The organism is Granulicella rosea (assembly GCF_900188085.1).
In the GTDB taxonomy this organism is placed as follows: Bacteria; Acidobacteriota; Terriglobia; order Terriglobales; family Acidobacteriaceae; genus Edaphobacter; species Edaphobacter rosea.
Window position 1 is genome coordinate 57,180 of sequence record NZ_FZOU01000011.1, and the last position, 57,671, is coordinate 114,850.

Consider the following 57,671-nt stretch of genomic DNA (forward strand, 5'->3'; position numbering starts at 1 on the left):
TGTTGCGGAACTCGCTGCATCCACATATTGGACGCAGACCGTGCGGTAGAAGCTGCACGGATTTGGCCCTCAATCCTTATATTTCCCGATTTGTGGAGGAAAATCCCGCCTTTTGAAGGCGAGGAAGGGCCTTTCAAATCGATTGATCCAGAAGCATGGTCGAATATCGCCGGAGACAGAAGTTTCGACGAATCCCGTTGACCCTCATGAAAAGTAATTGGTGTGGCCAGCGCAGTCAATACTTTTTTTGGGAGGCTGACCGATCATCGGGTACGGAAAAAGGGATTTCCCGAAGTGGTTCCCCACTAAATTTGGCACAGACTCACATTTTGCCAACCTGAGCGGAGCGAAGGACCTGCCGCTGTCTTTAAAAACTACAGCGCATTGGACGGAAAATCTGGTCCTTCGCTTCGCTCAGGCAGCAAACCTTCTTGGGCCGATTACGACCAGTAGCTGCGGTCGAGCGTCCGGTACTGGATCGCCTCGGCGATATGTTTTACCGCCACATCCTCCGCCGCGTCCAGGTCGGCGATGGTGCGGGCGACCTTCAGGATGCGGTCGTGGGCGCGCGCGCTGAGGCCCTGCTGCTGCATCGCGCGTTCGAGCAGGCGCTCGGCGTCGGTCGAAAGCTCGCAGAAGCTGCGAATCTGCTGCGTGTTCATCTGCGCGTTCGAATACACCGCCTGGGACGCGGCGCGGGCGCTGCCCTTCGTCCGTTCGGCGTTCTTCACGGCGAAACGCAGATGTTGACGCTCGCGCGCCGCCAGCACACGCCTGCGAATCTCGGCCGAACCCTCCGCCGCCGTGCCGCTGCGCAACTCCTTATACTGCACCGCCGGAACCTCGATGTGAATGTCGATGCGATCGAGCAGCGGCCCGGAGACCTTCGATACATAGCGCTGGATCAGCGGCGGCGTGCAGGAGCACTCGCGGCTCTTATCGTTGAAGTAGCCGCAGGGGCAGGGATTCATCGCCGCCGCGAGCATGAAGCGCGCCGGGAAGCTGAGGCTCATGCTGGCGCGCGCGATCGTCACGACGCCGTCTTCGAGCGGCTGGCGCAGCACCTCCAGCACGTTGCGCGGAAACTCCGGCAGCTCGTCCAGGAACAGCAGCCCGTTATGAGCGAGCGAGACCTCGCCCGGCCTCGGCACGGCGCCGCCGCCGATCAGGCCCGCGTCCGAGATGGTGTGGTGCGGCGAGCGGAAGGGCCGGTGCGTCACCAGGCCGTCCTCGCCGTTCAGCACGCCGGCGACGGAGTGGATTTTGGTCGTCTCGAGGGCTTCCTCGAACCGCAACGGAGCCAGAATCGACGGAAGCCGCTTGGCCAGCATCGTCTTGCCGGAGCCCGGCGGCCCGATCATGAGGATGTTATGCCCGCCCGCGGCGGCGACTTCGAGCGCGCGCTTGGCGACCTGCTGGCCGCGTACGTCCTTGAAATCATGGGCGAAGCTCTGCATCTCGTCAAGCATCGCGCCGGTCTCGACGCGCAGCGGTACGGCGGCGATCGCACCAAACGCCGCCTGGTTCAGCAGTTCGCGAACCTCCAGCAGGCTCCGGACGGGATAGACGTTCACGCCTTCGACCACCGCGGCCTCGCGCGCGTTGCTGGCCGGGATGACGAGATTCCTGATCCCCTTGGCCCGCGCCGCGATGGCGATGGGCAGCATGCCCTGCACGGCGCGCAGCGTGCCGTCGAGTCCAAGCTCGCCGACCAGCAGAAAGTCCGACAGATCCTTGATGTGCAGCGAGCCGTACGCGCCGAGGATGCCGATGGCGATGGGCAGGTCGAAGCCCGAGCCTTCCTTCTTCAGGTCCGCCGGCGCGAGGTTGATGGTGATGCGCGTGGGTGGGATGTCGAAGCCGGAGTTCTTGATAGCGGCGCGGACGCGGTCGCGCGACTCGCGCACAGCGGCGTCCGGCAGGCCGACCGTGTTGAAGGTCTCGTCCTTCTGGACGATGCCCGAAAAGTCGACCTCTACATCGATAATGTGCGCGTCGATGCCGTATACGGCCGCGCTGAGTGCCTTGAACAGCATGGGTCGTTCGCCTGATAAAACCGTTGGAGCCTGGTCGATCCGTTGAGGCCGGAAGTCTGATGCAGGAAAGTCATCGGAGTATAGCATTTAGACTCAAACAAACAGTTTTCTGCATCTCATGAAGGAAACGCACGCCGGAGGCCTTATGCTGCACGCTGCCCCCTCGATCTTGACAAAGATCCGGACCAACCCTTCACGCCGCGCACTCCTTGCCGGCATGTTCTTCTCTCTGCTGCTGCCCGCAACCGCACTCTGCCAGGCCACGCCGGACCAGACGCCCGCGCCGGTCGCCAATCCCGACGGACAGGTGACGCCCGGCGTCCCGACCAAGCCAAAGACCAGGGCCGAGCTAACCGGCGAGGCATGGGATCTGCTGACCAACGCGCTGAACGACGACAAGCACCCGGAGATCCGCATCCAGGGACTGGCCGCGCTGGGTACGATGGGCGTCAACCCGCGCTCGTCGAAGCTGATCGAAAAGTCCTTCTCCGATAAGGACGTGGACGTACGCACGGCGGCGATCCTGGCGGCCGGCCAGACCCGCGACCGCAATCTCTTCACCGGCATCCGCATCCTGCTCGACGACAAGGAGCCGCAGGTGGTCTTCACCGCGGCGACCACGCTGTGGAAGATGGGCGACCGCTCGGGCGAGGACATCCTGATGGCCGTCGTCGATGGCGACCGCAAGACCAACGCCAAGCTGGTCGGCGGCACCATGCACAGCATGAACAAGGAGCTGCACGACCCCGCCGCGCTCGCCAAGCTGGGCGCGATGCAGGGCGCGTCCATGCTGCTGGGGCCGTTCGGCTACGGCATCACGGCGTACGAGTACATCCACAAGAACGGCGGCGATTCGGCGCGCGTGACGGCGATCGAGCAGATCAGCGAGAATCACACGCAGCCCATCCGCAAGGAGATGCTCTCCGCCCTGACCGATAAGGATATGCTTGTGCGTGTGGCTGCCTGCAAGGCGCTGCGCACCTATCACGACTCCGACGTCGCGAACGCCATCGCAGCGCTCTTTACCGACTCCAAGCGTCCGGTGCAGTTCAACGCCGCGGCGTCTTATCTGATCTCGTCCGGCTCCGTTGCCGTGCCGCGTCCCGTCACCCACACGACCATCTACTGATCGCTTTTCCGCACCCTCTGTATGCGAGCGCGCTCTAGCCCCCATTATTCAACGTCGAAGAGCGGGCACGGCGCGGTCGCATTCCTTTACATTGATTCTTCTGAGGCGCCATGAATACCAGTCTGTTCGAACTCTTCAAGATCGGCATCGGGCCGTCCAGCTCGCATACGGTCGGCCCCATGCGCGCGGGTCTGCGCTTCGTCCAGACACTGCGCGAAACCCATGCGCTCGATCAAACGGCCAGCGTCGTCGCGGAGCTCTACGGCTCGCTCGCGCTGACCGGCGTCGGCCACGCAACCGACCGCGCCACACTGCTGGGCCTGCTGGGCGAGGCGCCCGATACGGTCGATCCCGCCCTGATCGAGGGCTACCTGGCCGCTATTCTCGACACGCAGACGCTGCGACTGGGCGGCACTCATCCGATTCCCTTCCGTGCGTCGGAGCATCTGCTCTTCCACCGCGACCGCATGTATCCGGACCCCGACGTGCCCTCGCACCCCAACGGCATGCGATTCACCGCGTATGACGCCACTGGAGCGATCCTTGCGACCGAGACGTTCTACTCGGTCGGCGGCGGCTTCATCCTCTCGCAGGCGGAGATCGCCCCCGACCCGACCGAGGCGCAGGTCACTCCGCGCGATGTACCTTACCCATTTTCGAGCGGCGCGATGCTGCTCGAGGTCGCGGAAAAGAACGGCCTCACCATTGCCGAACTTGTCCTGGCCAACGAATCCGCGTTGCTGGTGCAGGATGAAAAGAGCGGCGGCGCGTCGAAGATCATCCGGCCGCATCCGGTCGCGGTCATTCCGGAGCCGACGCTTGCGGCCTTCTCGCTGGCATCGGCGGAGGACAGCCCCTACGGCGGTCTGCCGGTAGGCGCCGCGGCGCTGGGCGCGCTGGATTCGATCAGCCTCGCGCCGCCTCCGCTCGACGAAGCCCCCGAGACCGAGACGCAGCGGATTCGCAGGAGCGTCATCGGCAGCATCCTCGGCATCTGGCAGGCCATGCAGAGCTGCACCGAACGCGGCATCGCGACCGAAGGCATCCTGCCCGGCGGGCTGAATGTTCGCCGCCGCGCGCCGCGACTTTCGCAGCGCATCTCCGCGCTCGACGAGAGCGGCAAGCCGCGCGACCCGCTGGCGCCGCTGGACTGGGTCTCGCTCTTCGCCATCGCGGTGAACGAGGAGAACGCCGCCGGCGGCAAGGTCGTCACGGCCCCGACCAACGGCGCGGCGGGCGTCATCCCGGCCATCGCGCACTACTATATGCGCTTCATCGACCTAGAGAAGAGTCCGCAGGAGAAGCAGGCCGGCATCGTGCGCTTCTTCCTTACGGCGGCCGCGATCGGCATTCTGTACAAGGAGAACGCCAGCATCTCGGGCGCGGAGGTAGGCTGCCAGGGCGAGGTCGGCGTCGCCTGCTCGATGGCGGCCGGCGGGCTGGTCGCCGCCCTGAACGGAACCAACGACCAGATCGAACACGCCGCAGAGATCGCCATGGAGCACAATCTGGGCATGACCTGCGACCCCATCGGCGGTCTGGTGCAGATTCCCTGCATCGAACGCAACGCCATGGGCGCGGTGAAGGCCGTCAACGCGTGCCGCATGGCGATGCACGAGACCGAAGGCCACAAGCTGACGCTCGACCAGGTGATCGAGACCATGTACCGGACGGGCATGGACATGCAGTCTCGCTACAAGGAGACCTCGCTGGCGGGGCTTGCCTTGAACATCATCGAGTGCTGACCCAAAGTGCTTGTCGTCCTGAACGTAGTGAAGGATCTGCTTTTTCTTCGGAGTGGAATAGCACTCACAGGCAAACAGCAGGTCCTTCGCTTGGCTCAGGATGACACGCGTTCTTGGTGATTCCAACCGACTGCTCTAACGTCTCTGCTGCTCCGCCAGCGCCTTTTCAAACGCCGCCTTCCCAGCGGCGATCGTCGCGCGGTATCCCTCGGGATCGATCCAGACCGCATCGCCCTCCTGCGGCATACGCGCGACCTTGGCGAGCAGGCCGAAGTGCTCGCCGTGGTCGCCCAGGAAGATGTCGCACGGCAGCGACTCGTAGAGCGCAAAGGTGCGGCGGAAGTCATCGGCGATGCCGGGATACGACGCCGGATGGCCGGGTGAGTCGACAAGTTTGAAATCCGACCAGAGCGTGTAGCCGCCGACGATGACAACGTTGCGCAGCCTGTCGGCGGGCTCGCCCGGCAGGTGGACCTGCATCGTCCACGTGGTGCAGCCGCGGGTGTGGCCGGCGGTGCGGTGCGCCGTCAGCGTTACGCCGCCCAACGTGACCGTGTCGCCGTCGTGCAGCACCCGGTCCACCCGCGCGGCGGGATAGCGCGGCACCGAGCCCGAGGCGAGCAGGAAGTCCGTGCCGCCGCCGGACCGGATCACGCCGGCGTCGTACTCCATCGCCATGGACTGCGCGTGCGTCTCGCGCAGCACGCGGGCATAACCGCCGGCGTGGTCGAAGTGCGCCTGGCTGTTGAGGAGGATCTTCGTGTCCTGCCAGCGGAAGCCGAGCTTCTCCACGCTGGCGCGGATGAGCGGAGGCGACGACGGCAGGTTGGCGTTGATGAGGATGTTGCCGGCGGGCGTCGTGACGAGGTACGCGGCGAGGTCCTGGCTGCCGACGTAATAGAGATTGTCCGCGATGCGGAACGGCGCGAGCGGCGTGGTCCACGCGGGCTTGACCTCCGCGTCGAGGCGGAGCACTGCAAAAAAGATGAGGCACAGCAGGCCCACGCGGCGGATCAACTGGAAGTTCATCCTTCAGGTATAAGCGCCCGCCCTGCGGATTACAGGTCGCGTACCGGGTTGGTTAACTCTTTACAGGTCCAGACGTCCGCAGGCGACGCGGCAGACGGTCGGCACGAGGATGGCGCCGTCCTTCGCCCACTGGTCGAAGAAGGTGCGCAGCGCCCGCAGCAGCGGCTGATACTGCGGATCTGTCTCCCTGGGGCAGATGGGCAGAGCCTTGGTCTGCTGGACGAGCGCCTCATAGGTGAGGGTCTGGTGACCCATGAAGGCGTCTTCGTAGAACTCATTGCGACCGAAGAAGGCCTCGACCGCGCCGGTCAGGTCGTAGGGCATACGCTTCTCGCGGAAGCGCAGGCAGTTGGTGCGCAGGACATCCTCGTAGGCCTCGGACTGCGCGGCGCCGCTGTAGACGCGGTTGTCGGTGATGAGGACGGCTGTGCCGCCCGGTCGCAGGATGCGGCGGAACTCGGCGCCCACGGCTGCCTGGTCCGGCCAGTAAAGCGCGCGCGGCGCGGTGACGAAGTCCACCGAGGACGTGGCCAGTCCGGTCGCCTCGGGCGTGCCGTTGCGCACCGTCAGGCTGGGCCACCGCCCGCGGAGCTGCTCGCACTTATCGCGCTTTTCGTGGTTGCCCTCAACCGCCGTGACGCTGTAGCCATGCTCCAGAAACAGCGCCGAAAGGCGCCCTGAACCCGCGCCGATATCCGCTCCCACCATGCCGGGCGCAAACGCGAAACGCGAGGAGAGCATCTCGATGAGCGCCTTGGGGTAACGGTTGCGTGACCGCTTGTCGTGCATCACGCGGCCTCCGGTAAACAGGTTTGTCCAGTTCATACTGCGCGCTCCGCTTCCGCCTGCCGCTGCTCGTTCGGGATTCTTCCAGGGCCCATCCACATTGCGGCAATTGAGAAAAATCATCTCACAGTCAAGCTGTTTCCGGTCCCACCTGAAAGTTGCACAAGCGAGCAAATACTGGTCATGGTGAGAAGGCTCAGAAAACTCCGCGTGGGCCGGTCGAGCACATGGAGGGTTGGAGAGCGAACGGAGTTGAGAACGCGTCCTTCGACCGCTCCGCATGCGCCGCCATCCATGCTTTTCGAGGCGTCCGCCATACAAAAAATAATTGCCGCGAAACCGTCTTTTTTCTTGACTCTCCCATGCCGCGAAACTATACCTTCCTCAACCGTGGCGCATGCCCCGGGATCGATGGCAGTCGATAGGGAGAATAGGCGAATGGCAACGAAGAAGGCAGCCAAGAAGGTCGCAAAGAAGGCCCCGGCGAAGAAAGCGAAGTAACCGCTGGCTCACCCAACAAAAAGGGGACGCCCGCGAGCGTCCCCTTTTCCCTTTTTGCGCGCGACTTACTTCGGCGCATCCATCGGCTGCGGCGCACTCTTCGGCGTCGAGAGATAGCCTGAAACCACGTTCTTCGAGATGTTGTTCACCACCAGCTCGAACAGCGCCGGATCCTTACCGCTGTAGAACTGCACCGGCTCGTCGAGACTCTTATCCTTCTTCTCGATGTTGCGGTCGTCCGAGCTGACGTTCATGGTGTACTTCGAGTGCTTGTCATCGACCTTCTTGATCTGCAGCTTCACAGTCGAAAGCAGGATCGGCTTGTCGCCCTTGTGCAGGGTGAACTCGTAGTAGTTGCGGTCGCCCTTGTGCTTCAGGATCTCCAGCTCGTCGTGATTGGTCGCGATCAGGCCGCTCATCTTGCCCTCGTCGCCCATCATGCGCTGCATGGTCTGCTTGGCCTGTTCGAGGTCGCTGCGGGTCGTGGCGATGTCGGCCTTCGCTCCGCCAACGTCGGTCTTCACACTGGAGACCTCGGTTGAAACGGCGCCGATCTGCTGCTTGGTCGCGGCCTCGGCCTGTTCGAGCTTCGCCGTCTGCGCGCTCTGCGCCTTCTGCTGCACGAGGATGGTCTGGGTGCGCAGCTCGATCTGCTTCTGCGTCATGCCGACGCTCTGGCCGAGCGTCTCGGCCGTCGCACGCAGCCGCGCGCCGAGCGCCTCGGACTGCTTCTCCAGATCGGCATTCTTCGCCTCGGCCGAGGCCAGCTTGGTCTCCGCCGCCGCGATGTGGTTGCTCAGGCCGTAGCACCAGACCAGCGCGCCGATCGCCAGCAGCAAGGACACCGCCACGACGCCGATCAGCGCATTCGAGATCGTCCGTTCGCGTTCAAACTCCGTATCGCTCATCCCACTCTCCTCTGCCCGTTAAACAGCCATCCCGTGAAAAAGTTCTTCGCTCCAAGCTATCGCATTCGCGGCGGTTTGCGGGAGATTCCGCTGCAACGGCTAAACTGAACAGATGCAGCACCCCGATATCGTCATTGCCGGCGCCGGCATCGTCGGCCTTTCGCTCGCGCTGGAGCTTCAGCAGCGCGGCCTGCGCGTCACCGTCCTCGACGCCGGACAAGCCTTGGCCCAGGCGAGCACCGCCGCCGCCGGCATGCTTGCCGTCGACGACCCGCACAACCCCATCCTGTTGAAGCCGCTCTCGCGGCTCTCGGCCAGCCTGTACCCGGCGTACCTCGACCGCATCGCCGAACTCTCGGGCCAGCGCGTGGATTTCCAGACAACCTCCACCCTGCAGGCCGTGCCGGAGGAGATCGACTACTTCGAGCCCGATGCGCAGCTTATCCGGGAGCTGGTCCCGCAGCTTGTACCCGGCTCGCACCGCTTCGCCCTGCTCGACGAGCGCAGCGTCGATCCGCGGCAGCTTGCGCCGGCGCTGCTTGCGGCGGTTCGCGAAGCAGGCGTCACGCTGTTGGAAGGCACGCCGCTCGCGCGCATCGCCTCGACCGGCGACGGCGTTCGCGTGGAGACCGGCGACGGCCAGTCGCTGCATGCAGGCTACCTCGTCGACTGCATGGGCGCATGGACGCCCGCGCCGGTCGCGCCGCGCAAAGGGCAGCTCTTCTCCGTCACGCTGCCGCCTTCCCTCGCGCTCGAGACTGTCGTTCGGACTCAAGACATCTACATCGTGCCGCGAACGCAGGGGGCGAACGCAGGGCGCGCCGTCATCGGCGCCACGGTCGAGTTCGCGGGCTTCGACAAGACAGTGAAGCCGGCGGCGATCCTTGCGTTGAACGCGCGCGCCGTTGCCCTGCTGCCGCAGCTTGCCGAGGCGCATCTCGAAGAGGCCTGGTCGGGCCTGAGGCCGGCGACCGAAGACGAGCTGCCCATCCTCGGCGCGATTGCCGCGCAGCCGCGTTACGTGCTCGCGAACGGACTCTACCGCAACGGCATCCTGCTCGCGCCCGGCACGGCGCGCGTGATCGCGCAACTGCTGATGCAGGAGACGCCCGAGGTGGATCTCGCGGCGTTCAGTCCGGCCCGCTTTTGAGGCGCAACCTACCGGAATCGCACAGCCCCTCCGATATTCGGTCATCTGCGGTGACAAGCGAATCCCCCCTGCGCTATAAGGAATTGTGCTTTAACTTCACTTGGAGATTGCGCTCATGTCGGCTGCCCCTGCAACAAAAGGTCTTGAAGGCATCGTAGCCACGACCTCGTCCATCTGCTGGATCGACGGTGATGCCGGCGTTCTCTCCTATCGCGGAATCGATATTCACGAGCTGGCTTCGAAGTCGACCTTCGAAGAGGTGACCTATCTGCTGTGGTACGGCGCGCTGCCGACTACCAGCCAGCTCGCGACCTTCAGCAAGGAACTGGCCGACGCCCGCGAACTGGATCCGAAGATCGTCGACCTGCTCAAGGCCGTACCGGCGACCGCGACGCCGATGGAGGTTCTGCGCACCGCCGTCTCGCTCGCCAGCATGTACGACGCGGACGAGAAGGATTCGAGCCACGACGCGAACATCCGCAAGAGCTTCCGCCTGACCGCGCAGATTCCCATGATCGTCGCGCTCTTCGACCGCATCCGCAAGGGCCTGCCCACGGTGGACGCCGATAAGAGCCTCTCGCACGCCGGCAACTTCCTCTGGATGCTGAACGCGGAGAAGCCCTCCGAGACCGCGACCAAAGCCTTCGACATCGCGCTGATCCTGCATGCGGATCACGAACTGAACGCCAGCACCTTCGCCGCGCGCGTCATCGCCGCGACGCTCTCCGACATGCATTCCGCCATTACGGGCGCCATCGGTGCGCTGAAAGGCCCACTGCATGGCGGCGCCAACGAGGCCACGATGAAGCTGCTCTTCGCCATCGAAAAGGCCGGCGCAGACCCCGTCGAGTATGTGAAGGCAATGTTTGCACGCAAGGAGAAGATCTCCGGCTTCGGCCATCGCGTTTATCACACCGAGGACCCGCGCGCGACCCACCTGCGCCGCATGTCCGAGGAGTTGGGCAAGGCCGCCGGCGACACGAAGTACTTCGACATGAGCCGCCAGATCGAGCTCTTCATCAAGGCCGAGAAGAAGCTCAACGCCAACGTCGACTTCTACTCCGCCAGCACCTACACGACGCTGGGCATCGACATCGATCTCTTCACGCCGATCTTCGCCGTCAGCCGTATCTCCGGCTGGGCCGCGCATGTGATCGAGCAGCACGACAACAACCGGCTGATCCGCCCGCGCGCCGAGTACACCGGGCCGGAGTATCCCGCGCCCTACGTGCCGATCGAGAGCCGGTAAAGCTCTATCGCCGATTTAGAAAAAGCAGATCCTTCGCTGCGCTCAGGATGACACCCCATAAGTCTGTCATCCTGAACGAAGCGAAGGATCTGCTTTTGCACTTCGCCCGCAGGAGTTACTATGTTCCGCATGAGACGTTCGCTGCTTACGCCCCTTGCCGCACTGCTGCTCTCCTCCTCCGCATCCGCAGTCCTCGCTCAGCAGGTCGTGCCGCTGTGGCCGCACCAGACGCCTGAGCCCGCGCAGACCACCGAGCCCGAGGCGGACGTCACCAAGCCCACCGACGCGCTCATCAGCGGCCACCGCACCGCGCGCATCGGCAACGTGACGAAGCCGACCATCACCGTCTACGCGCCGGCCGGCAGCCCCGGCGCTCCGCATGCCGCGGCGCTCGTCTTCCCAGGCGGCGGCTATGTGCGGCTGGCATGGGATGGCGAGGGCGTCGACACCTGCAAATGGCTCAACTCGCTTGGGCTCACCTGTCTGCTGGTGAAGTATCGCGTGCCCGAGCCGACCCACTACCCGGATAACTATGCCGACCTCGAAGACGCCCAGCAGGCCATGCGCATCGCCCGTGCGCATGCGGCGGAGTGGCATCTGGACCCGGCGAAGATCGGCGTCATCGGCTTCTCCGCCGGCGGCAACCTGGCCGCGCTGATGAGCACCCACCCGGACGACGACCACGTGGAGTCCACCCCGGCGGCGCCCGACGTGAATCCAAAGATCGATGCGCGCGCCAACTTCGCCATCCTCGGCTATCCCGCGTATCTGGCCGTGCCGCCGAGCAACCGCGACCTGAACCCGGTCTACACGCCCAACGCCTTCACGCCGCCGACCTTCCTGCTGGCGGCGGAGAACGATCGCTCCTACGGCTTCAACGCCGTGGTCTACTACCGCGCGCTGCTGGACGCGAAGGTGCCGGCCGAGCTGCATATGTACTCCGCTGGCGGCCACGGCTTCGGACTGCATCCGGTGGGCATGCCGGAGGAGCACTGGACCCAGACGGCGGGCCTGTGGCTTAGCTCGCTCGGCATGCTGCCGGCGGACATCCACAGGCCTATGCCAGCCCCCAGCGCCGGCGCCTGGACGAGCCCCAACGGCACTCCCTGCCCCGCACCGCCCGCGCCCCTCGCGGGACACGTCGACACGACGGCTGCCCAGCAGATCGATCCTGCCTGCTGGTAGCGATGCAGGGGATGAGGGAATAGGGAATGCAAGCCCGTTCCTGATGCCCTATTCCCCGCCTCTCAGTGTCCGTCCGTGGGCGCGGCCTGCATCGGCGTAGCCACCGCCGCCGACGCAGGCTCGCCGATCACATCCGGCCCAAGCTCCACCAACGTACGCACCAGGTTATCCGCGACGATCCGCCCAAAGACCTTCTGCCCATACGGATTCAGGTGCGTGCGGTCGAGCGGTGCCTTGCTGCCGACGGCCTTCTGCTCGGCCTTCGCGTCCGCATGCGCCACTGCGTCGAAGCCATCGGCCTGCTCCTGCGTCATCTTGTTCAGCAACTGCGTGGAGATCGAATTCAGGTCGACAACGGTTACATTCTCCTCCGCGCCCACCTTGCGCGTGGCGGCCGCGTAGTCGTTCAGATCCTGCACCACCTTGCCGTCCTTGAACGTGCGGCGGGAGAGCGACGTCACCAGCACCGGCACGCCGCCGATGGCGCGCACGTCGGCGATGTAGCGCTTCAGATAGGTCTGAAAGCTCCCGTCCGCGTCGGTGTGGACCTTCTCCGCGGGCTTCTGGTCGTTGTGGCCGAACTGGATGAGGTAGTAGTCGCCCTTCTCGTCGAGCGCCTTCTTCCACGCGCCCTCGTCGACGAAGCTCTTCGTGCTGCGGCCGTTCAGCGCGTCGTCGATGCAGGTTACGTTCTTCGTCATCACCGCGCAGAAGCCTGGTCCCCAGCCGCCGCCGAGCGCCACGGTCGAGTCGCCGACCAGCACGATCTTCACCGGCCCGCCCTCAATGACCTTCACCGCCTTCACGCCCGCGGGCGGCAGCTTCGCCGTCTCGGGCCGCACGTACGGCCGCAGCTCCGGCACGGCGTGGCCCAGGTCCACCGCGACGATCCGCCCGAAGACGTAGCTGCCCGCCCAGTTCAGGTGCGTCTTGTCGAAGATCGTCTTGCCGTCGCTGTCCTTCTTGGTGATGGCCAGCTTATTGCCCTCGCTCTCGCCGATCCGGTCGAGCAGCGCGATGCTTTCGGCCTGCAGGTCGATCAGAGGAACCTTCATGTCGGCGGCGACGCGCTTCATCGTCTCCGCGTGACCCAGCAGGTCGGAGTGGATCTTGCCGTCGGAGCCGAAGTAGCGGCGCGTCAGCGGGGTGCAGAGCACGGGCTTGACGCCCGCCGCGCGCGCCTCCGTGACGAACTGGCGCAGGTTGGCCTCGTACTGCGCCATCGTCACCTGCCGATCGTTGTGGTCCTTGCTCTCGGCATCGTTGTGGCCGAACTGGATCACCATGTAGTCCGGCCTGGTCGCCAGCGCACGATCCCAGATGCCCATCTGGCGAAAGGTCTTGGTGCTGGCGCCGCCGCGCGCCATGTTCAGGCAGTCGACCTCGGCGGTCAGGTTGGCGCAGAAGCCGCGGCCATAGCCGGCGTTATCCGTCTGGGTGGAGTCGCCGATCAGGTCGATCCGCACCTTCGTACCCGGCGCCCGCACCGCCGCCGTGGCGGGGTCGAACGCACGCGCCGGATCGCCCTGCGCCGCTGCCAAACCGGAAAAACCCATCATCAGACCGCACACCAGAAGACGCTTCATCGGACCCCATCCTGAGGAAATTTCGAACGGCTCAAGACTACCACTCGCGCGCGGCATGCGGGGAGTGGTTGGACCAATGCAAATCAACTTCACAAAAAGCCGCTATCGGGCGGTCGAACCGGCGCACCGGCCTGTTGAAAATCGGGACAGAAACTCTTGACTCGCTCCGAATATCGGCCTAACCTTTCATCAGAGCAAGGCTCCTCGCGCTTGCGCAGAGTTGAGCCGGCCCTAACGAAGTCCACCCACTTCGTTGCATGACCGGAATACCCACGCAACAGCCCCCACCGCGCTGCGTGGGTTTCCTCTTTAAGGGCATGGCTTTGCCTTGTCTTCTGGCTTGTCGTTCCCGAAGGGAATCTGCTTCTGTCTTTCTTGCGCGAGCTGACGCATCTAAACTGAAAGACAGCCGATGCCACTCGAATCCCCAGACACCTCTCCCCTGACGCCGCCGTCGATCCAGCCCAGCGGCTTCGGTCCTCTGCGCATTCCGCTCTTTCGCGACCGCTGGATTGCGTCGACCGTCTCGTCGCTCGGCACCTGGATGCAGGACACGGCCGGCACCTGGCTGATGACCTCGCTGACCGCCTCGCCGCTGCTGATCGCGCTGATGCAGACCGCCGCGTCGTTGCCGGTGCTCTTCCTCGGGTTGCTGGCCGGGGCGACGGCGGACATCTTCGACCGGCGCCGCCTGCTCATCTTCTGGCAGGGGTGGATGCTGGGCTCGGTCGCGATTCTCGCACTGCTGACGTTCCTCGGACACATCTCGCCGTGGGCGCTGCTGGCGTTCACCTTTCTGCTGAACATCGGCTCCGCGATGAACAACCCGGCGTGGCAGGCGATCGTGCCAGAGCTGGTGCCGCGCGAGCTGATCCCCGACACCGTCTCGCTGAACGCCGCGTCGAACAACCTTGCGCGCGCCGTCGGCCCGGCCATCGGCGGCCTGATGGTCGCGGCCTTCAAGAATACCGACACCGGCTCGGGCTTTGTCTTCCTGCTCAACGCGCTGTCGTTCGCCGGCGTCATCTGGGTGCTGGTGAACTGGAAGCGCACGCCGCTGTTCAAGTCCGCGCTGCCGTCCGAACGCATCGCCGGGTCCATTCGCTCTGGCCTGCGCTATGTGCGCTACTCGCCGCCGATGCAGGCCTCGCTGCTGCGCGCGTTTATCTACACGTTCTTCGTCTCGGCGGTCTGGTCGCTGCTGGCCGTGGTCGCCGCACAGGACCTGAAGCAGGGCGCGCTGGGCTACGGCATTCTGAACGGCTCGCTGGGCATCGGCGCGTTGATCGCCGCGACGCAGTTGCCGAAGATTCGCCGGCGGTTCGACGCGAACACGATCATCGCCGTCTCCACGCTGTATAACGTCTGCGTGCTGCTGGTGATGGCGTGGGTGCATACGCCGTGGATCATTATCCCGGTGCTGGTGCTCTCGGGCTCGGCCTGGACGAGCACCATGTCGACGCTGAACACCTCGGTGCAGCTCGGCGCGCCCGGCTGGGTCACCGCACGCGCGCTCGGCACCTACCTGATGACCTTCCAGGGCGGCATGGCGCTGGGTTCGGTGTTGTGGGGATTCGTCGCGGAGCACAGCAGCACGCGCATCTCGCTGACCGCGTCGGCCGCGGGCCTGCTCGTCACCCTGCCCTTCGCGCATCGCTTCAAGATTCTGCAAGGCCCAACGCCGGACCATACGCCTTATCAGTGGAAGCGGCCCGCGCCCGAACCCGTGCTGAACGATCCCGACGAAGGCCCGATCCGCGTGTCGATCGTCTACACCGTGCCGCTCGACCGGTACGACGAGTTCACCCACGCCATCCATGCGCTGCGCGGCGTCCGCCTGCGCGACGGCGCCATCCGCTGGGGCGTCTTCCGCGATGCTCTGCGGCCGGAGCTGCTGAACGAGACCTTCATCATGGAGAGCTGGATCGACTACCTGCGCTCCCGCGAACGCATGACCGCCGACGACCAGCGCATCCGCGACCGCGTCTGGGCGATCCATGCAGGGGACGGGCCGCCGGTCACAAGCCACCAGATCTATGCGAAGGAAGCGCACGCGGTAAAGGAGTAGGCGGTGCGGGTCGGGCAAGGTCGGAAAGCGCTTGTCATCCTGAGCGTATCGAAGGATCTGCTTTGGCTTTTGTCGTTGCCTGTTCCTGCCTACGCCCGTACCGCACGCCCTGTAGCGTATTTACGCCATGCTCCGAAACAAGAACAAACAACGGCCAAAGCAGGTCCTTCGCTTCGCTCAGGATGACAGGCATTTAGGGTGGCCTGTGAGCAGAAGATAATCCGCTCTCAACTGTCTGGAATGAGCGCTCCACACGACCTCTTGTGGAACGGGTCGACCACCATCTACCATTTAAAGGTCATGAACTTTTGCAGTAAGAACGGGAGCAACGATGGTCGCCATTGAAATCGAGTATCAGGGAGATTTGCATTGCGAGGCAGTACACGGTCCCTCGGGAACCAAGCTCAATACGGACGCGCCCAAGGATAACCAGGGACGCGGCGAGAGCTTCTCGCCGACCGACCTGGTCGCAACCGCGCTCGGAAGCTGCATCCTGTCGGTCATGGGCATTATGGCCCGCACGCTGGACATCGATATCGCCGGGGCAACGGCCAGCGTGACGAAGGAGATGACCTCTTCCGCGCCGCGACGGATCGAGCGGCTGGCAGTGACGATCCGTGTTCCGAAGCCGGTGACCGAGGAGAATCGCACGAAGCTGGAGCGCGCCGCGCATACCTGTCCGGTACACAAGAGCCTGCATCCCGATGTGCAGATGCCGATCCAATTCATTTGGGGATAGAAGACGACTTGGGCTGGAAAACAGAAGGGCGCGGCCGAGGCCGCGCCCTTCATGTTGCACCGATTGCTACGCGCCGAACGCCAGGTTGATCAGCGTCTTCTCTTCCAGATCGTGCGCCTTGGCCGAACCCGTCGCCGGGCTGGCCGCCGCGCTGCGCTTCACGCTGGTCAGCGCGCGGTCGCCCGCGATCTTCTTCAGGTGCGGCATGACGTACGAGAAGGCGCCCATGTTCGCCGGCTCTTCCTGCACCCAGACGATCTCGGCGTCAGGATGCTGATCGAGCGCCGCCTGCATCTCCTCCTCCGGGAACGGGTACATCTGCTCCAGGAAGACGATGCCGACGGACATATCCTTGCGCTTCTCACGCTCCACGCGCAGGTTGTGGCCGATCTTGCCCGAGCAGACGAGTACGCGGCGCGGGTTCTGGACCGCGTTATCCGGCAGCACATTCTTGAAGCCGTCCGCGGCGAAATCCGCCAGCGTCGACGACGCATCCGGGTGCCGCAGCATGGACTTCGGCGTCATCACGACCAACGGCTTACGCCACTGACGCATCGCCTGCCGGCGCAGCATGTGAAAGTACTGCGCCGCGGTCGAGGGCTGGCAGATCTGCATGTTGTCGAGCGCCGCGAGCTGCAGGAAGCGTTCGAGACGAGCGCTCGAGTGCTCCGGACCCTGACCTTCGTAGCCATGCGGCAGCAGCATCACGATGCCCGACAGCAGACCCCACTTCGCCTCCGACGCCGAGATGAACTGGTCGATGATGATCTGCGCGCCGTTGGCGAAGTCGCCGAACTGCGCCTCCCACAGCACCAGAGCCTCGGGATAGTCGCGCGAGTAGCCGTACTCGTAGCCCAGCACCGCGGCCTCGGACAGCAGCGTGTTGTAGACCTCGAACCGCGCCTGCCCTTCACCCATGTGCTCGAGCGGCGTGTACTTCGCCTCGGTCTCGATATCCGTCAGCACCGCGTGGCGCTGATTGAAGGTGCCGCGCTGCGAGTCCTGCCCGGTAAGGCGAACCGGCGTGCCGGTCGTGACGAGCGAGGCGTAGGCCAGCAGCTCCGCCATGCCGTAGTCGAACGGACGCGCGCCGTCGCCCATCTGCACCCGCTCGGCAAACAGCTTCTTCAGCTTCGGATGTATGTGAAAGCCCTCGGGAACGTTGGTCAGCGCAGCCGTCAGGCTCTTGACCTGCGCCGCGTCGATGCCGGTCTTCAAGGTTGCGTCGGCCTCGGTCAGCGTGCCGCCGTGATAGGGGTCCCAGTACGAGGGAAGTTGCGCGAGCACCGGCTTATGCTCGGCCTTGGTCGCGAGCTTCTGCTCGTCGAGGAAGACCTGCTGGATCGCCTTCACCTCTTCGGTGCAGTCGACGCCGATCTGCTTCGCATACTTCAGATACAGCACCGGATGATCCTTGATGATCGCGTAGCGGCGCGGCGACGTGACCGTCGGGTCGTCGACCTCGGAGTGCCCATGCCGGCGATAGCCGACCAGATCGACCACCACATCCGAGCCAAAGGTGCTGCGATACTCGGCGGCGATGCCGGCGACGCGCATCACCGCGTCCGGATCCTCGGCATTGACGTGGAAGATCGGCACCGGCAGGCGCTTGGCGATGTCGGTCGAAAAGCGCGAGCTGTTCGACTCCTCCGGCACAGCCGTGAAGCCAAGCAGATTGTTCACCACAACCTGAATCGTGCCGCCGACGTTATATCCCTTCAGCCAGCTCATATTCAGCGTCTCGGCCGTGATGCCCTGGCCGGCAAAGGCCGCATCGCCATGCATGACCAGCGGCAGAACCTTCTTCTCGCTGCCGGCGCCGAACCGCGTCTGCTTGGCGCGCGTGCGGCCCATCAGCACGGGGTTGACCGCCTCCAGATGGCTCGGGTTCGAGGCCAGGTGCAGCTCGACCTTCTTGCCCTCCGGCGAGGTGTAGGTTCCGGTCGCGCCGACGTGGTACTTCACATCTCCGCCGCCCAGCGTGCTGCGCGGGTCGACATCCTCAAACTTGGTGAAGATCTCCGACGAGCTGCGGCCGACCGTGTTGGTCATCACGTTCAGGCGTCCGCGATGGCTCATGGCCAGCATCGCCAGCTCGACCCCCAGGTCCGCGCTGACACGGAAGACCTCGTCGAGGAACGGAATCAGCACCGTCAGGCCTTCGAGCGAAAACCGCTTCGTTCCCAGGTAGCGCGACTGAATCACCTGCTCGAACAGGTCGGCTTGGATGAGACGCGTGAGGATGTGCTTCTGGTCTGGAACCGGCGCGGGCCGCTCCATGCGCTCCTGAATCCACTGCCGCTTCTCGATGCTGGCGATGTGCATGAACTCGACGCCAATGGTGCCGCAGTAGAATCCGCGCGCGTCGACCGCATCCTGGCCCTCTTCCACCGGCACAGGGAAGGGCTCGCCGGGAAGATACTGCCCCAGCGGGTCGAGCTGCGTCTGCAGAAAGCCCCAGCGGCGGAAGACGTCGAAGGTGGTCTCGCGCTGACTCGGTCGTCCGTCCTGTGTGGTTGCTGCCGCCTTCTTTTCCTTGGTCGCCATCGCTAGCCCAATCCTCGGTATAAAAATTTTGTATTCGGTGCGGAAAATGTTTCTGCTCCGCGTCACTTGGTATGCTATGCCTATCGCGATAGGACGCGAAACCCCGGTAGCCGGTATTCGCGCAGGCTGGGCGAAATCGTATCGAAAGTTGCACTCCCTCGCCCGGTCGAGCGCATTGCCTGCGAAATCTTATTCGCGACCGGCCACTATATTGGTGACATGAGTCTGCTTCGCGACGCCTCGCATTCCCTGCTTCTGCTCGCGGTCCTGGGTTGCGCGTTGCACGCGCAGGAGCCGAATACAGAGACAAAGCCCCTCGACGCTCCACTACCCGACATCTCCAACCTTATGCACGAGGTCGAACGTCAGCAACGCGTCGACGAAAGCATCCAGAAGGACTATATCTACCACGAGGCCACGCGGTTCGAAGAGGTCGACGGCCACGGCCAAACGAAGAAGGTCGTCGCGAAAGAGTTCGATATCTTCTGGATCAACGGCGTCAACGTGCGCCGGCAGACGAAGAAGGACGGCCGCGATCTCACTCCGGACGAGCTTCGCAAGGAGAACGAGCGGATCGATAAAGAGGTCGCCAAGGGGCGGGAGCGCCGGGACAAGGCCGACGCCAAGGGCAAGGAGACCGACAGCCAGGGCAACGAGGAGATCACCGTCTCCCGCCTGCTGGAGCTGGGTTCGTTTAGCAACGAGCGCCGCATCGCACTCGAAGGCCGCGACACGATCGTCGTCGACTTCGCCGGAAATCCCAAAGCGAAGACGCACTCCAGCGCCGAAAGCGCGCTGAAAGTTCTTGCCGGAACGGTCTGGATCGACGAACACGATCGCTCGATCGTCCAGCTCGAAGGCCGCATGATGGACAACTTCAAAGTCGGCGGCGGATTGGTGCTGAACGTACACAAAGACACGAACTTCGCCCTGCACAACCGCAAGGTCAACGGTGAGGCCTGGCTTCCGGTCTCATTCGAAGCGCACGGACAGGCTCGAATCCTGCTCTTTGACAGCCTGAACGGCAACGTCCACGCCCAGTTCGGGGACTATCGCAAGTTCAAGACGAAGTCGACCCTGCTGCCGGGAATGGAAGAGCTGCCGCCCGAGGACAAACCGCAGGACAAGCCCTGAAATCGCATCCCTACCATTTTCGGAGCAGCCACAAACGGCGAAGAGGGATAGCCTAAGCCATCCCTCCCGCAAAACTTGGTTGAAGCCGGTGTGGCTAAAGACTAGAGAGGCTGAACGTCAGACGCCTGCCAACCCTTGGGTCCCTTGACCACGTTGAACTGCACAGCCTGACCCTCTTGGAGGCTCTTGAAACCGTTCGAATTGATCGCCGAGTAGTGAACAAACACATCCTCGCCGTTCTGACGGCTGATGAAGCCAAACCCCTTGGCATCGTTAAACCACTTCACTGTTCCCTGTTCCATGATGAGTCTTTCCTTATTACAGATGAAATTTTGCCGCTAAAACAAATTGGGGTTCGACGTTACAGCCCTGCAGACAACCAATCTGTTTGAAACGATGACCAAAGGTTAGCACGAGTGGCAAGGATTCGGTGGAAAAGTTTACACTTTCGATGAATCTGCCCTGAAAATAGTGCATCGCACTGGGAAAAAGCGCCTGCTATGCCTGCGCGGGAAGGTGTTGCAGGACGATTTCCTCCGACCTGGCCAGCACCTCTTCGAGCGTCATGGCCGTCGAATCGAGCACGATCGCGTCCTCCGCGGGCCGCAGAGGCGACTCCGCGCGGTTGCGGTCGCGTGCGTCGCGCGCCTTCAACTCCGCCAGAACAGCCTCTTCGGTCACTTTTTGCTGCGCGGCGGGCGCCGACTGCCGATACCGCCGGCTGCCGCGAACCTCCGGGTCCGCGTCGAGGAAGATCTTCACCTCGGCGTCGGGAAAGACCGCCGTGCCGATGTCCCGGCCTTCCATCACCACGCCGCCCATCACGCCCAACTGGCGCTGCTGAGCCACCATCCACGCGCGAAGCCGGGGATGAACCGAGATGCGCGAGGCCGCGGCCGTCACATCCGCATCGCGAATGCGCGCGGAGACGTCGAAGCCGTCGAGCAGCACACGATTGCCCTCGCGCTGCGGCTCAAGCTCGATCTTCGTATGGCCGGAGAGAGCCAGTAACGGCGCCTCTTCGTCGAAGTCGAGGTCGCTCTGGATGGCCTTGTAGGCCAGCGCGCGGTACATCGCGCCGGTCTCAAGGTTCAGGAATCCGAATCGGCGCGCGAGGTGCGCGGCCAGCGTGCTTTTACCGGCGCCAGCGGGCCCGTCGATAGCGATGACGGGCCGCTGGCGCTTCGTGGTTGCTGCAGTTTCAGAGGACAAGGCTTAGCGGCCTCCCTTGTAACCACCGCCGCCCGAACCCGGCTTGCGTGGACCGCCGGAGGGCTTGCCCGGCTTGCGGAAGGGCTTGGCGCCGTCGGCGAACTTGGCGAAGGTGCTGCCCGGCTTGACGAATCCGCCGGCAGGCTTGCCGAAGGGCTTCTTCGCGCCGAAGCTGGGTTTGCCGCCGAAGCCCGCGTTGCCGCGGGGAGCCGGACGGCCCTCGCCGCGCGGCGCATCGGGGTTGAACGGGCGTGCCGGGCGGTCGGAGTTGAACGGACGCGCGGGGCGATCGCTGTTGAACGGACGCGAAGGACGATCTCCCGACGGGCGGTCGCCATACGGTTTCGGTGAGCGCGGCGCGTCGAACTTGCGGAAGACCTTGCGCGGCGCCTCGGCGCCGCCCTGCTCGCCACGGTCGCGGCTGAAGCTGGGCTTGCCGCCGTAAGCGGGACGGTCGCCGCCGATGCGTGGCGCAAACGGCTTGCGCGCAGGCGAGCCGCCAAAGCTGGAACGATCTCCGCCCGGACGCGGCGTAAACTCGCGGCGCGGAGGACGGCCTTCGCCCGAACCGAACTCGCGGCGCGGCGGGCGTGAGTCGGAGCCAAACTCGCGGCGCGGCGGACGCGAGTCGCCGCCAAAGCTCGGCTTGCCCTCGAATCCACCCTCGCGCTTGCGGCCGAAGGTTCCGGGCTTCGAGAAGGTCTTGCGCGGCGCGGAATCGCCGCCTTCAGGACGCGGCGTGAACTCGCGGCGCGGAGGACGTCCCTCGCCAGGCGTGAACTCCCGGCGCGGCGGGCGCGAGTCGGAGCCGAACTCCCGACGTGGCGGACGGCCTTCGCCCGAACCGAACTCACGGCGCGGAGGACGCGCATCGCCGCCGGCGCGGTTGTCGCGGCTGAAGCTGGGACGCGCGCCGAACGCAGGCTTCGAGCCAAACGACGGGCGCGAGCCAAACGCTGGGCGCGAGCCGGATGCTGGACGATCCCCGGCGGGACGCGGACGGAAGGCAGGACGCTCGCCACCCTCGCTCGATGCCGCCGGGCGGGCTGGGCGATCTGAACGATTTTCATTCCAGGGCTTGTTGAAGCTGGGGCGGGCTGCGCCTTCCCCATCGCGCTTGAACGGACGCCGCTCGCGGTCGCCGCCGAATGCGGGCTTCGAACCGTATGCAGGCTTCTGGCCGAAGGCCGGGCGCGTGCGCAGGCCGGTGCCGATCTTGCTGCCGGGCTTGGGCGTGAACTTCGAAATACGCGGCGCCTCCGCGTCCTCCTCCTCCGAAGCGGATGCGGATGCGGCAACCGTCTCGGCGGCTGGCTTCTCCGCCGCGAGGAATGCAGGGGCATCGCCCGCAACATGCAGCAGGGTCTTGCCGTCGATCACGATCGTCTCCAACTGGCGCGCGGAGAGCAGCGCGTGGATGACGTCGCGCAGGCGCGAGCGCGGGGCGAGCGGCGAGAGGAAGGTCTCGATCTCGTCCTCGGTCGCGATCAGCGACTGGCCGAGATAGAGCGAGATGAGCGCCGAGAGCGCAGTCGGCTGACCGGCGTTGGCGCCCGATTTGATCTGTTTGGTGAAGCGGCTGCTGGTTAGCTCCCAGAGGGTCGCCGTGCCATCCTGCTGGGGCACGGGGATGACGCGGAGCTGCGACCAGAGCTCGGTGAGCGCGCGCAGAACAGCCGCTTCGGTCACTTCCTTGCCAAGCTGCGTGGCCAGGTCGTAGGCCGAAAGCGTGACTTTAGCCGCCAGAACCTCGTAGGTCGCAAGCGCCAGCGGCGAGACCTTGACCGGGCCGGAGGTCACCGGCGCGAGCTTCCAAGCCTTGTTGCCGCGCAGGGTAAAGATGTAGGAGAAGACCGCGGCCGAGCAGATGAAGTCCGGCACATCGGTGCCGACGCCGCCGGTGACGCCCAGCAGGTTCAGCGGCACGGCGACGCCTTCGGCGATCAGGCGGGCCAGCAGGCCGCGCGCGGCCTCTGCGTCGGCGATGGACGGCGCGGCGTTCGCGGCGCCAAGGGTGGCCTCGACGAAGCTCGGCGCGGGCGAAGGAATCTGCTGCGAGCGCGGCGTCCAGAGCACGAGGCCCGAGGTAGAGATCCAGTTGCGCAGGCTCTCGATGGTGAGAAGCGGCTCGGCATGCTGATGCCAGTGTGCGGTGCGGGCGGCGGTAAGTTGTTCAGCCGTCGAGGTGGGAGTCGTATTAACGTCGGTCACGAGGTGTTGCCTTCCTGCTGTGCGGCCTGCTGGTTGGCAGGGGAATCGCTTCAGCGTCCAACGCCGAAGCGGAGGAAAAATCGTCAAATTATCAAAATGATGCCGCGCGGACTAAATCCGCTGGAACGCGCGCTCTATCTCTTTATGAGAATACCGCAACGCGATGGGTCTGCCGTGCGGACAGCTCGTCGGGTACTGAGTCTTACCCAACTCTGACAATAACCATTCTATCTTCTCGCGCTCCAGCGGCATGTTAATCTTGACGGCTGCGTGGCAGGCCATGCTGGCCGCGATGCGCCGGCGGCGGGTGTCGGCGTTCTCGCTCTGCTGCTCGCGCTCGTCGACGGCCAGCACATCTTCGAGCATCTGCTGCAACTCCTGCCCTTCGAGCCCCACCGGCGCGGACTTCACCGCCAGGGTGCGCGGTCCGAAGGGCTCCGCCTCGAAGCCGTTGCGCTCCAACTCCTCCGCGATACGGGCGAACGACACCATCTGCGCGGGCAGCAGGTCGATCAGCAGCGGCATCAGCAGACGCTGCCGCTGCACCTGCTCGGTGTCGCGTTCGCGCATGATCTTTTCGAAGAGCACACGCTCGTGCGCGACGTGCTGGTCGACGATCCAGAGGCCTTCTTCGTTGACCGCGAGAATAAACGAGTCGCGAAGCTGGCCGAGCGGCTTGAGCGTCGAGAGCGAGTAGAGCGTGGGGTTGTCGACCACGCGCTGCTGCGTGTAGCCGACGGGGATCGGCGCGGCGTCGAAGCTCAGGTTGCCGGGCGAAGTCTGAACCGGCGCTGAGTTCAGCGTAAAGCTCTCCGCGTCGGAAAAGCTGGGCGCGCCTTCGGACTCCGGCAGCGCGCCCAGCGGCATCGGACGCCCATCGAGATTGAGCTGCGGATGCAGGACCGCATCGCTCGGCGGACCGGGCATCGGGCTGACGTCAAGCAGCAGCGAGGCGCTCGCCCCGGCGTACGGCGCGCCGCTGAGCGCGTCGGCGAAGCTGGCCGCGGGGCGAGCGTTCATCAGCGTCGTCCGCACGGTATCGCGGATGAAGTCGTGTACGAACGTCGGCTGGCGGAAGCGCACCTCGGTCTTGGCCGGGTGGACGTTCACGTCGACCTCCTGCGGCGGCATCTCCAGAAACAGCAGCACCACCGGGAAACTGGTCGGCGGAATGACGTTGCGGTAGGCCTCGGTGAGCGCGTGCAGGACCAGCCGGTCGCGGATCAGCCGGTGGTTGACGAAGACGTAGATGGAGTTGCGATTGAGCTTCTGCAGCTCCGGCTTGGCGACAAAGCCGGTGATGCGCAGGTAGCCGGGGTCGGGCGGCTGATAGTCCTCCTCGCGCTTCCACGGCGGAGGCTCCGGCAGGCCGGCCCGGGTAAAGTCCATCTCGGCGGCGGTCTGAAGCATCAGCGAAGCAGTCTCACGGCCGAAGATCTGGTAAAGCCGCTCGCCGGCGTTCGCAACCGCCGGTGCGACCAGCAGAGCCTGCGTCGCCGAATGAAGCTCGAAGTGCCGCGTAGGGTGCGCCAGCGCGTAGTGCGTCACCAGCGCGGCGATGTGCGAAAGCTCGGTCGACTCCGACTTCAGGAATTTTCGCCGCGCCGGGGTGTTGTAGAAGAGGTCGCGAATCGCGATGGTCGTTCCGGGGGGCAGCCCGGCGTCCTCGACCCGCAGAATGTTGCCGCCCGCGATCTCGATCAGGGTGCCGGCCTCGTCCTCGGGCGCGCGGGTTTCGAGCAGCAGCCGTGCGACGGAGGCGATCGACGGCAGCGCCTCGCCGCGAAAGCCAAGCGTGGCGATGGAGAGCAGGTCGTCCGAGGTCCGGAGCTTCGAGGTGGCGTGGCGTTCGAAGGCCAGCAGCGCGTCGTCGCGTCCCATGCCGTGCCCGTTGTCGACGATGCGGATGAGCTTGCGTCCGCCGCCCTCGACCTCCACGCGTATGCGTGTGGCGCCGGCGTCGATGGAGTTTTCGAGCAGCTCCTTGACGACCGATGCCGGCCGCTCCACCACCTCGCCCGCGGCAATCTGGTTGGCGACCTGGTCGGAGAGGATGCGGATGCGGCCCATCTTCGAATTGTAGTGAAAGCGGCCAGTCCGCGCACACTGCCGCAAATGAGTTAGAAGCATGCGGGCGTCCAGAGGACGCGGACCACGCGCTACTGGATTCCCGAGTGCTGCTTGATGAGTTCCTGTAGCTGTTGGGCCTGGCGATTCGTCAGTTGTGCGGGCACGTCGGCAGGATCGAGCGGCTTGATATCGCTTGTCGTTCCTCTGAGAAACGGGGCTGGCTCGACAGGATTACTCACTGGCTGCGCAACGGGCGGAGGATGAGCGACAAAGCATCCGGGAACGAGCATCTTGCACTCTCGCTCCACACCGGCGGAACACAAGGTCAAGAGAGGCTGGTCGGCGCGGTTCTGCTTGAAGGTTACGAGAGCCGGGGGATTGGCCTGAACGCATTGCGCGTAATATTTAAATGCCTGCACATAATCTTCCATGCCATCCGACGCTAGCCCAAGCCGGTAACTCAGCCGAAGAAATGTAGGAGAGTTAGAGGCGCCTCCCCATCGCAGGGAATAGTTCCGCAGTAAGTCGCGCGCACGCGCATAAGCCGCTTTGCGCTCGTTGCGGGCGACCGTCATCTCTGTATCTGGCGGACACACGCCGTTCGGACAGTCCTTATCGTAAGCCGCCTTCGCGGCATCCAGCGCCTTCACCACCTGCGCCCAGTCGCTGTCCGCCGTCGGAGCCTGCGCATGAATGAAGGACGGCGACACCAGAAAGAGAGAAAGCATCGCAACTCTTAGACAAAGCCATCTCACGGGCGAACTCCTGCTAAGGTTTTTGGTTATCCGTATCTGGCATTACAAACGGCGAAGGTAACGGAGCGGGAGGTTCAGGCTCCGCGGCCTTCACCTTGTTCCCTGTCGCGGCGTTGGTTCCCCCAAGGGTCAGCGCTATCTCATGCATCGACGAAAACCCTACGAGGGTAATTGACGCAAGCATGATCAGAGCGCCGGGAGCGAGCTTCTTGAAGCTGACTTTCTGAGATTTGAAGGTGCCGTCGACATCCACCTCCCCTTGAACGCCAAGCAAAAACAAAGAAAATCCTAGAAATCCAAACGCTATTCCGGCAACCACGCCGCAAGACTGGAGTAGAGTCTTATTCTGCGCCGTCCGCGCCATCAAGACCGCCACGACATTATTCACATTTCTAGCAGCCAGGTAGGCGGGCACATTCTTCTGAAACGAATCGCTTGTATAAAAAGAATAATAAGAAATATAAGCGATCGTGAAAACCAGACATAACGTCGCCAGACCAAGACCCGCAAAAAATCCCCATTTAATCAGCGGGGTCTGCACCTCATGCGGAGCGGATTCCTGGGGAGCTTTCGCGGAGCCCTGAGCTTCTTCCGTTGGCTCGATCATTTATTTCTCCGTGTAGAGAAACACGATAGAGCACAAGGCGGGAGACGCACAAGAAAATTTTCGGGGATAGCAAAATGCCCATCCACTTATCGATGCACTTAAATGAAACTGCCCCGTTCCGCCGCGGGTCGAAGGCGGGAACGAGGCAGTAAAAACAGGACCAGCCGTTACTTCTTCTTTTTCTTCTTCGCCTTCTTGGTCTTGGCGATCTCTTCCTCGCGGTCGCCGACCATATGCAGGCGCATGAAGTTCGTCGCGCCGGAAAGCGTCCTTGTGCCGGCGACGATGCCTACCACCTGCCGGGCCTCGACGAAGCCCAGATCGCCCAGGATCACCTCGGCCATCTCGACCAGCTTATCGGTGCCGACAAAGCGATCGCACAGGATCGGGTAGGTGCCCCACAGCAGCATCGCGCGGTTCACCACTTTTTCGTCGGGCGAGAGCGCGAAGATCGGCGCATCCGGCCGGTACTTCGAGAGCAGGCGCGCCGTCATGCCGGACTCGGTAAAGATCGCGATCGCCGACACTTCCAGCTCGTCCGCGGCGTGCGCCATGCACTCGCAGATCGTTTCGGCGATGGAGAGGCGCGGGTTGCGCTTCAACGCCGGCGGAGGGTTCAGGCGCATCTGCTGCTCGGTCTCGCGCACGATCGTCGCCATCATCGCGACCGACTGCACGGGATACTTGCCGGCAGCCGACTCGGCCGAGAGCATGACCGCGTCCGTGCCGTCGTAGATCGCGTTCGCCACGTCCGAGACCTCTGCGCGCGTCGGGCGCGGGTTGTCGATCATCGACTCCAGCATCTGCGTCGCCGTGATGACCGGCTTGCGATACTCCGCGGCGCGGCGGATGATGTGCTTCTGAATCGCCGGAACCTGCTCGGGCGGAACCTCGACGCCCAGGTCGCCACGCGCGACCATGATCGCGTCCGCGACCTCGAGGATCGAATCCAGGTGCTCGATCGCCTGCGGCTTTTCGAGCTTCGCGATGATCCACGCATTCGACTTCAGCGCGTTCAGACGGTTCTTGACGTGGCGTACGTCGTCCGCCGTGCGCACGAACGAGACCGCGATCGTGTCGACGCCCTGCCCGATGGCGAAGATCAGATCCTCCTCGTCCTTCTCGGTCAGGGACGGCACCTTGACCGGGATGCCCGGCAGGTTGATGCCCTTGTTCTCACCCAGTATGCCGCCGTTGATGATCTCGCAGACGACGTCCTGCCCGACGACCTTCTCGACATGCAGCTCGATCAGACCGTCCGAGAGCAGGATCCGCGAACCCTTTTCGAGGTTCTCGGCCAGCGTCAGGAAGGTCGTGCCGACCTTGGCCGCCGTGCCTTCGTACTCGCCCGGCGTGATGGTCAGGCGCTTGCCGGCGATCAACTGCACGGGCATGTGATCCTTCAGCTTGCCGGTGCGGATCTTCGGCCCCTGCAGGTCGGCCAGGATACAGATGGGCTTGTTCTCCTCGCGGGAGACGTCGCGCACCATCTTGATCAACTCCGCCTTCTGGGCATGGCTGCCGTGTGAAAAGTTCAGGCGGGCGACGTCCAGTCCGGCGCGCACCAACTCGCGAAACATGGGCGCGGTGCTGCATGCGGGACCCAGAGTTGCGACGATCTTGGCGCGACGGCCGCGCTCGCTACCGGAAAATACCATGGAATTCACAGTCTCGTGGCTCGAAGATTTCATAAGGTGGCTTACGCCGTGCTCTTTCTCAAACCGTGCTCAACGGCACTGGTCTAACCACTGAAGTTTAAAGTTCTCGCGATGCAAGCCAATTCTAAATGCGCTAAGCGATATAGAGCCAGCCATTCGAGCATTGGGATTGCCGAATCGTGATAGCGATGTCTATTCTGCCACGTCCGCGTGACGCCGTTCTCGCTGCAGTGTGATTTGCCGATTGAATTCCGCGCCCGTCAGCACGCTGAGAAAGATGATCGAAAGCCAGACGAGCAGGGCCATGCCGCTGCCCAGCGAGCCGTAGATGACCGAATAGTTCGCGAATCGCGTAACGTACCAGCCGAAGGCGAGCGTCACCACGAACCACATGCCGGTCGAGACCAGCGCGCCAGGCAGCGTGCGGTACCAGCGTTGCCGATGCGGCGTGCCCAGGTGGTAGATGATCGCGTTCACCCCCACCACGCCGGCCAGCGCGACCACCCAGCGCAGCGCCTCCGCCAGCAGGTAGAACGCGAGCCGCGTGTCCGGCTGCATGGAGTAGGCCAGCCAGAAGGTGATCCAGTGGCCGAAGACCACCAGAATGCTGGCGATCGCGAACGGCACCAGCGAGAGCGGCACCAGCAGCAGCGCCCGCCGCCTGCGCTGGCCGAAGCTCCAGCAGTTCTCCGGCAGCTCGGAGGCGCGGCGCAGGCCCTCCATCAGGGTCGCCATCACGCCGGACGCGCCCAGCATGCTGAAGAACGCCGCCAGCGCCAGCGCGCGCACCGAGCGCCCATGATGCGGCGAGGCGTCGAAGTACGCGTCGAGCGTAGGCAGAACGTCGGGCGGCAGGATCCGCTCGAAGAACGCGCCAAAGCTCGCGCGCAGCGGAATGGAGTCCGGTAGCAGAGCAATGATCGCCGCCGTGACCACCAGCGCGGGAAAGAGCGAGAACATCGCCGAGTAGGCCGCCGACTGCGCAAGGTTCAGGCAGTCGTGCTCCACCGCGTTCAACAGCGCGCGGTGGAAGGCGACCGGAATGCGCAACGCACCTTTCAGACCGACTCTCCCCCGCGGCAGTTGCCTGACGTTCAGCTTACCGCTTCCACTTGGTCAGAAAATCGGTGACCGACTGCGAGCTCATATTGCGCATGTTTTCGAACTCGCCGGTGGCCTGCGCGTAGACGACCTTGCCGTTCGCATCGAGCACGGCCAGCGCGGGAACGCCCTTATGGATGTTGATGCCGTAGCCCTCGGGGATGTCGAGGTGCGTGTCGATGTGACCGATCCAGACGTGGACGACGACGAAGTTCTTCGTCAGCAGCTCCTCGTTCGGCGCCTGGTGGAAGTAGATGTCGAGCACCTGGCAGTCGCCGCACCAGTCGCCGCCAAAGTCGACGATGACGCGCTTGTGTTCGCGCCGAGCCTGCTTCAGCGCTGCGGCGATGTCGGCGCGCGGGTCCGCGGTCTCGGAGTAAAGGTGCTTCTTGCCCGCCGGCGGCGTCATCTGCGCATGAAGCGCAGGCGCGGCAACCAGCGCGAGGGTGGAAGCAAAGAGAGCAGTGCGGGCGATCTTCAGCGGGTTCAAGGTCATGGGTCGGTCCAATCGAGACAGCATTGCCGCAGGTTGTGCCAGCGGCTCAACTATAAATGATGCGCTGTCCGCAGCCTACGACTCATGTTCCCTGGCCAGCCCTACTCGAGCTGTCATCCTGAGCGTAGCGAAGGACCTGCTTCTCGCCCGGAGCGTTGCGGCTCTACAGGAGAACAGCAGATCCTTCGCTGCGCTCAGGATGACACGTTTTTGCGTGATTAAGATGACACGTTGTTGCGTGACAGGATGACACGTTGTTGCGTGAGATGACATGCTTTTGCGTGAAGAAGTGGTTACGAAGAAAGCCCCTACTTGCCCGTGTAGTACCCGTCCCGCGTCTGCACCGTCAGGTCCTTGTATTTCTTATCCTTCAAGGTCAGGTCCACCTGGTGATAGCCCTCCGCCGCGCGCTCGGTATCGGGCGTGTAGCCCAGCCGGTACTGCGAGCGCAGCTCCTCGCCGATCTGCTTGTAGATCTCGGCCACGGTCTGCTTCTTCGTCTCCTCGAACATGCGGCCGCCGGTCTCCTGCGTCATGCGTTCGAGAATCTTCTTGCCGTCGACGCGGTTCTGCGTCGGGCGTCCACCGCCGCCGCCGTTGCCGCCGCCACCCGGATAGCCGCCGCCCCGCTGTCCGCCACCCATGCCACCGCCCATGCCGGGGAAACCGCCGCCCATGCCGCCGCCACGGCGTCCTCCGTTGTTGTTCTGGTTGCGATTGTCCTGCGGCTGCTCGCCCTTGAAGTAGATCGCGTAGACGATGGTGTCCGCGCGCTGCGCCGCCTCGATGGCCTTGGCGATGGTCTCCTTGCTGTTGCGGTCCTCGCCATCGGTCAGCAGAATCAACGCCTTGCGACCCTTCTGCTTGGAGAGAATCTCATCCGCCGCCAGGAAGGCCGCGTCGTAGAGCACGGTGCCGCCCCGCCGCGCGCGATTGTTGCCGCTGTTGTCGTTCGGGTCGGTCGATCCCGAGTTCGACGTGTCGCCGTCGAGGTCTTTCAGACCCGCCTGCAGCTTCGGACGCGAATCCGTCAGGTCCGCCAGCAGCTCCGTTTGCGCGGCAAACTGGATGATGAACGCCTTGTCGTTCGGGATGCCGGGCCGATTGTTCTTCAACATGCTGTCCAGAAACGCCGAGCTCGCCGTGCGCTCCTCGTCCAGCTTGTTGCGCATGCTGCCGCTGGTATCGACCAGCAGGCCCAGGCTCAGCGGCAGATTCGCGTCCTGATCGAAGTACCGGATCGCCTGCGCGTGGTGGTCCACCTCGAGGACGAAGTCGTCCTTGGTCAGCGTCTGGACGATCGCGCCCTTCTTGTCGCGCACGACGACCGGCAGATTCACCAGCTTCACATCGCTCTTGATCGTCGGCGTTGCGTCGTCGGCGGCGGCCGACTGCGCATGCAGCGGAGACAGGGAGAAGACCAGCGCAGCCAGCGCAAGATAACGTGGGACGTAGCTCGGCATCATGTACACATGGACGCGATTTCGCGCGACAAGTTTCGCCCGTACAGCCAGTCATGCCACGCATGCGATAAGCTGTCCCACACATGATCGCCCTTGCCCGTACGTTTGCCGCCAGCCTTCTCCTTGGACTCGCTTCCGTCGCCTGCGCCCAAAGCAGCGGCCAGGCCAGCGCCCCGACCGCGCCACCCGCGACCGTCACCGAACCGCCCAAAGGCTTTGCGCAGGCGATCGTACTGTGGCCGAACGGCGCGCCCGGCGCTCACGGGACCGGCGAAGGCGATGTGCCGAAGCTCTTCAGCTACCCGGCGCCAGGAGCTGCTCCGCACCCCGCCGTCGTCGTGCTGCCCGGCGGAAGCTACAGCCACCTGGTGATGGAGAAGGAAGGCGCCGTCGAGGCGCGCTGGCTGAACGAACGCGGCGTCTCCGCCTATGTGCTGGAGTACCGCCTGGGTCCGGCCTATCGCTTCCCTGCACCGATGCTCGACGGCGCACGCGCCATCCGCTATCTGCGCAGCCATGCTGTGGATTTCGCGCTCGACCCCGGACGCATCGGCGTGTGGGGCTTCTCTGCCGGAGGACACCTCGCCGGCTATCTCGCCGCGGTCCACGACGCCGGCGATCCGGCCGCCCAGGACCCCATCGACCGCCAGGGCGACCGCCCCGACTTCGCCATCCTCAGCTACGCCCGCGTCGCCTTCGACAAGGAGTTCTCTCCCACGCCGCCGATGGGAGACCTGATCGGCAAGGACGCAGCGCAGTCTGTCGTGGACAGCATCTGGGTCGAGCGGCTGGTGACAAAGGATGCCTCGCCCAGCTTCATCTACTCCACCACCGGCGACCAGACGGTCGACGCCCGGAACTCCACCGCCTACTACGACGCGCTCAAACGAGCGGGTGTCCCGGCGGAGCTGCACATCTTCGAGCGCGGCCCGCATGGCACAGGCATGGCCCAGACCCTGGCGCCCGCGCTGGACGAGCTGAAGATCTGGCCGCTGCTGCTGGAGCACTGGATGACCCAGAACGGCTGGATGCCGATACAGCGGTGACGATGTGGCCGCGCTGGCCCTGATTCGCATCACAGAATCATGACTACTCCAGAGATCGACGACATCGCAACCAGAAACGCCAAACATGGACCCAACACCAAGCTCATCCTGTTCGGAGCTTGCGTCGCATTGCTCGCCGTTTTGATTGCCGCCTATTTCATGATGGACTGGGACGGCAAACGGCTCATCCCAAAACCCGACCACACCTCGCGGAGCCTGTTGCCTACGGAAAAGCGCGTCTGGCTCGGCTGAGCTTCAATCCTCAGACGATCAGTCCGTTCTTCCAGAGCGCCAGCACCACATCCATCTGCGCGCCGTAGGGAATCTCCTCTTCGCTGTCGCTCGTCACCTCGGCCCAGAGCTGTGGAATCGTGCGATGCGTGCCCGCCTTCAACAGCGCCACCGCCGCCACCGCGTAGCCCTTGTGTACGTTCGAGGGCGAATACTGCCCCGCCGGAATCCCCTTCACCAACCCCGCCTCGCACAGGCCGAGAAACGCATTGCGCGGTGGCCCCTTCTTCTGGCCGGCCGGCGTCGTCGGGTAGAGCTTCGCCACCGACTGCTGCCAGCGCTCGAGCGGCGTATACGCCTTGCCGTAAAGTTCCATCCGCACCGCCATCAACGCCGCCTCGCCGTACTTGTTTGCCATGAACTCTCCTGCAACCAAGTTACCCTAAACCGTTCCCGGCGCAAGCATCTTCCGGGCCATGCGGCGGCTGAAATTCGCAAGAAAGTCCTGTATCGACACAGGAGCTGGCGGCAAGCCCATGATATCGTCGACCCAACGCCATCCCTTGAAGATTTGTTCGACTGCCTGTGAAAGGTTGGAGCTTTGGAGATATCGATGCGTTCCGAGTCCCTGGCTGTACGACTTACGCCCGTGGCGCTGTTCGTAGCCAGCGCGGTGGCCCTCTTCGCGCGCTTCCGCCGCGACACCTTCCTGGCGTTCTACGACGACGACCTCTTCTATTACCTGAAGATCGCCCAGAACCTGACGCACGGCCAGGGTTCGACCTTCGACGGCATCCACCTCACCAATGGCTACCATCCGCTGTGGATGCTGACGTTGACCGCGCTGACGGCCATCGTCCCGCACGCGGCGTTCTTCTACGCGCTTCAGTGCCTTCTGCTCGCAAGCGTCATGGCGACCTTCTTCGCGGCGCGCGGTCTGCTGCTTAATTTCAACGCCGGCCAGACCATCTCCAATACATACGCGGTCGTGCTTGCGCTGCAGACCATGCTGCTGATTCGCGGCGGCATGGAGGTGACGCTGACGATTCCGCTGGCGCTCGCGCTCTGCCGGTATCGCCTGCAGCCCTCGTTTCGCTGGACCGCCGGAGCTGGGGTCCGCCTCGGGCTGTTCGCCGGGCTGGTCATCCTCTCACGGCTGGACTCCGCGTTGCTGGTCGCGCTCCTGTTCGCGTTCGATCTCCTGCTGGCAAGGCCGGCCACCCGCGACGACTGGGCCGGACGCCTTGCCGCCGCAGCCGCCTGCGGAACGCCGGTCGCGCTCTACCTGGCCTCGAACGTGGCCTTCTTCCACACCCTGATGCCGCTCTCCGGACAGGCAAAGCAGATGCGGCTGCATGGCGGATTCAACCGCGCAGCCATCGACTCGCTGCTGCACTACCTGCCAGGCGCCCTGCGCGGCGCGATCGTCCTACCCGCGATGCTGGCGATCCTCTGCGCGCTCGCGCTGCTGGCCCTGCGGGCAACGCGTGGGTTGAACAACGCGCAGCTCGCCATCGCGCTGAGCCTTATCGCCTTCCCGTTCCTGCACATCCTGACGCTCTCCTACCTGAGCGACTGGCCGCTGTGGGGCTGGTACCTCTACTCGGTCGTGCTGGCGATGGCCGGCGCACTCGCCCTGCTGACGAAGATGGGTTGGCAGGCCACCCGCTGGATGCCCGCCGCCGCCCTTGCGCTGATGGCGCTCGTCACCGTGGCCGAGTGCCGCAGAACGCAGGCCGGAAACCTCTGCTACAGCTACGGCCGCGACCTCGAAGGCTTCGCCCGCACGCACGACGGCGTCTACGCCATGGGCGACGCCGCCGGCACCGCGGGCTACCTGATGCAGCCGCCGCTGGTCCAGCTCGAAGGCCTGGTGATGAACAAGCCCTACCTCGCACTCATCCGCAATCAGGCCAACCTGCGCGACGTGCTGAAGAGCTACGGCGTCCGCTACTACGTCACGCCCGACTCAAAACAAATCGGAAACTGCGCCCACGCCACCGAACCCAAACAAGCCGGCGCCAACGCGCCCCATATGCAGGGAGACTTCTGCATGAGCCCGGTGGCTACGTTCCAGCATGGAGCGGTGACTTTGGTGGTGTTCGATCTGAGGACAAAGGATACCCGAACTACAAGGCTCGCTGAAGCACCTACTCTGGGAGCTACTGCCGAAACAAGTCTCAACGCCAGATAACCGGAGCGTCGTACCTGGGGATGTCGGAGTCTGAAGTCAGGATCGTCAAGCCTTCTTCAAGAGCCTGCGCCACAATGAGCCTGTCGAACGGATCACTGTGATGGTATGGGAGAGTCTCGGACTTCAAAATATAGGACATCTCGATTGGCAGCGTCGTGATGCCGATCTCTTCCACACGTCCCAACAGAAATCTAATCGAGGAGTCCGGCATAGCTAACCCGCCTCGGGAGGCCTTTGCCGACAGTTCCCAGAGCGATGCCCTGCTTACAAACAACTCATTTTGATCGGCTTCGAGAAGCTCTCTAACCTTCGCGGTTAGCTTCTCCCGATCAAAGACGGACCAGTAGAGCACGTTGGAGTCGAGGAGCAGCTTCACGCAGGCTTCGCCGGGAAAATAGCCCCGTTGAGAATTTCATCCGTGAAGGCCTTGTCCATTGCCAGCCACTCCTCCTCGGTCGGAGGTTGAATCAGGCCTTCTCCTGCGTAGAGCAACTCGCGGCGGGGACGGTCAGAAGGCGTGTTCTTCTGCTGACCGGGGCGCGGGGCGAGGAAAAGCGCGGGTTTGCCGGGCAGCGCGATCTCCACCTCTTCACCGGTGGACGCGGCGTTGAGAATGTCGGCGAAGTGCTCTTCGGCGTATTGGGCGCTGACCTTCATGAGTTTAGGGTAGCGGATCGGCCCAATAAGGGCAATCAAATCAACATAGAACGGGTGACGATAGCTTATTCTAAGCTCGTGTTGAGCCTTTAGTGGCCCCACACTCTCGCGTCGCGCCAAAGTGTGGGGCGGAATTATCTAGCTCAACACCTACAAGTCCATCGTTTCAATCCACACCCCCGACTGGGGCGACAAATTTAGTTTAATTTGCTTTCACCTACAAGTCCATCGAAGTTATACTACCCGTAAAGCTGATCTTCCCGGACGGTCCGATCAGCTTTCCTTGCAAGTGGTTCACTTGTCTACCATCGTCGCCTCTTCACATTCTTGAAAGGAAGCTAAATGGCGTACTACAAATATGCGAGATATCTAACAGTCAGTCAACACTCAGAGTTCGACTCCCTTTGTCCCCCAGGTCAGTTGACGAAGAATTCAGGAATTTATCGGTGTGAAGGCTGTGGCCGAGAGATCACTGAAGTTATTCACAAGCCTTTACCCCCACAAAATCATCATCAGCACACCGCATATCAAGGTTCCATTCGCTGGCGGCTGGTCGCATGTCATCAGGAAGTCTAAAAACGTAGTTCAAACGGGCCGGGCTCCTAAAGTCCGGCCCGCCCTTTTCTATTCTTCGTAGTTTGCACAGAGGGTTCGATAAGCAACTCTAATAGGCTCGACGGGCTTACGCCATCTTCAATCCAGCCTCAGCAATCGCAGTAGAAATCTGCTCATCCGGTACACCCTGCCGACGCAGACTCTCCGTCAGCGCCTCCACTTGAGAGCCACCGAGACGCGACAGGTCCTTACGCAATCCTTGGCCAATGTAAGAGCGCATCAACGGTTGATAGCCTGCGAAGCCAAGCATCGGGGCGATCTCTTTCAAATCCTCAATTAGGTCCTCCGGCATCCGCAGGCTGATCGTCGTCATAGGACGTTCCGGCTGTAGCCGAGCCTTCAAGCGCTCACGCATAGTCTTCATAGCTCTTCCTCTCCTGTGCCGTTGCCTGCCGTGCTGAGATGATGCGAATCGCCTCATCATCGCGCTCAATATGGACGACGAAGAGCAGCCTGCCTTGCTCCGTCTCGCCAACGATGGCACTGCGAATCTCTTCATCGATACCCGCGTCTCGCAGTTGAGCGAAGGGATCGAGGAATGCCTGGCAAGCCAGCTCAAAGCGGACACCATGCTTGACGAGGTTGGAGGCAGCCTTGTGAACGTCCCAGACGAAGTCCAACCCCTCGTAGCGGAACAGCACATCCATGCACAACGTATATACGTTGTGCATTTCAGCGTCAAGCTCTGCGAAAACAAAACGGGCGGGCTCTTTCGAGTCCGCCCGCTTTTGCTGCTGTAGTTAAGGTTCCCACGCGAAGCGTCGAGAACGTGTAACGAAGTTACTCGGCTGCCATTTCTTCCTGTTCGCCTTCCATGCGCATCTGTTCCAGCTCACGCTCCTCAGCTTCGATGGCTGCGGTGACCTCCTGCTGGACCTGGGCTGCCGCTTCTTCGAGCTCTGGCGAGAGCTGGACGTTGCGGTAGTACTCCATGCCCGTGCCGGCGGGGATCAGGCGGCCGACGATGACGTTTTCCTTCAGGCCGCGCAGCGTGTCGATGCTTCCGTTGATGGAAGCCTCGGTGAGCACGCGCGTGGTCTCCTGGAAGCTGGCGGCCGAGATGAAGCTGTCGGTCGAGAGCGACGCCTTCGTGATGCCGAGGAGCAAGCTGCGTCCGATGGCCGGGCGACCGCCCGTCATCAGCACGCGCTGGTTCTCTTCGTTGAAGCGGAAGCGGTCCGTCTGCTGGTCGACGAGGAAGTTGGTGTCGCCTACGTCCTCGATCTTCACCCAGCGCAGCATCTGGCGGACGATGGTCTCGATGTGCTTGTCCGAGATGGTCACACCCTGCAAGCGGTAGACCTCCTGGATCTCGTTCACGAGATACATCTGTACGGCACGTTCGCCCAGGACTTCGAGCACATCGTGCGGGCTGCGCGGTCCGTCGATCAGCGGATCGCCGGCGCGCAGGCGCTCGCCTTCCTGGACGTTGACGTACACACCGCGCGGAACGCTGTACTCCTCTTCCTGACCGTTGTCCGCCGTGACATACACCTTGCGCTGCCCCTTCGAGACTTCGCCGAACCGGACCACGCCGTCGATCTTCGAGATGATCGCCGGATCGCGGGGCTTACGCGCTTCGAACAGCTCGACGACGCGCGGCAGACCTCCCGTGATGTCCTTGGTGCGGGTCGTCTCACGCGGGATCTTCGCGAGGATGTCGCCCGGGAAGATCTCATCTCCATCGGCGACCATGAGGTGGGCGCGCGACGGCATGAGGTAGCGCTTGTTGCCAGAGGCGCTCTTGATGATGATGGCCGGCTGACGCTTCTCATCGGGCGAGTCCGCGACGACCAGACGCGACAGTCCGGTGACCTCGTCGACCTCGTCGTTGAGCGTGACGCCCTCCTGCAGGTCCTTGAACTGGACCGTGCCGGCGATTTCGGTGAGCAGCGAGAACGTGTACGGATCCCACTCGCCGATGACCTGGCCCTGAGCGACCTGCTCGCCGTCCTCAACCTTCAGCTTCGCGCCGTAGACGATCGCGTAGCGCTCCTTCTCGCGTCCCTTGTCGTCGATGACCGCAATGGAGCCGTTCCGGTTGAACGCAACCAGACCGCCTTCCTTCGCGCGCACCGTGACCAGGTTGATGAAGCGGACCGTACCGGCGTTCTTGGCTTCGAGGTGCGAAGCGTCGGAGACGCGGCTGGCCGTTCCACCGATGTGGAAGGTACGCATGGTGAGCTGCGTTCCGGGCTCGCCGATGGACTGTGCGGCGATGACTCCGACCGCTTCGCCCATCTCGACCATCTTGCCCGAACCCAGATTGCGTCCATAGCAGAGGATGCAGCATCCGCGCTTCGATTCGCAGGTGAGCACCGAGCGGATCTTCACCTTCTCGATACCCGCAGCCTGAACGGCGGAGGCGCGATCCTCGTCGATCTCCTGGTTGATCTCGACGATGGTCTTGCCCTCGAAGTCCTTGAGCTTCTCGAGCGAGACGCGGCCGATGATGCGGTCGCGCAGCGGCTCGATGGTCTCACCGGCTTCGATGATCGGGGTGACGTAGATGCCTTCGACCGTACCGCAGTCGTAGTCCGAGATGATGACATCCTGGGCCACGTCGACGAGACGGCGGGTGAGGTAACCCGAGTCGGCGGTCTTGAGCGCCGTATCGGCGAGACCCTTACGCGCACCGTGCGTGGAGATGAAGTACTGCAGCACGGTGAGGCCTTCACGGAAGTTCGCCGTGATGGGGGTTTCGATGATTTCGCCGCTCGGCTTCGCCATCAGTCCGCGCATACCGGAGAGCTGACGAATCTGCTGCTTCGAACCACGGGCGCCGGAGTCGGCCATGATGTAGATCGGGTTCATGGCGCCGTCCTTGTCGGCCTGCTTCATGTTGTTGAACATCTCGTCGGCAACGCGCTCGGTCACGTTCGACCAGAGCTGGATGACCTTGTTGTTACGCTCACCGTTGGTGATCGCGCCGTCGAGGTACTGCTGCTGGACGTTGATGACCTGCTTCTCCGCATCGCCGACGACGGTGTACTTCGAAGCCGGGATCACCATGTCGTCGAGTCCGACCGAGAGGCCGGAGCGCGTCGCATAGGTGAAGCCCAGATCCTTGACGCGATCAAGCGTCTTGACCGTCACTTCGAGACCGAGGTTCAGGTAGCAGTAGTTGATGAGCTGGCCGATGCCCTTCTTCTTGAGCAGGCCGTTGACGAACGGCATGCCTTCGGGCAGCGCATCGTTCAGGATGGCGCGACCGACCGTGGTCGAGATGAACTGCTTGTTGTACTCGACGGGCTCGGTGTGGGTCAGGTCCTGATCGTCGTAGGCGGTGGTCATGTCGAGCACCATGCCGGTGTAGCGCAGACGGATCGGCGTGAGCGTCTCGACCTGCTTGGCCTCGAGCGCCATGAAGACCTCTTCGATGTTCGCGAAGACGCGGCCTTCCCCCTTGGCATTGACCTTCGCCTTCGTGAGGTAGTAGAGACCGAGCACGAGATCCTGCGTCGGAACCGTGATCGGCTGGCCGGACGCCGGCGAGAGGATGTTGTGCGAAGCCAGCATCAGGACCGAAGCCTCAATCTGAGCCTCGGGCGAGAGCGGGATGTGCACGGCCATCTGGTCGCCGTCGAAGTCCGCGTTGAAGGCGGTGCAGACGAGCGGGTGAATCTTGATCGCCTTGCCTTCGACGAGCACGGGCTCAAACGCCTGGATACCCAGACGGTGAAGCGTCGGCGCGCGGTTCAGCAGGACCGGGTGATCCTTGATGACCTCTTCGAGGATGTCCCACACGATCGGCTCCTGCATCTCGACCATCTCTTTGGCCTGCTTGATGGTCGTGCAGTGGCCGGTCTGTTCGAGGCGGTGATAGATGAAGGGCTTGAAGAGCTCAAGCGCCATCTTCTTCGGCAGACCGCACTGGTGCAGCTTCAGCTCGGGACCGACGACGATGACCGAACGGCCGGAGTAGTCGACGCGCTTACCGAGCAGGTTCTGACGGAAGCGGCCCTGCTTGCCCTTGAGGGTATCGGAGAGCGACTTCAGCGGACGGTTGTTCGCGCCACGCAGCACGCGGCCACGGCGGCCGTTGTCGAACAGAGCGTCGACGGCCTCCTGCAGCATGCGCTTCTCGTTGCGGACGATGACCTCGGGTGCGTGCAGGTCCATCAGCTTCTTGAGGCGGTTGTTGCGGTTGATCACGCGGCGGTACAGGTCGTTCAGGTCCGACGTGGCGAAGCGGCCGCCGTCGAGCGGAACGAGCGGGCGAAGCTCCGGCGGGATCACCGGGATCACGTCGAGAATCATCCACTGCGGCAGGTTGTCGGACTTGCGGAAGGCCTCGACGATCTTCAGACGCTTCGAATACTTCAGCTTCTTCTGCAGCGAGGTCTCGGTCTTCATGCGCTCGCGCAGCTCGATAGCGAGCTCTTCGATCTCGACGCGCTTCAGCAGTTCCTTGATCGCCTCGGCGCCCATCATGGCCTTGAAGCCGGAGGGGCGATACTGCTGGTCGAGCTCGCGGAACTTGGTCTCGTCCTTGATGACCTCGCGCTCCTTGACCGGCGCGTCGCCTGGGTCGACGACGACGTACGACTCGAAGTAAAGCACTGCCTCAAGCTCGCGCAGCGAGATGTCGAGCAGGTGGCCGATGCGCGACGGCAGGCCCTTGAAGAACCAGACGTGCGAGCAGGGCGAAGCGAGTTCGATGTGGCCGAGACGCTCGCGCCGGACCTTCGACAGCGTGACTTCAACGCCGCACTTGTCGCAGATGACGCCGCGATGCTTCATGCGCTTGTACTTGCCGCACAGGCACTCCCAATCGGTGATGGGTCCGAAGATGCGGGCGCAGAACAGGCCATCGCGCTCCGGCTTGAAGGTGCGGTAGTTGATGGTCTCGGGCTTGGTGACCTCGCCATGCGACCACGAGCGAATCTTCTCGGGGCTGGCGAGCTGGATCTTGATCGCGTCGAAGTCGGCGATGGGGCTGGTCAGTTCAAAGGGGCTGGAGCGGAACATACTTTTCTCTCCGTGTGGCAGCAACTGCTGCGGGTAGACGACGGTTTACTGCGGGGCGCTGGAGTCGATGCTTGAAGTCTCAACGCCTTCTTCTATTTCGTGCCGGTGTGCCCGGTGGGCGGCTCCCGTGAACATTGAGCGTAAGCCTTGCTCAGAGGAGCCGCGCTTCAGGCGTCGGCGGGTCGTGCACCGGGGCTAGCCCGGTTGAATCGGTTAGTCAGCCGCGGCGATCTGCGGCAGCGCGACCTTCTTCTGGTCCGCAACCTTGACCAGCTCCACGTCCAGGCAGAGCGACTGCAGCTCGCGGATGAGCACGTTGAACGACTCCGGAACGCCGGGTTCGATCGCAGCCTCACCCTTGACGATGGCCTCGTAGATCTTCGTACGGCCGAAGACGTCGTCGGACTTCGCGGTCAGCAGCTCCTGCAGGATGTAGGCGGCGCCATAAGCTTCCAGGGCCCAGACCTCCATCTCTCCGAAGCGCTGTCCGCCGAACTGCGCCTTACCGCCCAGCGGCTGCTGAGTGATGAGCGAGTACGGTCCGATCGAGCGCGCGTGGATCTTGTCGTCCACAAGGTGCGACAGCTTGAGCATGTAGATGTAGCCAACCGTCGCGGGCTGCTCGAACGGCTCGCCCAGCATGCCGTCGAAGAGCTGCGTCTTGCCCGAGCTGGGCAGACCCGCGGACTTCAGCAACGCCTTGATCTCGCTCTCGTGCGCGCCGTCGAAGACCGCCGTGCCGAACCAGATGCCGCGCTTCATGCCCGCCGCGACGCGCAACGTCTGCTCGTCGTCCAGGTTCAGAAGCTGGTTCAACGCAGCCGTGCCGGCGAAGCGAGCCTTGAAGAGCTCGCGCACCTCGTTGGCTTCGCTCATCTTCGAAGCAAGCTCCGCGATCTGTGCGCCCAGCGTGTGAGCGGCCCAGCCAAGGTGCGTCTCGAGGATCTGTCCGACGTTCATACGCGAAGGCACGCCGAGCGGGTTCAGCACGATCTCGACCGGAGTTCCATCGGGGAGGTAAGGCATGTCCTCTTCCGGCAGAATGCGCGCGACCACACCCTTGTTACCGTGCCGGCCGGCCATCTTGTCTCCAACCGACAGACGGCGCTTCATCGCGATGTACACCTTCACCATCTTGATGACGCCAGGCGAAAGCTCATCGCCCTTCTGCATCTTGCCGATCTTCTCGTTCGTGATCTTGCGCAGCACGTCGATCTGGCGCGAGGTCATCTCCTCGATCTCGTCGATCTGCTCGTTCACGCGCGGATCCTTATCGGCGTAGCGAATACGCTTCAGGTTGCGCGTGCTGATGAGCTCGATCATGTCGCGGTCGAGAACTTCGCCCTTGTTCAACAGCTTCTTGTTGGTGCGCTCGTCGTGCAGGTCGGCGAGGACCTCCTTGCCGCCGAGAATCGCCTCAAGACGCTTCAAACGCTCGTCTGTGAGAATACGAATCTCGTCCGCCAGGTTGCGCTCCAGCTTCTCAACCATCTCCTGCTCGATCTGCTTGGCGCGCTCGTCCTTCTCCTGTCCCTTGCGGGAGAAGATGCGGACGTCGACGACGGTGCCTTCGATACCCGGAGGGCACGTCAGCGACGCGTCGCGAACGTCACCGGCCTTTTCGCCGAAGATCGCGCGCAGCAGCTTCTCTTCCGGCGTCAACTGCGTCTCGCCCTTGGGCGTGACCTTGCCGACGAGGATGTCGTTGTGACCGATCTTCGCGCCGATGCGGATAATGCCCGACTCGTCCAGATCGCGCAGCGCGTGCTCCGAAACGTTCGGGATATCGCGCGTGATCTCTTCCGGCCCAAGCTTCGTGTCGCGCGCTTCGATCTCGAACTCCTCGATGTGGATCGAGGTGTAGTAGTCCTCGCGGACCAGCTTTTCCGAGATCAGGATCGCGTCCTCGAAGTTGTAGCCGCGCCACGGCATGAAGGCCACCAGCACGTTGCGTCCGAGACCCAGCTCGCCCTGCTCCGTGCAAGGACCGTCCGCGATCACCTGGCCCTTCAGCACGCGGTCGCCCTTGCGGACGATCGGCTTCTGGTTGATGCAGGTGTTCTGGTTCGAGCGCTTGAACTTCGTGAGCTGATAGATGTCCGAACCCACCTCACGCGACAACTGCGTGGGATGATGCTCTCCTTCGACGCGAACGATAATCCGTTCGCTATCGACCGAATCGATGATGCCGTTGCGCTTGGCCAGGATGACGGCGCCCGAGTCGCGGGCGGTGACGCCTTCCATACCGGTGCCGACAAACGGCGCCTCGGCCACCAGCAGCGGCACGGACTGACGCTGCATGTTTGCGCCCATCAGCGCGCGGTTCGCGTCGTCGTGCTCGAGGAAGGGCACGAGCGAGGCGGCAACCGACACAAGCTGCTTCGGCGAAACGTCGACGTAATCGACCTCAGCCTTGTTCACGAGTACGAAGTTGCCCTGGCGACGCGCATCGACGATGTCCTGCACGATGTGCAAGGTCTCGTCGAGCTGGATGTTCGCCTGCGCGATCGTGTGGCGATCCTCTTCCCACGCCGAGAGATAGAAGCTGAACGGCTCCAGATCCATCGTGCGCTTGCCCTCGGCCTTCAGCTTCGCGTTCAGCGTCACCGACTCCGAGATCTCAAGGTAATCGCCCTGGCGCAGACCGGACTCGCCGGCGTTCGCCACCGCCACGTAGTCGAGCACACGACCATCCTTCACGCGACGGTACGGGCTCTCGATGAAGCCGTACTCGTTGATCCGCGCGAAGCACGACAGCGACGAGATCAGACCGATGTTCGGGCCTTCCGGCGTCTCGATCGGACAAATGCGGCCGTAGTGAGTCGGGTGCACGTCGCGGACTTCGAAGCCCGCGCGCTCACGCGACAGACCACCGGGTCCAAGGGCCGACAGGCGGCGCTTGTGCGTGATCTCCGACAGAGGATTGGTCTGGTCCATGAACTGCGAGAGCTGCGACGAACCGAAGAACTCGCGGATCGCGGCCATGACCGGCTTGGCGTTGATCAGGTCGTGCGGCATCGCCGTCGACATCTCCTGATAGACGCTCATCTTCTCCTTGATCGCGCGCTCCATGCGGACGAGACCGATGCGGAACTGGTTCTCCATCAGTTCGCCGACGGCGCGGACGCGACGGTTGCCAAGGTGATCGATGTCGTCCACCACGCCGATGTTCTTGCGCAGCTTCAGCAGGTAGCGGATCGTGCCGTAGAAGTCCTCGGGCGTCAGCGTGCGCATGTCAAGCCCGCTGGGATCCTGATTCTCATACAGCTTGATGTTGAACTTCAAACGGCCCACACGCGAGAAGTCGTACTTGCGCGGATCGAAGAACATGCCTTCGAACAGAGCCGTCGCGGTGTCGAGCGTCGGTGGGTCGCCCGGACGCAGCTTGCGGTAGATCTCGATCAGCGCCTCTTCGGGCTTGCGGACCGAGTCGCGGCGCAGCGTGTTGGTGATGATGTTGCCTACGTCGTCGCGCTCGGGGAAGAAGACCTCGAAGCTCGTCACGCCGGACTGGATGATCTTGTGCAGCTTGTCCGCGGTCAGCTCCTGGTTTGCCTCGTAGAGCAGCTCGCCAGTGGACATATCGACCACGTCGGCCGCGATCATCGCGCCGTCGAACTCGCTGGTCTCGACCTCGACCGCCTCGATCTTGTGCGAACGCAGGCCCTTGAGCGCGCTGGGCGAAACCTTGCGGCCGCCGACCGCGATCTCATCGCCCGCAACCTTCACGGAAGACGACGGGCGGGTGCCGAGCAGGTTGGTCGGCTTGCCATCCTCGGCAACGACCCAGCTCAGCTTGCCCTCGGCCACCTTGATGGTGTCGACGGTGTAGAAGGTCTTGAGGATATCCTCGTCCGACTTCAGGCCGAGCGCGCGCAGGAAGATCGTACCCAGGAACTTGCGCTTGCGGTCGATGCGGACGTACAGCGTGTTCTTCTGGTCGTACTCGAACTCGACCCACGAACCGCGGTACGGGATGATCTTGCCCAGGAAGTAGGTGCGGTTGTTCGCCGTCTCGAAGAAGACGCCGGGCGAACGGTGAAGCTGCGAGACGATGACGCGCTCGGTGCCGTTGACGATGAAGGTGCCGTTCTGGCTCATCAGCGGAATATCGCCGAAGAAGACCTCCTGCTCCTTCATGTCGCGCAGGCTCTTCACGCCCGTCTCCGGGTCCTTGTCGTAAATCTTCAGGCGAATCGTGACCTTCAGCGGAGCCGAGTAGGTCATGCCGCGCTCTTCGCACTCTGCCTGGTCGTACTTCAACTGCAGACCCACCGGGTCTCCGCACTTGGTGCAGAAGTCCGGCGTGTTCTTGTTGTACGTTCCGCAGAAGTTGCAAAGCACGTCGCCCGGATGGAATGGGTCGGTGATGACCATGTGACCGCAGTGCGAGCAGGCGGTGCGCAGATGGTTGAGCCCCTTCAGGTAACCGCACTTGCACTCCCAGTTGCCGATCGAGAAATCGACGAACTCGAGCTCGCTCACGTTGCGGAAGTCGGTGATCGGGAAGACCGAGGTGAAGACCGACTGCAGGCCATTGTCTTCACGCTCCTGGGGCAGCTTATCCATCTGCAGGAAGCGCTCGTAGCTGCGGCGCTGAACTTCGATCAGGTTCGGAATCTGGATGGAGGTGGGGATCTTCGAAAAATCGAGACGGCTGCGGATCGCGCGCATTTCAGACATGCTCTCTCCTGAGACTTACTTCAAGGCCTCTTCTTCACCGGCAACCCGCATCTCAGTGGGGAGCCTGGCTTGCCGCCGGCAAAGTCGAGGTGGAGGACCGCTTGCACGATCCTCCGGGTTTATTTCCACCGCGCGGTGGCGTTTCTACTCCGGTACAGCCGCCGAAGCACTCTGGCGATCCGGGTGCGCATACTTTCGCCAACCTGACTTGATTGGCCTTTCAAAATCGAAACCTGGGTAAAGATGAACTTGCGGATGCTGCCGATAAAACTTCTACATGGCGCTGCTTTTTACTTCCCGTGCCGGTGCGAAGCTGCTATAAAAACGGCGGACGATGATTTCCGGAAGGCACTCCCGGAATGCGCGAGATAGCAGAAACGGCAAAAACGCCCGCAGGGACAGAGCTTCCCGGGAGCGCAAAGACCGACTTGTGCACTGATTCAACGCTAATAAGAGTGATACCTGCCACCGTTTGAAGCTCGCCCTGCTTCAAAGTTTGCTGCCGCCCGACAGTTTCATATCGCCCGCCGCCGCTTGACGGACCATATGGCCGACCCCTTAGCCCGCTCGAAGCACTACGCGGGATGGATCGGATACTTCTCGAATGAATAGGAACCACATCCGCACGTCAAGGCGGAAGCGGATATCCCCAAAGAAGAGGATACCGCTTTCCGCCTGGACGTGCAAGTTGCAGGTGTTACTTGGTCTCGACAGTTGCGATGCCTTCGAACTTCTTGACGATGGCAGCCGCATCTTCCTTCGAAACGTTCTCCTTCAAGGGCTTCGGAGCGCCGTCGACCAGATCCTTGGCTTCCTTGAGGCCCAGGCCGGTGACTTCGCGGACGGTCTTGATGGTGCTGATCTTGTTCGCGCCGGCATCCTTCAGGATGACGGTGAACTCGGTCTGCTCTTCGACGACCGCAGCCGCTGCTGCGCCGCCGCCGGCTGCGGGAGCCGCGACAGCCGCTGCTGCCGAGACGCCGAGACGCTCTTCGAGCTTCTTGACCAGAGCCGATGCTTCCAGAAGGCTGAGGCTAACGATTGAATCTTCCAACTGCTGAAGGTCTGCCATGTGATTTCTCCGTATATATAGTGCTGAACTTTTGTGTTTCAGTTGCGATTCCGAAGCACTCTTACTCTTCGGCTGCCCCACCCACCGGGTTTCCGTTGCGCCCAGACTGGCGCACCCGGCAAGGCGAAGCGAAACTTGGATTAGCCTTCTACCGGCTCGCTGTTTGCAGCTTCGCCAGCCTGCGATGCAGTGCCGTTCTCGGGCTGCTCGGCTGCGGCAGACTCCTCGACGTGCGCTGCGGCAACTTCAGGCTCAGCCGCGACTTCAGCGACCGGAGCAGCCGCCGCGGGAGCAGCCGGAGCCGCGCCAGCCGCGAACTTTTCCTTCTCGACGCCCTGGTTGATGACGACCGCGAGGTCGCGGCCAGTGGCGTTGATGACCGTGGCGAGGCGCTGCGCCGGCGACTGGATGAGGAACAGCAGCTTCGAGAAGAGCTCTTCCTTACCCGGCATGGTCGCCAGATCGCCAATCTCCTTGGCCGTGATCACCTTGCCGTCGACGATGCCGAGCTTGAAGGTGAACTCCGAGTTGTCCTTCACCCAGGCCGAGAGCGCCTTGGCGAGGGCAACCGGATCGCCCGACGTGTACGCGACCGACGAGACGCCCTTGAGGCCCTGCAGCGCGGCCTCGAGCTTTGAGCCCTTGCTGGCCGTCGCGGCGAGCTTATTCTTGACCACGTGGTAGCTACCGCCAGCCGCGCGGACCGTCTTGCGAAGATCGAAGTCCTTCGAAGCCGTCAGACCCTTGAAGGTGCCGATGAGAGCGGAGGTGGAGCCCGCAAGCTCCTTGGTGAGCATCGTCACCTTTTCCGCTTTTTTTGCTTTGCTGATTGCCATAAGAAACCTAACCTTTAGCCGCTGGCTTTTAGCCGCAAGCTCTCAAAATTGTTTGCCCTGCCTGGGACGCAAAAGTCTGGCGAAAACTACTGCTTGCCTGCAATGTCCGTGACGCTCGAATCGAGCTGGATGCCAGGGCCCATCGTGGAGCTGAGCGTGATGCCCTTGACATACTTGCCCTTGGCGGCCGAAGGCTTGGCCTTCAGAACGCTCGAAATGACCGTCATCGCATTGTCGACCAGCTTCTGCGAGTCAAAGGAGAGCTTGCCCACCGGAACGTGAACCAGAGCGGTCTTGTCCGTGCGGAACTCGACCTTACCGGCCTTGATCTCGCGGATCGCGCCAACCACATCCTGGGTGACGGTGCCGGTCTTCGGGTTCGGCATCAGGCCGCGCGGTCCGAGAACCTTACCGAGACGTCCGACCGACTTCATCATGTCGGGGGTCGCGATCAGCGCGTCGAAGGCCGTCCAGCCCTCTTTCTGAATCTTCTCAACCAGCTCTTCGCCGCCGAAGAACTCGGCACCTGCGGCCTCTGCATCCTTGATCTTGTCGCCCGAGGCGATGACCGCAACGATCTTCGACTTGCCGAGACCGTGGGGCAGAACCACCGTGCCGCGAACCATCTGATCGGCGTGGCGGGGATCGACGCCGAGGCGCAGCGTCAGGTCGACGGTCTCGTCGAACTTCGCGTACTTGGCCTTCTGGAGAAGCGGAACGGCATCGTTCAGCGTGTACGGACGCGGCTCAACCAACGCGCGCGCCTTCGTCAAATTCTTGGAGATCTTCTGTGCCATGGTTTCTTCTCTTCCCTATCTTCCACCCTCAGGTGCAACTTCCGCCCTGGCGTGGTTCGACTGCCCAACGAGTGTTGAGGCAACCTTATGAGTATGCCGGAAAGTTCGACGTGCGTCAAGAATTCTGGGCGGATTGATGACCGCCCGGCTCTGTGTACGCGAGAAATCCGAAGGCCGTCTCTTCGAAACTAACGAAATCGTACTCTCGCAGTGCGGCCTGAAAAACTGGACTCAGGCCGGTTCCGATGACCTTCAGCGTGGAGATCGGCATACCCGAGGAGTACACACCATGATGAAGATCGACCATGTCGAGAATTCCGATTCCATTGCGCTCCGCAGCGTCAGGCGAACTCACCTTGTATAAGGTGACCCCGCCAAATGCATCCGCTACCTGACCGGGTTGCCACGACGATTCCGCCAGCGCCCGATTGAAGGGCGTGTCGATGATCCATACCGGCATCTCTGCGGTGAGCTCTTTCAGACCGCTGTAGTGTGGATCGACAACGATCGCCACTGTCATCCTGTCATCTTTCGTCATCGCCAGCCCCCCGAAAGGACACGATGAGCGCCCCTGAATACCTCGCCACCCGGCCCCGACTTCCACTCATCCTGGATCTCCGGCTGCATGGCGGAGCGAAAAGTCGTCACCTGCTGCAGCCCGGGGTCAAACAGCAAGGCGAACTGAGCGCCGTTCGCGATCCACCGTTCCATTCTCGCTCGCGCCTCTGCCAACTCTGCGGCAAATCCAAGCACATGCACAACAAACTCCGGACACAACGGCGCGAACCCATGCCTCTGCTCTTCGGTCAACGCCTGCCAACGCTCATTCGACACCCAGGCCAGTTGCGCCCCACGCATTGAGCCATCCGGCAACAGAAACCCAGCATTCGACAAAACCTGGCCCCGGCCATCCTTCTCCGCCCAGTCCCAAAGCTGACACAGAATAGCCACGAGAACCCGCGATGCCCGAGCACCGGCAAGCAGGCCGACACTCAGCTCGCCATTCGGCTCCCGTTCGATCCAGACCGAATCGTTCCCCTCGCAAAACCGGAACAGGGCCTCTTCGCTCAACGGCGTTTCAAACCGCAGGCGCAGCGGTAGATCGGTCTCGACGAGGCGAAGGTCCATTCCCTGAGTGTACTCAGACAAGAAGCTCACTCGCAGCACTTCGACATCTACACTGCCCTTCACCGGCCAAATCGGAAAATTCAGAAAAGATGGTAAGCTGGCCGACGGAAAACATGAGGCCACATGAAGACACCGCTGTCTAAAATCGCCCCAGACGTCGTCCGCTCAAAACTCCCCTGCTTCCTCCTGATAGCGGCCTGCGGAATCTGCCGGGCCCAGCAGGCACAGTCGCCCCTGCCCGTGGGCCTCGACGCCTATCGCCAGTGGGATCGCTGGCCCGAGCAGCGCATCGGCATGCGCGCCTACATGCGCAGCACCTACGACCGCGCCGGCGGCAATGAAGGCGTCGACGCCTCGCACTTCCTCCGCCAGGTCTCCGACACGGTCAACGTCACGCTCGACCTCCAGAGCCCCGGCCTGCTCGTCTTCAGCCGCTACAACCATTGGCATGGAAGCCCGTGGCACTTCGTCGTCGACGGCAAGGACCACATCGTCGCCGAGACTAACACCGCCGACCCGAACAAGCGTGTCGCCAGCTCCAGCTTCCTCCCGTCCGCGCCGTTTCCCTCGCCACTGAACGAGACCTGGACGACGACCAGGGGCGCCGACCTCATGTGGTCGCCCATCGCCTTCGAGCGCAGCTTCCAGATGGCCTACGGCCGGACGAAGTATGGCACCGGCTACTACATCTACGACCTCTTCGCCCCTGGTGCCGCGCTCTCGCACCCGCTGCAGAGCTGGAACGAACACACCGTCCCCACCTCGGACGTGCTCGACCTGCTCCGCTCCGCCGGCGCCGACATCGCGCCGAAGCCGGACGCCAGACGCGGAGTGGTCGAGCAGACTGGCATACTCACCCTGTTCGGAACGAACGCCACCCCGGTCGCAAGCCTGAAAGGCCCATCCACCCTCCGCGTGCTCACCTTCTCGATCCCGGAAGACCAGGCAGCAGCCTTCGAAAAGGTCCGCCTCCGGGCGACCTGGGACGGTCGCTCCCAGCCCTCGATCGATGTCCCGGTCGCGCTCTTCTACGGCGCCGGCACGCTCTACAATCGCGAGAAAAAGGAGTACCTGGTGAAGGCTTTGCCCGTCAGCATCCGCTTTCACAAAGGCAGAGTCGAGCTGGCCTGCTACTTCCCCATGCCGTTCTTTCGGAGCGCCCGCATCGAGCTCGTCGGCGCAGGCGAGCCGATACGGGACGTCCGCTGGACTACCCGCACGATGCCGCTCGGAACCTCGCCCACCCGCAGCAGCTACTTCCACGCGACCTACCGGGACATCCCCACGCCGACGCCCGGCGAAGACATGGTGCTCCTCGATACCCGCCAGGCCGAAGACGCCTCGGAGTGGTCCGGCAGCTTCATCGGCACCTCGTTCATCTTCTCCCACGCCGCCAATCTCACGACCCTCGAAGGCGATCCGCGCTTCTTCTTCGACGACAGCCAGACCCCGCAGGCGCAGGGCACCGGTACCGAGGAGTGGGGCGGCGGAGGCGACTACTGGGGCGGCGAAAATATGACCCTCGCCCTTGCCGGACACCCCGTCGGAGCCAAACAGCCGTCATCCGCCGTCAGCGACGCCGACCGGATCGAATCCGCCTACCGCTTCCTCCTCGCGGACCTCTTCCCCTTCGGCAAAAACGCCGTCATCCGCCTCGAACACGGCGGCGAGAACCAGGCCGTGGAGCACTACGAGACCATCGCCTACTGGTACGGCCTTCCCTCGCCCTCCATCGCCCAGACCGACAAGATCCAGATCGGCGATGAGGCCAGCGAAAAGGCCCACGCCTACAACTCGCCCGCCGCCTCCGCCCCATACGAGATCAGATCGCGCTTCGAGCTTGGACCAGATACCCTGCGCGGCGGAAAGGTCGTCTACCCCGCATCCACAGATACGGGCCGCACAACCACCGGCGTCTCGGAGTTCGACCTGCAACTCCGCAAGGACAACCAGGGCGTACTCCTGCGCCGGAAGCTCGACTACTCCTACCCCGACCAGCGGGCGGAGGTCTCCATCGAAACCGCACCCGGCCGGTGGAGCCCCGCCGGCGTGTGGTACCTGGCCGGCTCGAACACCGTCGTCTACTCCAACCCGAAGGAGGAGCTGGGCGCAACGGAGCACACCATCCGCACCTCCAACCGCCGCTTCCGCGAAGACGAGATTTTGCTGCCGGTCGAACTCACCCGCGGTCGCGACAGGATTCGCGTCCGGGTCAAATTTATGCCGTTGAACGACCCGCTCTTCCCGGGACACCCCCTCGCCCCGCAGGCCTGGAGCGAGATCAACTACACCGCCTGGTGCTTCATCACGCCGAAGACGCCATAGAGCGTCCTCAGCCGGCGACCGCATCCGCAGCCGCCCGCGCATCGCGGATCAAATCCGGGAGTCCCACCCCGCGATACCCATTGCCCAGCAGCCAAAGCCCCGGCTGAGCGGCCACCCGCGTAGCCAGCCCCGCCATCCGCTCCAGATGCCCCACAGCATACTGCGGCAGACTCTTCGGCCAGCGGCGGACGACCGAAAACGCCGGCGCGGGCAGCCTGCCGACGATCTTTTCCAGCTCATCCAAAGCAAGCGCGGCGATCTCGTCATCCGGCAACAGGGCCAGCCGGTCGGCGGCGGCGCTGCCGAAGAATGCGCGCAGCAGCCGTCTTCCTTCCGGCGCGCGGTGCGGAAACTTCTGGTCGACGAAGGTGCCTGCCAGCAACTGGCTTCCCTGCCCCTCGGGCGCGAGGAAGCCGAAGCCCGGCGGCAGGTCGAAGTGTTCGTCGAACGCAATCGCCGCAACCACGGCGGAGCTCGCCTCCATGATCGTCAGCTCGGCCATGCGCGGGTCGAGCGGACGCAGCAACTCGCTCGCGACATGCGCGGGCGTGGCGAGAAAAAGCGCGTCATATGCCTCTTCCCCGCTGGCCGTCGCGACAATCCACCCGCCGTCCCGGCGAAAGATCGCCGTCACCGGGGTCGTCAGCCGGACGTCTTCTCCGGGTATCGAAGCGGCCATCCGGTCGATCAGCATCCCCGTGCCGCCGCGCAGGCTGGTGAAGATCGACGCCGGTTTCCGCCCCGCTGGCGCTGCGGCGAGCCTCGCCTGCAGACCCGCGATCAGGCTGCCGTGCTGGCGCTCCAACGCGACGAAGTTCGCCATCACGGCCTGCACGCTCAGCGTATGCACGTCGCCGCCGAAGACCCCGCCCAGCAGCGGCGCGCCGATCTTCGCCAGCACCTCCGCGCCAAAGTGCCGCAGCACGAAGCTGGCGACCGACTCGTCCGCGTCCGGCGCGTCGGCCTTCAGGGTGCCGGCGCTGGCAAGCTCCCGCGCGTAGGCGGACTTCGCATCGGCGGAAAACAGCTCCGACGCATCCAGCGAGGCAAGGTCGGTGGGAACCATCATGCGCATGCCGTCGGGCATCGCGACCAGTCCGCCAGCGGTGGCGATGTAGGTCTTGCGCGTCGCGTCGTTCGACGCGATCAGCTCGTCGCCAAGCCCAAGCTCCTCCGCCAGCGCGCGCGCCCACGGCTTCTCGGTCACCCAGCCATCCGGCCCGCACTCGACGGTGAAGCCGTCGCGCCGCACGGTTTCGACCGTGCCGCCGAGCCGCGCGCGTGACTCGAAGAGCGTGAACGCCGCGCCGTGCCGCGCGAGCTGCCAGGCGGCGGTCACGCCCGCGACGCCGCCGCCGACGATGGCCGTGCGCCGTGAAGTGTTCACCATTTCAAACCGATCAGGATGGGAAAGTAACCCGTCCGCTTGTTGGCGATATCGGCATGGATGCCGGGATGACCACCGGTGTTCGCGATCCAGACGTAGCGCGCCTCCGCGAATACCCGCACCTTGCTCTCGAATGCGATCTTCTTCGCCGCGCCCAGACCCAGGCTGACGCCGCCGGCGTTGTTCGAGTCGCCGCCGGCGTAGGTTGGGAAGTTCAGGCATCCGCCATCCGGATTGCAACCCTTGGTCGTCGTATCGAACTTCACCAGCTTCCGGTAGAACCCGCCGCCGCCGGTCAGGTAGACGCTCGCGCCGTCACTGCGAAGAAGCTGCACCACCGGCGCCGCGGTCAGCGACCACAGATGCACTCTCCCTGTGTAGTTATCGCCTGCGCTGGGAAGATGCTGCAGCAGCGAATTGGGCACACCGAAGTTGTTGAAGTCGTACTGCAGCATGATCCCAAGGCGACGATTCAGGTTGTAGCCGCCGCCCAGACGGAACCCGCCCGCCGTGTTCTGGTACTTCTTCGTCGCGCCCGCAGGCAGGGCGACGCCGCCGCCAAGCTCCAGCGAGTAGCGGTACGAGCCATCCTTGTTCCTCCACGGATCGCCCCGATAGGAGGTGGCATCCAGCCGAGGCGCCGCGTAGCCGGTGGATTCCGCACGCGCCAGCGATGCAGTCAGTAACAAGATACCCAGAGAAACATGTTTCATCATGGCCCGGTTGATCCAGTGCGGGGGGAGGTGAGATTGCAGCATAACGCTAGTCTAGCAAGCCGTTTCAAACGCATCTTTACTGCCCGCCGCGCTCATCCACATCCGCCTGCCACGTCCCATTGGCCACCTCGGCGACAGCCTGTATAAGCGTCGGCGAGTCGTTCAGGCTGTCCGCGCGCCACAGATGTAACCCCAGCTCGCGGGCCGTCTCCTTGAAGGCGATGTCGATATCGTAGAGGATTTCGACGTGGTCGCAGAGGAAGCCGACCGGCTGCAGCACGACGCCCTTATGGCCCTCGGCGGCGAGCGCCTTCAGCGTGTCCTCGACCGTCGGGCCGATCCACGGCGCGCCGGCCACACCCTGACTCTGGAAGGCGAAGTACCAGTCGCGATCGGTCATGCCGACCGGCGCAAGCGCCCTGGCAATGTGCATCGCCGTACGCTTGCACTCGACCGCGTACGGGTCCGGCGTAGTGCTGGCGCCGTAGTTCTGAATGCCCTCGGCCGGCACCGGCGCGCCGGGACGCGCGGACGGACTGGCCGGGCTGCTGACCGTGCCGGACATGATCGTCCGGCAGGGCACGGCATGCGCGGTGAAGAGCACCGGCACGCGCGTCTTCAGGATGGCGCAGGCCTCGGCCCACACCGGCCACATCTTCAGCGCAAAGGCCTCCGCCAGCAGAGGATGGTCGGCCCAGCCGGCAACAAACTCCATCTCCAGCCCCAGCTCCGCCGCCGCCTTCGCCGTCACCGACCGGTAAAGCCCCACCGAGGTCCGCGAGTTCTGCGGCGCGAGACACACCGCCTTGAACCGACGAACCCCGTCCGCATGCATCTTCGCGACCACGTCCGCGATGTACGGATGCCAGTTGCGCATGCCGACGTAGACCGGAATATCAAGCAACTCGCCGAGCATCCTGCCCTGCAGCAGCGTCCAGCGCGTCAGCGGCGGCCCCTCGGGCAGCGGCTCCTCCCGCAGACCGATCTCGGCGTAGCGGTGCTGCAGCTCTTCGACCACCGCGGCAGGCATGGGCCGGCCGTTGGTCACCTTGGCAAGATACTCGGCCATCTGGGAGAGCACGTCCGGCGTGCCGTGGGCGAGCAGGAGGATTGCGTCTGGCTTACTTACAGAAATCATCGTCTCTCAATGGTATAGCCGCGCAGCAGGTTGTTTCGAAGAGGATGCGGGGCTCGGTTGACGGGATCAATAGTCGAAGGCCGGATCGCCATCGATCCTCACATCGACCCGCTCGTTCGGCCTCACCTGCACGTCGCCGGCCAGCTTCGCGAATCGTTCGATATTCTTCGCGGTCGCCATCTCGAGTTGGAATTTGTAGTGGACGAGGTAGACCTTGTAGTGGCCTGGCTTCAAGCCGCCGACCACGAACTCCGAACCGCGCAGATCCTCGAGCATATAAGGCTGCAGAACCGTTGCGCTCGAAGACTGGGGAACGACCACGGCATAGTACGGCTCGCGGATGCCGATGGGATCGTGAAAGTCCTTTGCCCAGGGCTTGACGAGATGGATGCCGCCGCAGTCGGTGCGCAGCCGGATCTCAACCGGCGGCAACCTTTTTTCCTCACCGACGACGAGGGGCTCCCGCTCCAGATCCCTGCCGCCGGCGGTGATCGCATCGACGTAGCTTCCTGCCCTCTTTTGAATAAGAATGCGATAGCTTCCCGCGTCGAGATCGGCGAACTCCAGCGATTCGGGGTTGACCAGACGAGACGGTATCGCCGATCGGCGGTTGGTGAAGTCGCCCTGGCTCAGAAATAACTGCTCCCCCAGGCTGAGCGTAAGTCGTGCTGGCGACAGCAGGGGCGGCGGAGGAGGAGGCGTACTCTGAACCGGTCGTCCCAGGCCGATTCCTCCCATTTCCCCCATTCCCGTGTCTGCGCAGGGAGCTGGCCCGGAAGAAGACCCGGCGATCATGTCTTTGACGACGTGGACCTGAATCGTCACTCCGCTCCCTGGAGAATGGGCGGTTCGACGTTCGCGCAGACGTGCGGCGAGTAGCTGCGCATCCGGAGAGAAACGGGGTATCGCTCCGGCCGGCGCGAGGTAGAATTTCAACTCCATCGGCGGGATCGGCCTTCCGGATCGCACCTCCTCAGCGCTCGCGGTCACCGCCACCTGGTAGCAGGATTTCGTGACCACGCAGTCGGTGACGCCCTCGTACCCTGTCTTCGAGACGTCGAAGTAATACGAATCCCACGGGATGCCCGAAAACTCGAAGCTGCCATCCGGCCGCGTGGTCTGCACCTCCTGCACAGCGGCGGAAGCCGACCGCGTCCCACGGCCTTCACCCAGGGGCCGGTGCTGGAAGCTGACGACTGCATCCGCCACCGGCTGCCTCGTTGTCGGATCGAGAACGACTCCGCGCACCGTCATCCCTTGATTGACGAGGGCCTCGACGCGGGCGACCTCCTTCCGAATTCGATCCGGATCGAATTTACCCTTCGCATCCTGAGCGACTCCGGCGGGCACGAGAAGCAGGAGAAAAGCGGTCGTCTGCCAAAGGACTTTTATCAACGGCGGCCTCATCGTGCGATTCCCCTTCGATTATCCGAGCTGCTTCACCCACTCCACCACCTGAATGACGTTGTCCACCGGCGTACCGGGCACGATGCCGTGTCCGAGGTTGAAGATGTGACCCGGCTTACCGCCAGCCAGACGCAGCACCTCTTCGACGCGGGCCTTCAGCACATCCTGCGGCGCGAAGAGTGTGATGGGGTCGAGATTTCCCTGCACCGCGCAGCCCGGCCCGGCCAGACGCCAACCCTCGTCGAGCGGCACGCGCCAGTCGAGTCCCAGCACATCGGCGCCGGTCTCGCGCATCGTCGTCAGCAGCGACGCCGTATCCACGCCAAAGTAGATCACCGGCACGCCCAGCGCCTGGATACGCTTCACCAGCTCCGTCGTCGGCGCGAGGCAGTACTGGCGGTAGTCCGCGACCGAAAGCGCCCCGGCCCAGCTATCGAAGACCTGGATGACGTCCGCCCCGGCCTCGACCTGCTGCGCCGCGTAAGCCACCAGCACGGTCAGGAGCTTCTCCATCAGCATGCCCCAGGCCGCGCCGTCCGAATACATCATCTTCTTTGTTTCTATGTAGTTGCGCGAGCTTCCGCCCTCGATCATGTAGCTCGCCAGCGTGAACGGCGCGCCGCAGAAGCCGATGATGCCAAGCTGGTCGCCGTCGGTGCGTGGCCCGGCGAAGTGCTTCGCGACCTTCTCGATCGACTTGGCGACGTAGTTCAGCTCGTCGGCGCGGTCGGTGCGCAGCGCCTTCACCTGCTCGAAGCTGCGGATCGGCGCATGGACGACCGGCCCCTCGCCGTTGACGAACTCGAAGTCGACGCCCATGGGCGTGAACGGCAGCAGCAGATCGGCGAAGATGATGGCCGCGTCGACGCCCAGACGCTCGGCTGCGGTGATGGTCACCTCGGCCGCGACCGCCGGCGTGCGGCAGATGTCGAGCAGCGTGTGATGCTTGCGGACCGCCATATACTCCGGCATATAGCGACCGGCCTGGCGCAGAAACCAGACAGGGGTGCGGTCGACGGGCTGGCGCAGGCAGGCGCGAACGAAGCGGCTGCTGCCGGCAGAATGCTGTATCTCTTGGCTCAAGGCGTGCAAATCTCCCAAAC

The 57,671-nt window shown here is 63.5% G+C and carries 45 protein-coding genes; 12 read left to right on the forward strand and 33 right to left on the reverse strand.

The window, feature by feature from the left end:
- Positions 1 to 440: 440 nt before the first annotated feature.
- Complete coding sequence (locus tag CHB87_RS20005; RefSeq protein ID WP_089410228.1) at positions 441 to 2,036, reverse strand: YifB family Mg chelatase-like AAA ATPase; 1,596 nt, start codon at positions 2,034 to 2,036, stop codon at positions 441 to 443.
- Positions 2,037 to 2,181: 145 nt separating this feature from the next.
- On the opposite strand from CHB87_RS20005, the gene CHB87_RS20010 reads away from it, so the two are divergent.
- Together CHB87_RS20010 and CHB87_RS22670 are read left to right on the forward strand one after the other, a co-directional pair.
- A complete protein-coding gene (locus CHB87_RS20010) occupies positions 2,182 to 3,165 on the forward strand; it encodes a HEAT repeat domain-containing protein (RefSeq protein WP_245818128.1) in 984 nt (327 codons plus the stop codon).
- Positions 3,166 to 3,275: 110 nt separating this feature from the next.
- Positions 3,276 to 4,910, forward strand: coding sequence for an L-serine ammonia-lyase (locus CHB87_RS22670; protein WP_245818130.1), 1,635 nt, complete (start codon positions 3,276 to 3,278; stop codon positions 4,908 to 4,910).
- A gap of 135 nt (positions 4,911 to 5,045) precedes the next feature.
- On the opposite strand, the gene bla is transcribed toward CHB87_RS22670, so the two are convergent.
- From bla to CHB87_RS20035, 3 genes are all read right to left on the reverse strand, one after another.
- The gene (gene bla, locus CHB87_RS20025; RefSeq protein ID WP_089410229.1) at positions 5,046 to 5,939 is read right to left on the reverse strand and encodes a subclass B3 metallo-beta-lactamase; all 894 of its coding nucleotides are present in this window, start codon (positions 5,937 to 5,939) and stop codon (positions 5,046 to 5,048) included.
- 60 nt (positions 5,940 to 5,999) lie between these two features.
- Positions 6,000 to 6,764, reverse strand: a complete 765-nt coding sequence (locus CHB87_RS20030; RefSeq protein ID WP_176441885.1) for a class I SAM-dependent methyltransferase — start codon at positions 6,762 to 6,764, stop codon at positions 6,000 to 6,002.
- A gap of 527 nt (positions 6,765 to 7,291) precedes the next feature.
- Positions 7,292 to 8,134 carry a hypothetical protein gene (locus tag CHB87_RS20035; RefSeq protein WP_089410231.1) on the reverse strand — a complete coding sequence of 281 codons (843 nt, stop codon included), beginning with the start codon at positions 8,132 to 8,134 and terminating at the stop codon, positions 7,292 to 7,294.
- Between the two features lie 112 nt (positions 8,135 to 8,246).
- On the opposite strand from CHB87_RS20035, the gene CHB87_RS20040 reads away from it, so the two are divergent.
- The 3 genes from CHB87_RS20040 (at position 8,247) to CHB87_RS20050 (ending at position 11,718) form a co-directional block, all read left to right on the forward strand.
- Complete coding sequence (locus CHB87_RS20040; RefSeq protein WP_089410232.1) at positions 8,247 to 9,284, forward strand: NAD(P)/FAD-dependent oxidoreductase; 1,038 nt, start codon at positions 8,247 to 8,249, stop codon at positions 9,282 to 9,284.
- Between the two features lie 115 nt (positions 9,285 to 9,399).
- Positions 9,400 to 10,533, forward strand: a complete 1,134-nt coding sequence (locus CHB87_RS20045; RefSeq protein WP_089410233.1) for a citrate synthase — start codon at positions 9,400 to 9,402, stop codon at positions 10,531 to 10,533.
- 129 nt (positions 10,534 to 10,662) lie between these two features.
- Entirely contained in the window at positions 10,663 to 11,718 is a 1,056-nt protein-coding gene (locus CHB87_RS20050) for an alpha/beta hydrolase (RefSeq protein ID WP_176441886.1), read from the forward strand.
- 62 nt (positions 11,719 to 11,780) lie between these two features.
- Here the strand turns inward: CHB87_RS20050 and CHB87_RS20055 are convergent, their stop codons facing one another.
- Positions 11,781 to 13,304 (reverse strand): GDSL-type esterase/lipase family protein, encoded by a 1,524-nt coding sequence (locus CHB87_RS20055; protein ID WP_089410235.1) that lies wholly within the window; start codon positions 13,302 to 13,304, stop codon positions 11,781 to 11,783.
- 412 nt (positions 13,305 to 13,716) lie between these two features.
- Here CHB87_RS20055 and CHB87_RS20060 point away from each other — a divergent pair, with 412 nt between their 5' ends.
- Together CHB87_RS20060 and CHB87_RS20065 are read left to right on the forward strand one after the other, a co-directional pair.
- Complete coding sequence (locus tag CHB87_RS20060; RefSeq protein WP_089410236.1) at positions 13,717 to 15,372, forward strand: MFS transporter; 1,656 nt, start codon at positions 13,717 to 13,719, stop codon at positions 15,370 to 15,372.
- 331 nt (positions 15,373 to 15,703) lie between these two features.
- Positions 15,704 to 16,111: an OsmC family protein gene (locus CHB87_RS20065; protein WP_089410237.1), complete on the forward strand. Its 408-nt coding sequence runs from the start codon at positions 15,704 to 15,706 to the stop codon at positions 16,109 to 16,111.
- 66 nt (positions 16,112 to 16,177) lie between these two features.
- On the opposite strand, the gene CHB87_RS20070 is transcribed toward CHB87_RS20065, so the two are convergent.
- Positions 16,178 to 18,658 (reverse strand): 2-oxoglutarate dehydrogenase E1 component, encoded by a 2,481-nt coding sequence (locus tag CHB87_RS20070; RefSeq protein ID WP_089410238.1) that lies wholly within the window; start codon positions 18,656 to 18,658, stop codon positions 16,178 to 16,180.
- A gap of 219 nt (positions 18,659 to 18,877) precedes the next feature.
- Between CHB87_RS20070 and CHB87_RS20075 the strand changes: the two genes are divergently transcribed.
- Positions 18,878 to 19,792: a hypothetical protein gene (locus CHB87_RS20075; RefSeq protein ID WP_089410239.1), complete on the forward strand. Its 915-nt coding sequence runs from the start codon at positions 18,878 to 18,880 to the stop codon at positions 19,790 to 19,792.
- A gap of 101 nt (positions 19,793 to 19,893) precedes the next feature.
- Here the strand turns inward: CHB87_RS20075 and CHB87_RS20080 are convergent, their stop codons facing one another.
- The 10 genes from CHB87_RS20080 to CHB87_RS20125 all read right to left on the reverse strand — a co-directional run bounded on the left by CHB87_RS20080 (position 19,894) and on the right by CHB87_RS20125 (position 31,368).
- Positions 19,894 to 20,094 carry a cold-shock protein gene (locus tag CHB87_RS20080; protein ID WP_013581125.1) on the reverse strand — a complete coding sequence of 67 codons (201 nt, stop codon included), beginning with the start codon at positions 20,092 to 20,094 and terminating at the stop codon, positions 19,894 to 19,896.
- 196 nt (positions 20,095 to 20,290) lie between these two features.
- Complete coding sequence (cmk, locus tag CHB87_RS20085) at positions 20,291 to 21,004, reverse strand: (d)CMP kinase (RefSeq protein ID WP_089410240.1); 714 nt, start codon at positions 21,002 to 21,004, stop codon at positions 20,291 to 20,293.
- A gap of 3 nt (positions 21,005 to 21,007) precedes the next feature.
- A complete protein-coding gene (locus CHB87_RS20090; protein ID WP_089410241.1) occupies positions 21,008 to 23,215 on the reverse strand; it encodes a winged helix DNA-binding domain-containing protein in 2,208 nt (735 codons plus the stop codon).
- A 111-nt stretch (positions 23,216 to 23,326) separates the two neighbouring features.
- Positions 23,327 to 25,285, reverse strand: a complete 1,959-nt coding sequence (gene mutL / locus CHB87_RS20095; RefSeq protein ID WP_089410242.1) for a DNA mismatch repair endonuclease MutL — start codon at positions 25,283 to 25,285, stop codon at positions 23,327 to 23,329.
- Positions 25,286 to 25,374: 89 nt separating this feature from the next.
- Positions 25,375 to 26,013 (reverse strand): hypothetical protein, encoded by a 639-nt coding sequence (locus tag CHB87_RS20100; protein WP_089410243.1) that lies wholly within the window; start codon positions 26,011 to 26,013, stop codon positions 25,375 to 25,377.
- A gap of 40 nt (positions 26,014 to 26,053) precedes the next feature.
- Positions 26,054 to 26,647 carry a hypothetical protein gene (locus tag CHB87_RS20105; RefSeq protein ID WP_089410244.1) on the reverse strand — a complete coding sequence of 198 codons (594 nt, stop codon included), beginning with the start codon at positions 26,645 to 26,647 and terminating at the stop codon, positions 26,054 to 26,056.
- Between the two features lie 167 nt (positions 26,648 to 26,814).
- Positions 26,815 to 28,305, reverse strand: coding sequence for a pyruvate kinase (pyk, locus tag CHB87_RS20110; protein ID WP_089410245.1), 1,491 nt, complete (start codon positions 28,303 to 28,305; stop codon positions 26,815 to 26,817).
- Between the two features lie 192 nt (positions 28,306 to 28,497).
- The gene (locus tag CHB87_RS20115; protein WP_245818131.1) at positions 28,498 to 29,355 is read right to left on the reverse strand and encodes a YihY/virulence factor BrkB family protein; all 858 of its coding nucleotides are present in this window, start codon (positions 29,353 to 29,355) and stop codon (positions 28,498 to 28,500) included.
- Positions 29,356 to 29,404: 49 nt separating this feature from the next.
- Complete coding sequence (locus CHB87_RS20120; RefSeq protein WP_176441887.1) at positions 29,405 to 29,902, reverse strand: thioredoxin family protein; 498 nt, start codon at positions 29,900 to 29,902, stop codon at positions 29,405 to 29,407.
- A gap of 308 nt (positions 29,903 to 30,210) precedes the next feature.
- A complete protein-coding gene (locus tag CHB87_RS20125) occupies positions 30,211 to 31,368 on the reverse strand; it encodes a VWA domain-containing protein (RefSeq protein WP_142988451.1) in 1,158 nt (385 codons plus the stop codon).
- A gap of 80 nt (positions 31,369 to 31,448) precedes the next feature.
- Here CHB87_RS20125 and CHB87_RS20130 point away from each other — a divergent pair, with 80 nt between their 5' ends.
- Positions 31,449 to 32,411, forward strand: a complete 963-nt coding sequence (locus tag CHB87_RS20130) for an alpha/beta hydrolase (RefSeq protein WP_089410248.1) — start codon at positions 31,449 to 31,451, stop codon at positions 32,409 to 32,411.
- Between the two features lie 39 nt (positions 32,412 to 32,450).
- Positions 32,451 to 32,663 (forward strand): hypothetical protein, encoded by a 213-nt coding sequence (locus tag CHB87_RS20135; protein WP_089410249.1) that lies wholly within the window; start codon positions 32,451 to 32,453, stop codon positions 32,661 to 32,663.
- Between the two features lie 10 nt (positions 32,664 to 32,673).
- On the opposite strand, the gene CHB87_RS20140 is transcribed toward CHB87_RS20135, so the two are convergent.
- Positions 32,674 to 33,060: a DUF6979 family protein gene (locus CHB87_RS20140; protein ID WP_089410250.1), complete on the reverse strand. Its 387-nt coding sequence runs from the start codon at positions 33,058 to 33,060 to the stop codon at positions 32,674 to 32,676.
- Between the two features lie 195 nt (positions 33,061 to 33,255).
- On the opposite strand from CHB87_RS20140, the gene CHB87_RS20145 reads away from it, so the two are divergent.
- Positions 33,256 to 34,836 carry a hypothetical protein gene (locus tag CHB87_RS20145; protein ID WP_089410251.1) on the forward strand — a complete coding sequence of 527 codons (1,581 nt, stop codon included), beginning with the start codon at positions 33,256 to 33,258 and terminating at the stop codon, positions 34,834 to 34,836.
- On the opposite strand, the gene CHB87_RS20150 is transcribed toward CHB87_RS20145, so the two are convergent.
- From CHB87_RS20150 to CHB87_RS20205, 11 genes are all read right to left on the reverse strand, one after another.
- Complete coding sequence (locus tag CHB87_RS20150; protein ID WP_089410252.1) at positions 34,823 to 35,212, reverse strand: type II toxin-antitoxin system VapC family toxin; 390 nt, start codon at positions 35,210 to 35,212, stop codon at positions 34,823 to 34,825. The two genes, CHB87_RS20145 and CHB87_RS20150, sit on opposite strands and share 14 nt — an antisense overlap.
- Positions 35,209 to 35,595, reverse strand: coding sequence for a hypothetical protein (locus CHB87_RS20155; RefSeq protein ID WP_142988452.1), 387 nt, complete (start codon positions 35,593 to 35,595; stop codon positions 35,209 to 35,211). The genes CHB87_RS20150 and CHB87_RS20155 overlap by 4 nt, the downstream gene beginning before the upstream one ends.
- Positions 35,596 to 36,175: 580 nt before the next feature.
- A complete protein-coding gene (locus CHB87_RS20165) occupies positions 36,176 to 36,421 on the reverse strand; it encodes a BrnA antitoxin family protein (RefSeq protein ID WP_245818132.1) in 246 nt (81 codons plus the stop codon).
- A gap of 34 nt (positions 36,422 to 36,455) precedes the next feature.
- On the reverse strand, positions 36,456 to 36,755 hold the full coding sequence (locus CHB87_RS20170) for a BrnT family toxin (protein ID WP_089410256.1): 300 nt from the start codon (positions 36,753 to 36,755) through the stop codon (positions 36,456 to 36,458).
- Positions 36,756 to 36,888: 133 nt separating this feature from the next.
- Complete coding sequence (rpoC, locus tag CHB87_RS20175) at positions 36,889 to 41,079, reverse strand: DNA-directed RNA polymerase subunit beta' (RefSeq protein WP_089410257.1); 4,191 nt, start codon at positions 41,077 to 41,079, stop codon at positions 36,889 to 36,891.
- A gap of 213 nt (positions 41,080 to 41,292) precedes the next feature.
- Complete coding sequence (rpoB, locus tag CHB87_RS20180) at positions 41,293 to 45,762, reverse strand: DNA-directed RNA polymerase subunit beta (protein ID WP_089410258.1); 4,470 nt, start codon at positions 45,760 to 45,762, stop codon at positions 41,293 to 41,295.
- Positions 45,763 to 46,459: 697 nt separating this feature from the next.
- The gene (gene rplL / locus CHB87_RS20185) at positions 46,460 to 46,834 is read right to left on the reverse strand and encodes a 50S ribosomal protein L7/L12 (RefSeq protein ID WP_089410259.1); all 375 of its coding nucleotides are present in this window, start codon (positions 46,832 to 46,834) and stop codon (positions 46,460 to 46,462) included.
- Positions 46,835 to 46,974: 140 nt separating this feature from the next.
- Positions 46,975 to 47,670, reverse strand: coding sequence for a 50S ribosomal protein L10 (gene rplJ / locus CHB87_RS20190; protein ID WP_089410260.1), 696 nt, complete (start codon positions 47,668 to 47,670; stop codon positions 46,975 to 46,977).
- Between the two features lie 86 nt (positions 47,671 to 47,756).
- Positions 47,757 to 48,467, reverse strand: a complete 711-nt coding sequence (rplA, locus tag CHB87_RS20195) for a 50S ribosomal protein L1 (RefSeq protein ID WP_089410261.1) — start codon at positions 48,465 to 48,467, stop codon at positions 47,757 to 47,759.
- A gap of 115 nt (positions 48,468 to 48,582) precedes the next feature.
- A complete protein-coding gene (locus CHB87_RS20200; protein WP_142988453.1) occupies positions 48,583 to 48,987 on the reverse strand; it encodes a hypothetical protein in 405 nt (134 codons plus the stop codon).
- A 14-nt stretch (positions 48,988 to 49,001) separates the two neighbouring features.
- A complete protein-coding gene (locus CHB87_RS20205) occupies positions 49,002 to 49,595 on the reverse strand; it encodes a Uma2 family endonuclease (RefSeq protein ID WP_142988454.1) in 594 nt (197 codons plus the stop codon).
- 123 nt (positions 49,596 to 49,718) lie between these two features.
- On the opposite strand from CHB87_RS20205, the gene CHB87_RS20210 reads away from it, so the two are divergent.
- Complete coding sequence (locus CHB87_RS20210) at positions 49,719 to 51,920, forward strand: DUF2961 domain-containing protein (protein ID WP_089410264.1); 2,202 nt, start codon at positions 49,719 to 49,721, stop codon at positions 51,918 to 51,920.
- Between the two features lie 7 nt (positions 51,921 to 51,927).
- On the opposite strand, the gene hemG is transcribed toward CHB87_RS20210, so the two are convergent.
- The 5 genes from hemG to hemE all read right to left on the reverse strand — a co-directional run bounded on the left by hemG (position 51,928) and on the right by hemE (position 57,651).
- Positions 51,928 to 53,310 carry a protoporphyrinogen oxidase gene (hemG, locus tag CHB87_RS20215; protein ID WP_089410265.1) on the reverse strand — a complete coding sequence of 461 codons (1,383 nt, stop codon included), beginning with the start codon at positions 53,308 to 53,310 and terminating at the stop codon, positions 51,928 to 51,930.
- Positions 53,304 to 54,023 (reverse strand): outer membrane beta-barrel protein, encoded by a 720-nt coding sequence (locus CHB87_RS20220; protein ID WP_176441889.1) that lies wholly within the window; start codon positions 54,021 to 54,023, stop codon positions 53,304 to 53,306. Before CHB87_RS20220 ends, hemG begins: the two co-directional genes overlap by 7 nt.
- A 76-nt stretch (positions 54,024 to 54,099) precedes the next feature.
- Positions 54,100 to 55,161, reverse strand: a complete 1,062-nt coding sequence (locus CHB87_RS20225) for a ferrochelatase (RefSeq protein WP_089410267.1) — start codon at positions 55,159 to 55,161, stop codon at positions 54,100 to 54,102.
- Positions 55,162 to 55,227: 66 nt separating this feature from the next.
- Positions 55,228 to 56,556, reverse strand: a complete 1,329-nt coding sequence (locus CHB87_RS20230) for a carboxypeptidase-like regulatory domain-containing protein (RefSeq protein WP_176441890.1) — start codon at positions 56,554 to 56,556, stop codon at positions 55,228 to 55,230.
- 30 nt (positions 56,557 to 56,586) lie between these two features.
- Complete coding sequence (hemE, locus tag CHB87_RS20235) at positions 56,587 to 57,651, reverse strand: uroporphyrinogen decarboxylase (protein WP_245818133.1); 1,065 nt, start codon at positions 57,649 to 57,651, stop codon at positions 56,587 to 56,589.
- Positions 57,652 to 57,671: the final 20 nt, after the last annotated feature.

Bases quoted from the DNA above. Each gene is read 5' to 3' on its own strand.
- CHB87_RS20005 (WP_089410228.1), bottom strand. From the start codon at position 2,036: ATGCTGTTCAAGGCACTCAGCGCGGCCGTATACGGCATCGACGCGCAC.
- CHB87_RS20010 (WP_245818128.1), top strand. From the start codon at position 2,182: ATGCTGCACGCTGCCCCCTCGATCTTGACAAAGATCCGGACCAACCCT.
- CHB87_RS22670 (WP_245818130.1), top strand. From the start codon at position 3,276: ATGAATACCAGTCTGTTCGAACTCTTCAAGATCGGCATCGGGCCGTCC.
- bla (WP_089410229.1), bottom strand. From the start codon at position 5,939: ATGAACTTCCAGTTGATCCGCCGCGTGGGCCTGCTGTGCCTCATCTTT.
- CHB87_RS20030 (WP_176441885.1), bottom strand. From the start codon at position 6,764: ATGAACTGGACAAACCTGTTTACCGGAGGCCGCGTGATGCACGACAAG.
- CHB87_RS20035 (WP_089410231.1), bottom strand. From the start codon at position 8,134: ATGAGCGATACGGAGTTTGAACGCGAACGGACGATCTCGAATGCGCTG.
- CHB87_RS20040 (WP_089410232.1), top strand. From the start codon at position 8,247: ATGCAGCACCCCGATATCGTCATTGCCGGCGCCGGCATCGTCGGCCTT.
- CHB87_RS20045 (WP_089410233.1), top strand. From the start codon at position 9,400: ATGTCGGCTGCCCCTGCAACAAAAGGTCTTGAAGGCATCGTAGCCACG.
- CHB87_RS20050 (WP_176441886.1), top strand. From the start codon at position 10,663: ATGAGACGTTCGCTGCTTACGCCCCTTGCCGCACTGCTGCTCTCCTCC.
- CHB87_RS20055 (WP_089410235.1), bottom strand. From the start codon at position 13,304: ATGAAGCGTCTTCTGGTGTGCGGTCTGATGATGGGTTTTTCCGGTTTG.
- CHB87_RS20060 (WP_089410236.1), top strand. From the start codon at position 13,717: ATGCCACTCGAATCCCCAGACACCTCTCCCCTGACGCCGCCGTCGATC.
- CHB87_RS20065 (WP_089410237.1), top strand. From the start codon at position 15,704: ATGGTCGCCATTGAAATCGAGTATCAGGGAGATTTGCATTGCGAGGCA.
- CHB87_RS20070 (WP_089410238.1), bottom strand. From the start codon at position 18,658: ATGGCGACCAAGGAAAAGAAGGCGGCAGCAACCACACAGGACGGACGA.
- CHB87_RS20075 (WP_089410239.1), top strand. From the start codon at position 18,878: ATGAGTCTGCTTCGCGACGCCTCGCATTCCCTGCTTCTGCTCGCGGTC.
- CHB87_RS20080 (WP_013581125.1), bottom strand. From the start codon at position 20,094: ATGGAACAGGGAACAGTGAAGTGGTTTAACGATGCCAAGGGGTTTGGC.
- mutL (WP_089410242.1), bottom strand. From the start codon at position 25,285: ATGGGCCGCATCCGCATCCTCTCCGACCAGGTCGCCAACCAGATTGCC.
- CHB87_RS20100 (WP_089410243.1), bottom strand. From the start codon at position 26,013: ATGCTTTCTCTCTTTCTGGTGTCGCCGTCCTTCATTCATGCGCAGGCT.
- CHB87_RS20105 (WP_089410244.1), bottom strand. From the start codon at position 26,647: ATGATCGAGCCAACGGAAGAAGCTCAGGGCTCCGCGAAAGCTCCCCAG.
- pyk (WP_089410245.1), bottom strand. From the start codon at position 28,305: ATGGTATTTTCCGGTAGCGAGCGCGGCCGTCGCGCCAAGATCGTCGCA.
- CHB87_RS20120 (WP_176441887.1), bottom strand. From the start codon at position 29,902: ATGACCTTGAACCCGCTGAAGATCGCCCGCACTGCTCTCTTTGCTTCC.
- CHB87_RS20125 (WP_142988451.1), bottom strand. From the start codon at position 31,368: ATGATGCCGAGCTACGTCCCACGTTATCTTGCGCTGGCTGCGCTGGTC.
- CHB87_RS20130 (WP_089410248.1), top strand. From the start codon at position 31,449: ATGATCGCCCTTGCCCGTACGTTTGCCGCCAGCCTTCTCCTTGGACTC.
- CHB87_RS20135 (WP_089410249.1), top strand. From the start codon at position 32,451: ATGACTACTCCAGAGATCGACGACATCGCAACCAGAAACGCCAAACAT.
- CHB87_RS20140 (WP_089410250.1), bottom strand. From the start codon at position 33,060: ATGGCAAACAAGTACGGCGAGGCGGCGTTGATGGCGGTGCGGATGGAA.
- CHB87_RS20145 (WP_089410251.1), top strand. From the start codon at position 33,256: ATGCGTTCCGAGTCCCTGGCTGTACGACTTACGCCCGTGGCGCTGTTC.
- CHB87_RS20165 (WP_245818132.1), bottom strand. From the start codon at position 36,421: ATGACGACGATCAGCCTGCGGATGCCGGAGGACCTAATTGAGGATTTG.
- CHB87_RS20170 (WP_089410256.1), bottom strand. From the start codon at position 36,755: ATGGATGTGCTGTTCCGCTACGAGGGGTTGGACTTCGTCTGGGACGTT.
- rpoC (WP_089410257.1), bottom strand. From the start codon at position 41,079: ATGTTCCGCTCCAGCCCCTTTGAACTGACCAGCCCCATCGCCGACTTC.
- rpoB (WP_089410258.1), bottom strand. From the start codon at position 45,762: ATGTCTGAAATGCGCGCGATCCGCAGCCGTCTCGATTTTTCGAAGATC.
- rplL (WP_089410259.1), bottom strand. From the start codon at position 46,834: ATGGCAGACCTTCAGCAGTTGGAAGATTCAATCGTTAGCCTCAGCCTT.
- rplJ (WP_089410260.1), bottom strand. From the start codon at position 47,670: ATGGCAATCAGCAAAGCAAAAAAAGCGGAAAAGGTGACGATGCTCACC.
- rplA (WP_089410261.1), bottom strand. From the start codon at position 48,467: ATGGCACAGAAGATCTCCAAGAATTTGACGAAGGCGCGCGCGTTGGTT.
- CHB87_RS20200 (WP_142988453.1), bottom strand. From the start codon at position 48,987: ATGACAGTGGCGATCGTTGTCGATCCACACTACAGCGGTCTGAAAGAG.
- CHB87_RS20205 (WP_142988454.1), bottom strand. From the start codon at position 49,595: ATGGACCTTCGCCTCGTCGAGACCGATCTACCGCTGCGCCTGCGGTTT.
- CHB87_RS20210 (WP_089410264.1), top strand. From the start codon at position 49,719: ATGAAGACACCGCTGTCTAAAATCGCCCCAGACGTCGTCCGCTCAAAA.
- hemG (WP_089410265.1), bottom strand. From the start codon at position 53,310: ATGGTGAACACTTCACGGCGCACGGCCATCGTCGGCGGCGGCGTCGCG.
- CHB87_RS20220 (WP_176441889.1), bottom strand. From the start codon at position 54,023: ATGATGAAACATGTTTCTCTGGGTATCTTGTTACTGACTGCATCGCTG.
- CHB87_RS20225 (WP_089410267.1), bottom strand. From the start codon at position 55,161: ATGATTTCTGTAAGTAAGCCAGACGCAATCCTCCTGCTCGCCCACGGC.